The following is a 55,597-nucleotide window of genomic DNA, read 5'->3' on the forward strand; positions in this document are numbered from 1 at the left end:
CGGCCTTGACGACGGTGCCGCCGTGCGCGGCCATGACCTTCGTGCCGGTCGGGACGGCGTAGTCCTGGCCGGAGTGCTTGTGCGCCCACATGCCGCCGTTCGCGGCGAAGCTCGCGGACAGCTTGTAGCTCTTGACCGGGTCGATCCAGGACGCGGCCTTCTTCTTGGCGGCCGCCTTCGCCGCCTTCTTCGCCTGGGCGGCCTTCTTCGCCTTGGCCGCCTGGGCCTTCGCGGCCTTCTCCGCCTTCGCCGCCTGGGCCTTCGCGGCCTTCTCCGCCTTCGCCGCCTGGATCTTCGCGGCCTTGGCCTGGGCGGCGGCCTGCGCCTCGACGGCAGTGGCGGCACTGGCGGCACCGGACGCGGCCGTGATGTCGGCGGCGGCCGCGACCCCGGCTCCCATCACGACCGAAGCCCCCAGACCGGCGGCCAGGACGGCCGCACGGGTGCGGATCTGGGACGTGCGGAAGAAGCGGGGCGTGACGCGCTGGGACATCTGAACCTCATCGGGAAGGGGACGTAGGAAAACCACCCGGCGGACGGATCCGCGCCTCGGTGGTGATTCATTGGTAGCCCTTCCGGACATAACCGCGCAAAGGTGTGACCTACGACGGAAAGTCGTAGAACGGTACTGAGATGCAGATCTCTTGACGCACCACCTCTACGGGGTGAAACCGCCCATTTAGAGCTGATCGATCAGCGTCGTGCGTCAAATGTCCGTTTTGTTGGATCTTTTTAGCCACTATTCCGGCTAGTACCGGACAAAGGGGCTGTGCAGCATGTCACCGGCGACCGGGTTCGGCCATTCCATAAATGTGGCGCAGGCCTCTAGGCGCCTACCGCCCGGTAACCCTACGGTTCACCTCGCGTCACCCTCGCAGACGAGCATGCACACGACATCCTGCAGCGTCACGGACGTGAGAGGACCTCGATATGACAACCCGACGCTCCTGGCCGGTCCGCGCATCGGTCACCGCCGTCTCCGCGGTCGCTCTGGTGGCCCTGGCCGCCCCGGCCGGGGCCGCCGCCCCCACGGCGGCGACCGCGTCCCCGGTGGCGGCCGCCGCCGCGGCGGACGTCGACTACGACACCTGGCAGCGCGACTGCAGGGCGGTCATGGACCAGGCACTGCCGTATCTGAAGGAGCGGATCGGGGACGCCGGGCCCGGCGAGAAGCAGGCGATCGTCCTCGACGTCGACAACACCGCGCTGGAGACCGACTTCGGCTTCAGCTTCCCGCAGCCCGCCAACGGGCCCGTGCTGGACGTGGCCGAGTACGCCCAGGACCACGGGGTGGCCGTCTTCTTCGTGACCGCCCGCCCCGGCATCATCCACGCGCCCACCGAGTGGAACCTGGAGCACGCCGGCTACGAGCCCGCCGGACTCCACGTACGCGGCTTCCTCGACCTGTTCCGGGACGTGGCCGAGTACAAGACGGCCCGGCGCGCCGCCATCGAGGCGAAGGGGTACACGATCGTCGCGAACATCGGCAACAGCGCGACCGATCTGTCGGGCGGGCACGCGGAGAGGACGTTCAAGCTGCCGGACTACGACGGTCAGCTCTCGTAACGCGGGCATGCGAAAGGGGCCGGCGCCTTCAGGCACCGGCCCCTTCTCGTCGCCGTGGGACGCCTACGCGTCCTTGCTCAGGTTCGGACCGGCTCCGCCGGCCGCCTGCTCGATCGGCGGGACGTCCGGCAGGGCCGCCTTCTCCTCACCCCGGAAGGTGAACGTGGCGGTCTCGCCCTCGCCCTCGGTGTCCACGACCACGATGTGACCGGGACGCAGCTCGCCGAAGAGGATCTTCTCCGACAGGCTGTCCTCGACCTCGCGCTGGATCGTGCGGCGCAGCGGCCGGGCGCCCAGCACCGGGTCGTAGCCCCGCTTGGACAGCAGTTCCTTGGCGGACTGGGAGAGCTCGATGCCCATGTCCCGGTCCTTCAGGCGCTCGTCCACCTTCTCGATCATCAGGTCGACGATCTTCAGGATGTCGTCCTGCGTGAGCTGCGGGAAGACCACCACGTCGTCGACCCGGTTGAGGAACTCGGGCCGGAAGTGCTGCTTGAGCTCGTCCTGGACCTTGTTCTTCATGCGCTCGTAGTTGGTCTTCGTGTCGCCGGCGGCGGCGAAGCCCAGGTTGAAGCCCTTGGAGATGTCCCTGGTGCCGAGGTTGGTCGTCATGATGATGACCGTGTTCTTGAAGTCCACGACCCGGCCCTGGGAGTCGGTCAGGCGACCGTCCTCCAGGATCTGCAGCAGCGAGTTGAAGATGTCCGGGTGGGCCTTCTCGACCTCGTCGAAGAGGACGACCGAGAACGGCTTGCGGCGCACCTTCTCCGTCAGCTGACCGCCCTCCTCGTAGCCCACGTAGCCGGGGGGCGAACCGAAGAGACGCGAGACCGTGTGCTTCTCGCTGAACTCCGACATGTCGAGGGAGATCAGCGCGTCCTCGTCACCGAAGAGGAACTCCGCCAGCGCCTTGGACAGCTCGGTCTTACCGACACCGGACGGGCCGGCGAAGATGAACGAGCCACCGGGACGCTTCGGGTCCTTCAGACCGGCACGCGTACGGCGGATCGCCTTGGACAGCGCCTTGACGGCGTCCTTCTGGCCGATGACCCGCTTGTGGAGCTCGTCCTCCATGCGCAGCAGGCGCGAGGACTCCTCCTCCGTGAGCTTGAAGACCGGGATACCGGTGGCCGTCGCGAGGACCTCGGCGATCAGGTCGCCGTCCACCTCGGCGACGACGTCCATGTCGCCGGCCTTCCACTCCTTCTCGCGCTTCGCCTTGGCGGAGAGGAGCTGCTTCTCCTTGTCGCGCAGGGAGGCGGCCTTCTCGAAGTCCTGCGAGTCGATCGCGGACTCCTTGTCCCGGCGGACACCGGCGATCTTCTCGTCGAACTCGCGCAGGTCCGGCGGCGCGGTCATCCGGCGGATGCGCATCCGGGAGCCGGCCTCGTCGATCAGGTCGATCGCCTTGTCCGGCAGGAAGCGGTCCGAGATGTAGCGGTCGGCGAGCGTGGCCGCCTGCACCAGGGCCTCGTCCGTGATGGAGACGCGGTGGTGCGCCTCGTAGCGGTCGCGCAGGCCCTTGAGGATCTCGATCGTGTGCGGCAGGGACGGCTCCGCGACCTGGATGGGCTGGAAGCGGCGCTCGAGGGCGGCGTCCTTCTCCAGGTGCTTGCGGTACTCGTCCAGCGTGGTGGCACCGATGGTCTGCAGCTCACCGCGGGCCAGCATCGGCTTGAGGATGCTCGCGGCGTCGATGGCGCCCTCGGCGGCACCCGCACCGACCAGCGTGTGCAGCTCGTCGATGAACAGGATGATGTCGCCGCGGGTGCGGATCTCCTTGAGCACCTTCTTCAGGCGCTCCTCGAAGTCACCGCGGTAGCGGGAGCCGGCGACCAGCGCACCGAGGTCCAGGGTGTAGAGGTGCTTGTCCTTGAGGGTCTCGGGCACCTCGCCCTTGACGATGGCCTGCGCGAGGCCCTCGACGACGGCGGTCTTGCCGACGCCGGGCTCACCGATCAGCACCGGGTTGTTCTTCGTACGGCGGGACAGCACCTGCATGACCCGCTCGATCTCCTTCTCGCGCCCGATGACCGGGTCGAGCTTGGACTCACGAGCGGCCTGGGTGAGGTTCCGGCCGAACTGGTCGAGGACCAGGGACGTGGAGGGCGTGCCCTCGGCAGGACCGCCGGCGGTGGCGGTCTCCTTGCCCTGGTAACCGGAGAGCAGCTGGATGACCTGCTGCCGCACCCGGTTGAGGTCGGCACCCAGCTTGACCAGGACCTGGGCGGCGACACCCTCGCCCTCACGGATCAGGCCGAGCAGGATGTGCTCCGTGCCGATGTAGTTGTGGCCGAGCTGAAGGGCCTCGCGGAGCGACAGCTCCAGGACCTTCTTGGCACGGGGGGTGAAGGGGATGTGACCCGACGGGGCCTGCTGGCCCTGCCCGATGATCTCCTCCACCTGCTGGCGGACCGCCTCGAGCGAAATCCCGAGGCTCTCAAGGGCCTTGGCGGCGACACCCTCACCCTCGTGGATCAGGCCCAGGAGGATGTGCTCGGTGCCGATGTAGTTGTGGTTGAGCATCCGGGCTTCTTCCTGAGCCAGGACGACAACCCGCCGCGCGCGGTCGGTGAACCTCTCGAACATCGTTAATCGCTCCTCAGAGCGGTCAGGCAGTGGGGGGAACTTCCCCTCCCTGTCCTTCCGCAGCTTAGTCCCGCAAGCGGGGACCGCTCATTCCAACTGCCGACACCGTCGATGGCCTCCTGACCCCGCTCACGCCGACATCTGCTCCAACCCGATGGTGCGAGACGATGTTCCCGCAGGCCAGGCAGTTACCCCCATCGCCAGTACGCCCATGGCGAACGGGAGACGTCCCGCCCTGCGTGTCGCCCCCTCCCACTAGGGATGTCTTACCCGCTGCTACGGACAGTCCATGCCGAGTGCACGGGTTCCCTCCGCTACGGGCGAACAACCTTGCGCCTCCCCGCACCCCCGCGCACCCCCCCGTTCGACACCGTTCGCTCACGGGTGAGCACCCAGCGTAACCCGCGGGGCGTCGGGGCGGTTGCGTCTGGCATGGTTCGCGCCGTCACCCCCGCAGTACCGCCCGCCCGCCGCCCGCTCACGCCGGGCGACGACGACGTACGGCACTGGTACGAGGACGTGCTGGGGTGGCCCACGGTGCCCGGGGAGCCGCCGCGGCTGGTGGTGGGGGTGCGCTTCGACGTCCTGGACGTGCCCGCGGAGGCGGGGTGCGCGGCGCTGGAACGCCTCGGGCGTTCGGGCGCTCTGGGGCGGGGGTTTCCCGTGGCGCTGTGCGGCGGCCGGATGAGCCTGCTCGTGGCGGCGGGCAGCGCGGAGGAGCTGCCGGGGCTGCTGGAGTGGCTGGACTGGGGTGCGCTGGAGCTGGACCTCGTGGCGGTCGGGACGGGGGGCCTCATGGAGGCGCCCTGTCCGCCGGTCGCGGCGTCCGGCAGCGACGGTCCCGGTGCCGCCCGGCCGCTTCCCCTGGGCCGGGGCGGTCCGCAGGGGGCCGCCGTGTGGTTGCGGCCCCCCGAGCCGGGGAGCGGGGCCGGGGCCTCGCTGCCGACGCTGTCGGCGATGGGTACGAGGGGTGCGCGGGGGGACGGTGCCGGCCCCCCGGATCTCGTGCGGCTGGTGGACACGGTGGCGACACAGGTCCACCGGGCCCGGCTGCGGCGTGCGGGTGCCGCCGCCGCGGGGGCCGTCGGTCAGCCGTTGGCCTTCTCGTAGGCCTCGCGGATGGACGCGGGGACACGGCCGCGGTCGTTGACCTCGTAGCCGTTCTCCTTCGCCCAGGCGCGGATGGCCGCGGTGTCCTGGCTGCCGCCGGAAGAAGCGCGCGCCTTTCCACGACCGCCGGAAGCGCGGCCTCCGGTGCGGCGACCGCCCTTCACGTAAGCCTCGAGAAGGCCGCGGAGCTTGTCCGCATTGGCGGTGGTGAGATCGATCTCGTACGTCTTGCCGTCCAACGCGAACGTCACGGTCTCGTCCGCCTCGCCGCCGTCGAGGTCGTCGACAAGAAGGACCTGAACCTTCTGTGCCACCGGATTTCCTTTCATCGATAACTTGAGGGCTGGGCCGTACCGGCGTCCGCCGTATCGCCGTCCCTTGTTATATGCAGTACTGCAGTACTCCGGAAAGCAAACCGCTTTTGCCGTAAAAACACAAACCCCTGGCAGAGACCCGCGGTCCTCTCCCGGCACGGAAACATGCGCGTTTCGGACATAGGGCACCGCGCGCAGATCACAGATGCAGAAGCATCCGGCTGTTGCCCAAGGTGTTCGGTTTCACGCGTTCGAGACCGAGGAACTCCGCGACACCCTCGTCATAGGAACGCAGCAACTCCGCGTACACGTCGGTGTCGACGGGGGTCTCCCCGATCTCCACGAAGCCGTGCTTCCCGAAGAAGTCCACTTCGAAGGTCAGGCAGAATACGCGGCGAACACCGAGCCAGCGGGCGGTTTCCAGCAACTTCTCCAGCACCCGGTGGCCCACGCCCGCGCCCTTGAGGCCGGGCTTGACCGCGAGAGTACGGACTTCCGCGAGGTCTTCCCACATCACGTGCAGGGCGCCGCAGCCGACGACCTCCGCGTTGTCGTCCCGTTCCGCGACCCAGAACTCCTGGATGTCCTCGTAAAGCGTCACCGTCGCTTTGTCGAGCAGGATGCGACCGCGGACGTAGGCGTCAAGGAGCCGGCGTACGGCGGCGACATCGCTGGTGCGGGCCCGTCTGACGGTGATGGCTTTTGCGGTGACTTCGGGACTGTCTGCTGACATGAGCGGACGCTATCGTCCGCCGGGCTCCTCCGCGGCGCCGGGGTTCTGCTCCGCCGGCGTTTGGGGGAGCTGGACGATGCGGACCGCGTCGGTGAGAGCCTGCCGCTGTTCCTCGCTCATCATGCCGAAGAAGGCGACGAGAGCGGCGGCGGCGTTGTCGCTCTGCGACCACGCCTCGTTCATGAGGGCGGCGGCGTAGGCGGCGCGAGTGGAGACCGCCTCATATCGATAGGCCCTGCCTTCCGCCTCTCTGCGCACCCAGCCCTTCTGATGGAGATTGTCCAGAACGGTCATCACCGTGGTGTACGCGATGGACCGGTCCTTCTGAAGATCTTCCAGGACTTCCCGAACGGTCACCGGGCGGTTCCACTTCCACACCCGTGTCATGACCGTGTCTTCGAGTTCTCCCAAGGGGCGAGGCACAACTCAGAACAATAGTGGGAAATCCCGGCGATGGCGTGCCGAACAGGCATGTTCAGCTGCACATACGAACAAAAAGGGCGTACGACCGTGGGTCGTACGCCCTGGAGGGGCCGGCCTGGGCGGATCAGGCCTCGGTGCGGGGCGCGGTGGGCTGGGAGCCCTGCGCCCGCGCGAGGGCCGCGTCGACGACCGCGTCCTCCTTGGTCTTGTTGGCGCCGCCCTGGGTCTTCACGATCACCCGGATGACGCCGACGAAGAGGACGGCCATGACGGCCGGGGGGAGGAGCGCGGAGACGTAGTCCATGGCTCCAGGGTAGGACAGGGCTCTCAGCCGGCGGCCAGGTGGTGGTCCGGCGCGGGCGGGGCGGGTTTGCGACGGGGGAAGACCTCGCCGGGGGTGGGGACGGGGCGGGGCGGCTTGGGGGCCGGGCCGGGCTGGGGCCGCGGTGTGGCGGGCGGCTGCTGCGCCGGGTCCTTCTCCTCTTCCCGGTCCTTCTCCGCCGCCGCGCGGCCGCCGGGGAGGGCCAGGAGGAGGGTGCGCCGGCTGAGGTGCAGAAGGGCGGCGGCGGTGGGGTTGCCGCGCAGGGCCCTGAGCGCGGCCAGGTCGTCGGGGCGGGGACGGTACCCGGCGCCCAGCGCCTCCTCGAGGAGCGTGAGGTAGCCGGCCGCGGTGCCGGGAAGGGCGGCGCGGTAGCGGCCGAGGTCGGCCAGGAGGAAGGCGCGCAGCCGGCCGCTCTCCCGCGTCGCCTCGTCGAGGTCTTCGGCGAGGCGGAGGCAGTCCTGGAGGTCGTCGGCCGAGGCGGGGGCGGGGGCGGGGTCCAGGGCGAGGACCAGAGCGCGCCGAAGCACACGCAGCTCCTCCACTCCGAACGCCAGTCCACCGCGAGATCCGTAAGGCGTGGGCATGCACCGACAGTACGCGCTAATCAGACAAACCCCCACGCGTGTCACATACGTGGCGCGAGACGCCACCCGGGTGGGCGGAGCCCCACACCCCCGGGCAGCCCGCCACTCCGCTCCCGCAGGTCCCCCGCCCCGCTCCCGCGGTTCCCGCCGCCCTGTTCCCGCCGTTCCCGCCGCCCGTTTCCCGCGCCTCCGCGCCCGCGCATCCGCACCCGTTTCCCGCGCATCCGCGCCCGCGGTTGCTCCCGCCGCTCTCGCGACTCCCCCGCTCCCGCGGTTCCCGGCGCTCCCGCGACTCCCCGCCCCGCTCCCGCCGTTTCCGCGGGCAGTCGTGCCGCAGGGCGGCACGGGTGGGCGCGACGGCACCCCGCAGGCGCCGGGCTGCGCCGACACCCCCCGCCCAGCCGTCGCACCGGGCCCCGCCGTACGGGTGGGCGCGACGGCACCGGGCAGCGGCGCCGACGCCCGCGCGGGGACGCGCGCCCCCTCCATGCGCCTACATGCGCGACATGTTGCGTTCGTAGACCAGCCGCAACCCCACCAGCGTCAGCCACGGCTCATGCTCGTCGATGACCGAGCTCTCCCCCAGCACCATCGGCGCCAGCCCACCCGTCGCGATCACCGTCACCTCGTCGGGATCGTCCGCCAGCTCACGGGCCATCCGGTTCACCACCCCGTCGACCTGCCCGGCGAACCCGTAGATGATGCCGGACTGCATCGCCTCCACCGTGTTCTTGCCGATCACACTCCGCGGCCGGGCCACCTCGATCTTGCGCAGCTGCGCACCGCGCACCCCGAGCGCCTCGACGGAGATCTCGATGCCGGGGGCGATGACACCGCCGATGTACTCCCCCCGCGCGGAGACCGCGTCGAACGTCGTCGCCGTACCGAAGTCCACGACGATCGCCGGCCCGCCGTAGAGGTCGACCGCGGCGACCGCGTTGATGATGCGGTCCGCGCCAACCTCCTTGGGGTTGTCGGTGAGGATCGGCACGCCGGTCTTCACCCCCGGCTCCACGAGCACCGCGGGCACGTCGCCGTAGTAGCGGCGGGTGACCTCACGCAGCTCGTGCAGCACGGACGGCACCGTCGCGCAGATCGCGATGCCGTCGATGCCGTCGCCCAGTTCCTCGCCGAGCAGCGGGTGCATGCCCATCAGGCCCTGGAGGAGGACCGCGAGTTCGTCCGCCGTACGGCGCGCGTCCGTGGAGATGCGCCAGTGTTCGACGATGTCGTCACCGTCGAAGAGCCCCAGGACGGTGTGTGTGTTGCCTACGTCGATCGTCAGCAGCATGGCCGGTCCTACTCCGCAGCCCGCAGGTCGAGGCCGATGTCCAGGATGGGCGAGGAGTGGGTCAGGGCGCCCACGGCCAGGTAGTCGACGCCCGTGTCCGCGTACGCCTTCGCGTTGACGAGCGTGAGGCGGCCCGACGCCTCCAGCGCGGCCCGGCCGTCGACCAGCGCCACCGCCTCCGCGCACTCGCCCGGCGTGAAGTTGTCCAGCAGGATCAGGTCGGCGCCGGCGTCCAGCACGTCGCGCAGCTGGTGCAGGGTGTCGACCTCGACCTCGATCGGGACGTCGGGGAAGCGCTCGCGGACCGCGGTGAACGCCTCGGCGACACCGCCGGCCGCCACCACGTGGTTGTCCTTGACCAGGGCCGCGTCGGAGAGGGACATGCGGTGGTTGACGCCGCCGCCGCAGCGCACGGCGAACTTCTCCAGGCTGCGCAGTCCGGGAGTGGTCTTGCGGGTGTCGCGGACCTTCGCCCTGGTGCCTTCGAGAACGTCCGCCCACGCGCGCGTGGCGGTCGCGATGCCCGACAGCCGGCACAGGAGGTTCAGGGCGCTGCGTTCCGCGGTGAGGATGTCGCGGGTGCGGGTGGTGACGGAGAGCAGGGTCTGGCCGGCCTCGACGCGGTCGCCGTCCTCCGCGTGGCGTTCGACCTCGAACTCCTCCGTGCAGACGATCGACATGACCGCCTCGGCGATCCGCAGGCCCGCCACGGTGCCCGCCTCCCGCGCGGTGAAGTCGGCGGTGGCGACGGCGTCCTCGGAGATGGTGGCGACCGTCGTCACGTCCACTCCGTGGGCCAGGTCCTCCTGGAGGGCGACGTTGGCGATGTCCTCGACCTCGACGGGGTCGAGGCCGGCGTCGGCCAGGAGCTGGGCGAGCGCGGGGTCGAGGCCGCACTCCAGGTAGGTGTCCTCGTCGGCGCCGCAGGCGCAGCCGTCGCCACAGCCGCCGGAGGAGACGAGGGGAAGGTCGGGGGTGGTCACTGCTGTCACTGCTCCTGGGCGTCGGTGAGGGTCGGGGGGAAGTCTGTGGTGTCGGTGGTGTGCGCCGCCAGCGATCGGTCCGGATTCAGCCGTACGACGATGTGGCGGCGCCATGCCGCGTCGTCGCGCTCGGGGCGGTCCTCGCGCCAGTGGCAGCCGCGCGTCTCCTCGCGCCGCTGCGCGGCGGCGACCAGGACGCGGGCCACGCACAGGAGGTTGGTGGCCTCCCAGGTGTCGACGCCGGGCTCGGCGGTCTTGCCGTTCTCGTCGAGGGCGTCGCGCGCGTCCGCGTGCAGCCGGTGGAGCCGGTCGGCGGCCTCGGCGAGGGAGTCGGCGGAGCGCAGGACGCCCGCGCCCCTGGTCATGGCCCGCTGGACGGTGAGGCGGGCCTCCGGAGGGAGCAGGGGGTAGGCGGGGCGTTCCGTCGCGGGGAGCGGCTGCGGCACCCGCGCGGGGAGGGTGTGTCCCGCGCGGGCGATGTCGGCGGCGATCCGCTCGGCGTAGACCAGCCCCTCCAGGAGGGAGTTGGAGGCCAGCCGGTTGGCGCCGTGCACACCGGTGCAGGCGGTCTCGCCGCACGCGTACAGGCCGGGCACGGTGGTGCGGCCGCGGGAGTCGGTGCGGACGCCGCCGGAGGCGTAGTGGGCGGCCGGGGCGACCGGGATGGGCTCGGTGACCGGGTCGATCCCGTGGGCGCGGCAGGCGGCGAGGATCGTGGGGAAGCGGTGTTCCCACATCTCGGCGCCGAAGTGGCGGGCATCGAGATACATGTGCTCGGCGTGCCGCTCCCGCATACGCCGCATGATGCCCTTGGCGACGATGTCGCGCGGGGCCAGTTCGGCGAGTTCGTGCTGCCCCTGCATGAAGCGCACGCCGTCGGCGTCCACCAGGTGGGCGCCCTCGCCGCGTACCGCCTCGGAGACCAGCGGCTGCTGGCCCTCCGCGTCCGGGCCGAGGAAGAGCACCGTGGGGTGGAACTGGACGAATTCGAGGTCGCTCACCTCGGCGCCCGCGCGCAGCGCGAGCGCCACGCCGTCGCCCGTGGAGACGGAGGGGTTCGTGGTCGCGGAGAAGACCTGGCCCATGCCGCCGGTCGCCAGGACCACGGCGGGCGCGTGGACGGCGCCCACACCGTCGTGCTGGCCCTCCCCCATGACATGCAGGGTGACGCCGGCGGTGCGGCCGTCCGCGTCGGTGAGGAGGTCCAGGACCAGGGCGTTCTCGACGGTGCGCAGCCCGCGTGCGCGGACCGCCTCGACCAGGGCGCGGGATATCTCCGCGCCGGTGGCGTCGCCGCCCGCGTGGGCGATGCGGCGACGGTGGTGGCCGCCCTCGCGCGTGAGCTCCAGTGCGCCGTCGGTCGACTCGTCGAAGTGCGCGCCGGTCGCGATGAGGCGGCGTACGGCGTCGGGTCCCTCGGTGACGAGGATGCGCACCGCCTCCTCGTCGCAGAGGCCGGCACCGGCGACCAGGGTGTCGTCCAGGTGCTGTTCGGGGGTGTCGCCGTCGCCGAGGGCGGCGGCGATGCCGCCCTGGGCCCAGCGGGTGGAGCCGTCGTCGAGGCGGGCCTTGGTGACGACGACCGTCGTCAGGCCCGCGGCCTCGCAGCGCAGGGCGGCGGTGAGGCCGGCCACGCCGGAGCCGACGACCACGACGTCCGCGTCGATGGACCACCCGGGCGCGGGCGCGTGCAGTCGTATGCCTGTGCTGGTCACGAGGCGGCTCCGAAGGTTCCGAAGGTCAGGGTGGTGTTGTCGATCAGGCGGGTGGAGCCCACGCGTGCGGCCACGGCGAGGACGGCCTCGCCGCTGAACCCGTCGCCGATCTCGGTGAAGTCTGCGGGGTCGACCAGGGCCAGGTAGTCCAGTGTGAGCGGCGGTGTGAGGCGCGCGGCATCGTCGAGGACCAGGCGGGCGGCGGCCCGGACGGCGGCGGGGCCGCCGGCGGTGGTGGCGACGGCGTGCGTGTCGGCCGCCGCGCGGGACTCTCCTATGGCGCTGAGCGCCTCGGCACGCGCGCGCGTGGCGGGCACTTCGCTCGCCCGCGCGCGCAGCGCCTGCTGCGCGGCGTGCCGGTCGCGGCCGGCGAACAGGGCCTGCGACAGGGCGAGCGCGGTCTGCCGCTCGGCGGCCGAGAGGTAGCGGTTGCGGCTGGACAGGGCGAGCCCGTCCTCCTCGCGGACGGTGGGCACGCCGACGATCTCGACGCCGAAGTTCAGGTCGCGCACCATACGGCGGATCAGGGCGAGCTGCTGGGCGTCCTTCTGGCCGTACAGGGCGATGTCGGGGCGGGTGAGGTGGAGCAGCTTGGCGACGACGGTGAGCATGCCGTCGAAGTGGCCGGGGCGCGCCGCGCCCTCCAGGCGTTCGCCCATGGGGCCGGCGCTGACGCGGACCTGGGGTTCGCCGCCCGGGTAGACCTCGTCCGCGGACGGGGCGAAGACGGCGTCGGCACCGGACCGTCCGGCCAGCTCGAGGTCGGCGTCGAGGGTGCGCGGATAGCGGTCCAGGTCCTCGCCCGCGCCGAACTGCAGCGGGTTGACGAAGACGGTGACCACGACCTCGCCCTCGGGGCCTGCGGTCTCCCGCGCGGTGCGGATGAGCGTGGCGTGGCCCTCGTGCAGGGCGCCCATGGTCATCACGACGGCACGGCGGCCCGCACGCGCGCGTGCGCGCAGTTCGGCGGCGGTGCGCAGCAGGGTGGCGGTCATCGGTCCTCTCCCGGGTTGCTTCGCTTGCCGTCGGTTCCGTCCGCGAGCACCCCGAGGAGGTCCTCCGCGAGTTCCGGCTTCAGCAGGCCGTGGGCGAGGGCGCGGTCGGCGGTCGCTCGGGCCATCGCCAGATAGCCGGCGACGGCCCCCGGGGCGTGCCGGCGCAACTCGGTGACGTGCGCGGCGACCGTGCCCGCGTCACCGCGCGCCACGGGGCCGGTGAGGGCCGCGTCACCGGAGCGCAGGGCGTTGTCCAGGGCGGCGCCGAGCAGTGGGCCGAGCATCCGGTCGGGCGCCTCGACGCCGGCCGTGCGCAGCAGTTCCAGGGACTGGGCCACCAGGGTGACCAGGTGGTTGGCGCCCAGGGCGAGGGCGGCGTGGTAGAGCGGGCGGTTCTCCTCGGCGATCCACTCCGGCTCGCCGCCCATCTCGATGACGAGCGCCTCGGCGGCCAGCCGCAGCTCCTCGGGGGCGGTGACGCCGAACGAGCACCCGGCGAGGCGCTGCACGTCGACGGGGGTGCCGGTGAACGTCATCGCGGGATGCAGGGCCAGCGGCAGGGCGCCGGCCCGCAGGGCGGGGTCGAGGACCTTCGCGCCGTAGCGCCCGGAGGTGTGCACGAGCAGCTGGCCCGGCCGTACCGCGCCGGTGTCGGCGAGTCCGGAGACCAGCTCGGGCAGCGCGTCGTCCGGGACGGTCAGCAGCACCAGTTCGGACCGCTGGAGGACCTCGGCGGGCGGCACCACCGGCACGTCGGGGAGCATCTGCCCGGCACGCCTGCGGGAGGTCTCGGAGACGGCGGAGACCGCCACCGGGCGGTGCCCGGCGAGCTGGAGGGACGCGGCCAGAGCGGGGCCCACGCGTCCGGCGCCTACGACGCCGACGGTGAGCCGCGCGGGGCGGTCCCGGGGATCTGGCTGTGGGGTTGTGTTCACGCGACGGCGGCCTTCCCGTTCCAGTCCGCTCGGGGTACCGGACGATTTCTCGTCATGTTAACGCGATCGGTTCCGGGGGCGACCGGTTGTCCACAGGCTGTGGGTTTCCGCGCGCCCGCCGAAAGTCGCGGCCGTACGGAAATGAGGGTGCCCGCGCGGACGCGGACGGGGATGATCGCGCGCATGAGTGACACCGACGACGCCACGAGCGACACGAGCGACACCCCGACGCTGCGCGAACGCCGGATCGCCGCCTGGCGCGCGGCCCCGCGCGTGCTCGCGCGCCTCGGCTTCCTCGCCCCGCTCCGGGAGCGGCTGGCCCTCCTGGAGGCGGCCGGCGGCGTGTACGACCTCGACGAGACGTCCGACATCTACGGCAACGGAGTCGTCGAGGCCCTGGAGAAGCGGGTCGCCGGCCTGCTCGGCACCGAGGCCGCCGCGTTCTTCCCGACCGGCACGATGGCGCAGCAGGTCGCCCTGCGCTGCTGGGCGGGCCGCACCGGCACCCCGGCGGTGGCCCTGCACCCGCTCAGCCACCCCGAGGTGTACGAACGGAACGCGTTCAGCCAGGTCAGCGGCCTCCGCCCGGTGCGGATGACGAACGAGCCCCGGCTGCCCACCGCCGCAGAGGTGCGCGACTTCGAGGAGCCCTTCGGGGCGCTGATGCTGGAGCTGCCGCTGCGGGACGCCGGTTTCGTGCTGCCCACGTGGGAGGAGCTGACCGAGGTCGTGGACGCCGCGCGGGAACGCGACGCGGTCGTGCACTTCGACGGGGCCCGGCTGTGGGAGTGCACCAAGCACTTCGGGCGGCCGCTGGCGGAGATCGCGGGCCTCGCGGACAGCGTCTACGTGTCGTTCTACAAGTCCCTCGACGCGTTCGGCGGCGCCGCGCTCGCCGGGCCCTCGAGCCTGATCGAGGAGGCGCGCGCGTGGCGGCACCGGTACGGGGGGAATGTGTTCCAGCAGTTCCCGACCGCGCTGTCGGCGTTGATCGGGCTGGAGCGGGAGCTGCCTCGGCTGCCGTCGTACGTGCGGCACGCGCGTGTGGTGGCGGCTGCCCTGCGGGAGGGGCTGGAGGCAGGGGGGTTGCCCTGGTTCCGGGTGCATCCCGAGGTGCCGTACACGTACGACTTCCAGGTGTCGCTGCCGTATGACGCGGATGTGGTCGCCGAGGTGGCGATCCGGGCGGCCGAGGAGACGGGAACCGTGCTCTTCGCCAACCACTGGGATCCGAAGGGACCGGGGCTGTCCTTCACGGAGGTGTACGTGCGTTCCGCGGGGCTGGAGTGGACGGCCGAGGACGTCCGCGCGGCGGCGGTGGAGTTCGCGCGGCGGCTGCTCCGGGCCTGAGGGTTTACTCGCCCTGGCGAGACCCCCCTCGCTCTCAGGCCCGGCGCGGACAAGGTGCACCATGTGGGCATGAGCGTGAGCATCGACATCGCGGGGCTCCGGCCGGAGAGGGTCGCCGTCGTGCCCTCGCCCCTCGCCGAGCTCGGCATGGCGCTGCACGCGCTGTCCGAGCCGGGGCACCACCCGGGACTCCAGGGCTGGGTGACGGGCGTGACCGCACGGCTGGACCCGCATCTCGCGGACCGGATGTGCGAGGCCGACTTCCTGTGGCGCACGACGTTCTCGGACCTGTTCCTGCCGAGCGCCGGCCTACCGGGCCGCGCGACGCTTCCGGGCGGGACCCTCGACGAGGAACTGGACCTGCTGGACAAGTTGTCCGACGAGCAGTTCGTGGGCGCCGCCCTGGAGTTCACCTGCGCGCTCCCCTACGGCGCTCCGGGCGCGGGCCCGCTCACCGACGAGAACCTGCGGCGCCGCTCGCTGGAGCTGGCCGCCGCGCGGGGGCCGCGCCAGACGGAGTTCACCGAGCGGCTGCTCGCCGACCCGCCGCGGATCAGGGCCTGGCTGCGGCGCTTCCTGCGGGACTGCGACGAGGCGTTCTTCGCCGAGGCGTGGTCCCGGCTGCGGCATCAGCTCGCCGCGGACACCCGCCACAAGACCGACCTGCTCCGGCACAAGGGACTGGCCGGGGCACTGGCGGCGGTGTCCCCCGCGGTGACGCTCGACGAGGCCACCGCGCGGATCACCGTCGACAAGCTGGGCGAGGGCCGTACGGCGACGGGGGACGGCGGGCTGCTGCTGATCCCGACCAGTCTCGGCTGGCCGCATCTGATGGTGCTGCACCGGTACGGCTGGCAGCCGGTGCTGCACTACCCGGTCGGCTCCTCCGAACCGGCCGCCCCGCCGACGGTCGAGCAGCTGGCCCTGCGGATGACCGCGCTGTCCCACCCGGTCCGCATGCACATGTGCCGCCACCTCGCCCGCAGCGCGTACACCACGGGCGAGCTGGTCCAGGTGCACGGTATGACGGCGCCGGAGATATCCCGGCACCTGAGCGTGCTGAAGAAGGCCGGCCTGGTCACCACCCGCCGCCGTGGGCGTTACGTGCTGCACCAGTTGGACGTGACGGTGGTGGCCCGGCTCGGCAGCGACTTCCTGGAGGGGATTCTGCGCTGAGGACGCGTACCGCGCGTGCGGTCAGTCCCAGCGGATGTGCCGGATGCCCGCGAAGTGGCCGGAGTCCGTGACGGTCATGGGGGCGGTCACCACGCCGTCCTGCTCGGTCACGGGCCAGGTCGAGGACCTCGACGGAGCCCCGCCGCCAGGACTCCAGGTCCTGGAAGTCGCCGCCGCAGTCCGGGCGGCGGCGTGCGCGCACGCTACCGGCGCGCGGCCGTCCGTTCAGCCGTGTCCGCCGGCCCGTACCAGGCCCGTCTCGTAGGCGAGGACGACGACCTGTACGCGGTCGCGCAGGCCCAGCTTGGTGAGGATGCGTCCCACGTGTGTCTTCACGGTCGCCTCGGAGAGCACGAGGCGGGCCGCGATCTCGCCGTTGGACAGGCCCTGCGCGACCAGCACCATGACCTCGCGCTCACGCTCGGTGAGGCGTTCCAGCTGCTTGTGCTCGGGCTGCGCGCCCGTGCTGGGCAGCATCGGCGCGAACCGGTCCAGGAGCCGGCGGGTGGTGGAGGGCGCGACCACGGCGTCACCGCTGTGCACCGCGCGGATGGCGGCGAGCAGTTCGCCCGGCGGCACGTCCTTGAGCATGAAGCCGGACGCGCCCGCCTTGAGGCCGGAGAAGGCGTACTCGTCGAGGTCGAAGGTGGTGAGGATCAGCACCTTCGGCGGGTCGGTGTCCGCGCAGATCCGGCGGGTCGTCTCCACGCCGTCGAGCTTGGGCATGCGGACGTCCATCAGGACGACGTCGACGGCGGTGGACCGCAGCACCTCCAGCGCCTCGACGCCGTTGCCCGCCTCCGCCACGACGTCCATGTCCGGCTGGGCGGCGAGCACCATCCGGAACCCGGTGCGCAGCAGCACCTGGTCGTCGACGAGCATCACGCGGATCGTCATCGGGGGCCTCTTCCGTTGGTTCGTCGCAGGGGGTGTGACAGGTGTCGGCGGGGGCGTGCGCGGGCGTCAATGCGCGGGTTTGAGCGGCAGCAGCACACTGATGCGGAATCCTCCGCCCGGGCGCGGGCCCGCGTCCAGGGTGCCGCCGACCATGCCGACCCGTTCGCGCATGCCGATCAGGCCGTGGCCCTGGCCGTCGAAACCACCCTCCTCGTACAGCTCGTGGGGGGCGCCCTTGCCGTCGTCCTCCACGAGAAGGCCCAGGCCGTCGTCGAAGTACACCAGGCGCACGCTGGCGCCCACGTCGGAGCCGCCGTGCTTGCGCGTGTTGGTGAGCGCCTCCTGCACGATGCGGTACGCGGTGAGCTCGACGCCGCTGGGCAGCGGGCGCGGCGTGCCCTCGACCTTGAAGTCCACCGGCAGTCCGGACCCCCGGCACTGCTCGACCAGGTCCTCTATCTGCTGCACGTCGGGCTGGGGCACGTACTCCCCGGCCTCCTGGTGCTCGCCGGTGCGCAGTACGCCCAGCAGGCGGCGCATCTCGGCGAGGGCCTGGCGGCCGGTGGAGGAGATCGTCTCCAGGGCCTTCTTCGCCTGGTCGGGTGCGGCGTCGAGGACGTAGGCGGCGCCGTCGGCCTGCACCACCATCACCGACACGTTGTGTGCGACGACGTCGTGCAGCTCGCGGGCTATCCGCGCGCGTTCGGCGGCGACCGCGACCTTGGCCTGCGCCTCACGCTCCTTCTCCAGCCGGGCGGCCCGCTCCTCCAGCTGCGCGAAGTACGCGCGGCGGGTGCGGATGGAGTCGCCGAGCACCCACGCGAGGGCGAAGGGCACCGCCTGGAAGACCGTTATGGCGATGTTCTCGACCGTGTTCGCCTCATGGTTGGGCCAACGCAACTGCGCCAGCGGGGCCGCGACCAGGGCGGCGGACAGCGCGAGCCGGGAGGACCAGCGCGCCCCGACCGCCGCGACCGTGTAGACGATCACCAGCAGGGCGAAGTCGACGGGCATCGGCGCCACGTCCGTGATCAGCTGTCCCACACCCACGGCGAGGGCGAGGATCAGCATCCGCTCCGGCATCCGGCGGCGCAGGGCGACGACCAGCGACAGCAGCAGCATGACCGGCACGGTGAGGGCCGGCAGATCCGTCCCCCGGCTCTCCTCCATGGTGGTTCCGCTGAGCACCGAGATCCCGAAGAGGACCACGGCCCAGAAGCCGTCCACCCAGGTCGGGTGTCTGCGGAGGAAGTCATAGAGGAGTTGCACGTAACCCAGCGTAGGGAAGCGAAATGCGTGCAGGGGTCAACCGGAGGGCCGATCCCTGGTCGGCACGTGTACTCCGCAAGGTGGAGGTCCGGCATATCCGCGCCCTTAACCTGGGCCGGTGACGACGGCGACGACGGGCGAGGCGGAGGGCAGCGGGCGGGGCCCGCGAGGCTGGCGGGAGGCGGCTCAGGAGGCCTTGTACGGGCCGGACGGCTTCTACCGCGGGCCCGGTCCGGGGCCGGCCGGGCACTTCCGTACGTCCGTGCACGCCTCCCCGCTGTTCGCGGGCGCCGTGGCGCGGCTGTTGTGCCGGGTCGACGAGGCGCTGGGGCGTCCGGAGGTGCTCGACTTCGTGGACATGGCGGCCGGGCGCGGCGAACTGGTCACCGGCGTCCTCGCCGCGCTGCCCACCGACGTGGCGGCACGCGTGCACGCGTACGCCGTCGAGCTCGCCGACCCGCCCGACGGGCTGGACCCACGGGTCGACTGGCGGCTGGTCCTGCCCCCGGAACGGGTCACGGGGCTGCTCTTCGCCAACGAGTGGCTGGACAACGTGCCCGTGGACGTGGCGGAGGTGGACCCGGCGGGCGTCCCGCGGCGGGTACTGGTGCGCCGGGACGGCACGGAGGAGCTCGGGGAGCCGGTCACCGGGGCGGACGCCGGATGGCTGGCGCGGTGGTGGCCGCTCGGGGCCGAGGAGGGGCTCCGCGCGGAGATCGGACTGCCGCGGGACCGTGCCTGGGCGTCGGCCGTGGGCACGCTTGCGCGGGGGCTCGCCGTCGCCGTGGACTACGCGCACACGGCCACCGCGCGGCCGCCGTTCGGGACGCTCACGGCGTTCCGGGAGGGGCGGGAGACGACACCCGTGCCGGACGGGTCGTGCGACCTCACGGCGCATGTGGCCCTGGACGCGTGCGCCGCGGCCTGCGCGCTCCCCGGCACGCGCCTGCTGCCCCAGCGGGACGCCCTGCGTGCTCTGGGCATCAGCGGCGCACGCCCCCCGCTCTCGCTGGCGTCCACCGACCCGGCCGGGTACGTACGTGCCCTCGCGGACGCCGGGCAGGCCGCCGAACTCACCGCGCCGGGCGGGCTCGGCGACTTCGGGTGGCTGGCGCAGCCGGTGGGGATCGCGGACGCGGGGGACCTATTTGTCGATGTCGCCGACGACGAAGAACAGTGACCCGAGGATCGCCACCATGTCCGCGACCAGCGTCCCCGGCAGCAGCTCGGTGAGCGCCTGGATGTTGTTGTACGACGCCGAGCGCAGCTTCAGCCGGTACGGGGTCTTCTCACCCTTGCTGACCAGGTAGTAGCCGTTGATGCCGAGCGGGTTCTCGGTCCACGCGTACGTGTGCCCCTCGGGTGCCTTGAGCACCTTCGGCAGCCGCTGGTTGACCGGGCCCGGGGGCAGCTCGGCGAGCCGGTCGAGGCAGGCGTCGGCGAGGTCGAGGGCGTTGTGGGTCTGCTCCAGGAGGCACTCGAAGCGGGCGAGGCAGTCGCCCTCCGCGCGGGTCACCACCTTCAGGACGTCGCCGAGTTCGCCGTAGGCGAGGTACGGCTCGTCGCGGCGCAGGTCGAAGTCGACGCCGGACGCGCGGGCGATCGGCCCGCTCACCCCGTACGCGTGCACCGTCTCCGGGGAGAGCACGCCGACACCGCGCGTGCGGCCGCGGAAGATCTCGTTGCCGAGGACCAGGTCGTCGAAGCGGTCCATACGGGAGCGCACGTCGGCGACCGCGGCACGCGCGCGGGTGGTCCAGCCGGCCGGGAGGTCCTCCTTGAGACCGCCGACCCGGTTGAACATGTAGTGCATGCGCCCGCCGGAGACCTCCTCCATGACGTGCTGGAGCTCCTCGCGCTCCCGGAAGGCGTAGAAGATCGGGGTGATGCCGCCGAGTTCCAGCGGATAGGAGCCGAGGAACATCAGGTGGTTGAGCACCCGGTTCAGCTCGGCGAGCAGTGTGCGCAGCCACACCGCGCGCTCGGGGACCTCCATGCCGAGCATCCGCTCCACGGCCAGGACCACACCGAGCTCATTGGAGAACGCCGACAGCCAGTCGTGACGATTGGCCAGCATGATGATCTGCCGGTAGTCACGGGCCTCGAACAGCTTCTCCGCGCCCCGGTGCATATAGCCGATCACGGGCTCCGCGCTGACGATCCGCTCACCGTCCAGGACGAGCTTCAGCCGCAGCACGCCATGGGTGGAGGGGTGCTGGGGGCCGATGTTGAGCACCATGTCGGTGCTCTCCGCCGCGCCGCCGATACCGACCATGGTCTCCGTCGTAGGAGTCATGAACACAGTCTCTCCTACGTACGCTGGCCGTATGGAGACGGGGAGCCCGCACGACACGGGAACAGCGGCAACGGGCAGGCCGGCGGTCGCGGACGGCGATGAGCCGGTGTGGATCGCGCTGCCTCCGGGGCTGCTGCGGATGCGGCGGCTGCTGCTGGGGGTGTGGCTGGGGCTGCTGACCCTGGCCACCGCGCTGGTGCCGGGACTGCTCGCCGGACCCGTCTGGGCCGCCTTCGCGCTGCTGCCACTGGCCCTGCTGCTCTGGGGCTGGGTACTGCTGGAGCGGAACTGGCGTTCCTGGCGGTACGCGGAACGCGCCGACGACCTGCTGATCAGCCGGGGCGTGCTGTGGCGCGAGCAGACGGTCGTACCGTACGGGCGGATGCAGCTGGTCGAGGTCACCTCCGGGCCGGTCGAACGGCACTTCGGGCTGGCCAGCGTGCAACTGCACACGGCGGCCGCGGCGACCGACGCCACCATCCCCGGCCTCGACCCGGCCGAGGCGGAGCGCCTGCGCGACCGGCTCACCGAGCTCGGTGAAGCCCGATCGGCGGGGCTGTGACCACCCCCGACGTCCCCGACGCCCCCGAGGCCGTGCGCGGCCGGCCGCCCGTGACGGAACGGCGGCTGCACCCCGTCACACCCCTCAGGCGGGCGTGGGCGCCCGTCGCCGTGCTGATCGGCTGGGCGCTGCACGACCCCGACCAGGCACAGCGCCAGCTGAACCGGCTGACCACGACCACCCTGCTGATCGGCATCGCCGTACTCATTCCGGCCGCCGCCCTCTACGGCTTCCTGACCTGGTGGTTCACCCACTTCGCGGTGACCGACAGCGAGCTGCGCATCCGGACCGGACTGCTGTTCCGGCGCACCGCGCACATCCGCCTCGAGCGCATCCAGGCCATCGACGTCACCCAGCCGCTGCTCGCGCGGGTGGCGGGCGTCTCGAAACTCAAACTCGACGTCATAGGGGCAGACAAGAAGGACGAACTCGCCTTCCTGGGGGCCGGCGAGGCACGCGCGCTGCGCGCGGAACTGCTCGCGCGGGCGGCGGGTTTCGCTCCCGAGACCGCGCACGAGGTCGGCGAGGCGCCGGCCCGGCAGATGCTGCGGGTGCCGGCGGGCGTCCTCGCCGTCTCCCTCCTGCTGACCGGGGCGACCTGGGGCTGGCTCCTCGTCGCGGGCGTCGTGGTGCCGCTGCTGTGGATGGCCACTCACAGCCTGTGGACGGTGCTCGCCGCGGCCGTGCCGATGCTGGGCGCGGCGGGCGCGAGCAGTGTGGGCCGGTACGTCACCGAGTACGACTGGACGCTGGCCGAGTCACCGGACGGGCTGCGCATCGACCACGGGCTGCTCGACCGGGCCCACGAGACGGTGCCGCCGGGGCGCGTGCAGACGGTACGGCTCGTCGAGCCGCTGCTGTGGCGGCGCCGGGGCTGGGTACGCGTGGAACTGGACGTGGCGGGTTCGTCCAACTCGCTGCTGCTGCCGGTCGCCCCGCGCGAACTCGCGGAATCGGTCGTCGCGCGGGTGCTGCCCGGCGTGACCGTGCCCCCGCGCGAGGCACTCGTCCCGCCACCGCGCCGCGCGCGGTGGTGCGTCCCGCTGTGGTGGCGGGGATACGGACTCGCCGTCACCGACGCGGTGTTCGCCACCCGGCACGGCCTGCTGCGCCGCAGCCTGTCCCTGGTGCCGCACGCCAAGGTGCAGAGCGTACGGCTGGTCCAGGGCCCCTGGCAGCGCGCGCGGGGCGTCGCGGACGTCCACGTGGACACCGGCGCGAACAAGTCGGTGACGGCCCGTCTCCGCGACACCGCGGAGGCGGCCGCCCTCCTCCACTCCCAGGCGGAACGCTCCCGCACCGGCCGCAGGGACGCCCTCCCGGACCGCTGGATGTCCTGACCCGCGGGTCCGGCCGCGGAACGCCGACGGGCCCCGCGCGGTGTGCGCGGGGCCCGTCGGGGTGGCCGGGGGTCAGGAGACCGCGCTGCGCAGGCCCTCGACGTCGATGTGTTCCGTCTCGTCGTGGGCCGTCAGGTCGATGACCTGGCCGACGCCGCGCGCCTGCTCGTCGGCGGGCTTGAACTCCGCCTCCGCCTCCGCCTTGTGCAGCGCGAGCGCCTCCTGGCCGACGACATCGGCGAGGTCCTCGTTGTGCACGGTGTCCATCGCGGTGCCGTCCGCGTCCCTCTTCGTCCCGAAGAAGTCGAAGTCGCCCCCGGACACCGGCCGCCGTACCGGCGCGGTCGGCGGTACGACCGCCACCGCCGTCGGCACGGTGAAGTGTCCGGAGGGCCGGCGCACGGACTGGGCGGGCGGAGCGGCCGGCGGCGGAGAGGCCGTCGTACGCTCGTGCTCGCCGGCCTCCTCGATCCGCCCCTCGGCCTCGGTCTCGTCCTCCTGCTCGGGCTCCCTCGTCGGCTCGGGCCCGTCGTCCTCGGGGCCCTCCGCGGAGGCATCGTCGTCCTCGTCGTCCGGGGAGCCCTCGTCCTCAGGCGTGTCACCGGACCCGGCCGGGGCCTCGTCGGCCTCCTCCGGCGCGTCGTCGGCCGCTGCGGCCGGATCGGCGCCGTCCTCCCCGCTCGCGTCGGCGGCCTCGTCCTCGCCTGCGTCGTCCTCGCCTGCGTCGGAGGCGAGCCGCGCCAGCGCCGCGTCGGCCCGCAGGAACAGCTTGGACCCCTCCGGCGAGAAGACGGACGCGGAGGTCTCCTCCTCGGCGACGGCCTCGTCCGGCTCCACGGTCCCGTCCGGCTCCACCGCGCCGTCCGGTTCCACCGTCTCGGCCGCCACCTCCGCGGACTCCGGCGCGGGCGTCTCCGTCTCCGCGTCGCCGGCCGCGTCGGACGTCCCGGCCGGCAGCGCGCGGGCCGGTACCGCGGCCTCTATCTCCAGCACCCGGCGCTCTTCCAGGACGCTCGCCCGGTCGACCTCCGCCGCGGCGTACCGCCGCAGCAGAGCAGCGTGCTCGTTGCGCAGCCCCGCGAGTTCCGCACGCTTGGCACGCAACCGCTGGTCCAGCTTCGTCCGCAGCTCGCGCGACTCCTCGAGGTCGGACTCGAGTTCGGCGATCCGCTCCTCGAAACGCCATTCGTCACTCGCACGCGCGCGGGTGAGATCGGCGACGCGCTTGCCCGCCTGGGTATCCCAGTGCCGCATGACGACGGCGCTCAGAATCGCCGTGACCGCGGCGGCCGCGGCCAGGACACGAAGCACCATCGGTTGTGTGAACACCCAGGACCCCAGGGCGCAGACGGCGGAGACGCCTGCGATCGCCGACGGGGGCAGCATCCTGTGCAGAGGCGGGGAATGACGGTGACGTCCACGTGGCATGGCCAGAAACTTACCGCGCGTAGGCGAATGATGGTGCCCCGCCCCGTAAAAACAAAGCCACACCGAGACTTTCACAGGGCATCAGGGAACGCGGGCCGCGCGTGAATACACATAGTGCCCAAATATCAAGATCGTCCATTGCCCAACTACCCGGCCCGCAGCCGGGCCCTGGGCCGCCCCGCCCCGGACGGCAGGGCCCCGAGGCACCCGGTCCGGCCCCTCCCCCGGTACCGGGAGCGAATCCCCGCGCGCATTCCGGTCCGAGTTCCGGACCCCCGGGGAACCGCGAATCGCGAGCCGTCCCGCGTGCGCCGATCCGCCGGGCATCGGGCATCACCGCAATACGGGCGCAAGGTTTCCCCGGAGCACGGGCCGGCCCCGATTCCGGTCCCGCCCCGACAGGCCCCGCGCGCCCTCCCCGGACCACCGGCACCCCACCGGCCCGAGGCGTCCCCCGCCCCTTCCCTGGGCCTACGCTGAACATATGAGCAACCACAGCGGACGCCGCCAGGTCGCGGGCCTTCCTCAATGGGACCGCTGCGCGGTCATGGGAGTCGTGAACGTCACCCCCGACTCCTTCTCCGACGGCGGCCGCTGGTTCGACACGACGACCGCCGTCAAGCACGGCCTCGACCTGGTCGCCCAGGGCGCCGATCTGATCGACGTCGGCGGCGAGTCCACCCGGCCCGGCGCCACCCGTGTCGACGAGGCCGAAGAGCTCAAACGCGTCATCCCCGTGGTCCGCGGCCTCGCCGCCGAGGGCGTCACCATCTCCGTCGACACCATGCGCGCCTCCGTGGCCGAGCAGTCCCTCGCGGCCGGCGCCGCCCTGGTCAACGACGTCAGCGGCGGACTCGCCGACCCCGCCATGATCCCCGTCGTCGCGGACGCGGGCGCCCCCTTCGTCGTCATGCACTGGCGCGGCTTCCTGGAGGGCGGCACCATCAAAGGCGTGTACGCCGACGTGGTCACGGAGGTCGCCGACGAACTGCACGCGCGCGTGGCGGCCGTCCTGGAGGGCGGCGTCGCCGCCGACCGTGTGATCGTCGACCCCGGCCTCGGCTTCTCCAAGGGCGCCGACCACGACCTGGCCCTCCTCGCCCATCTCGACCGGCTCCTGGCCCTCGGCCACCCGGTGCTCGTCGCCGCCTCCCGCAAGCGGTTCCTCGGCCGTGTCCTGGCCGGCCCGGACGGCGCGCCCCCGCCCGCGCGGGAGCGCGACGCGGCCACCGCCGCCGTCTCCGCGCTCGCCGCGCGGTCCGGCGCGTGGGCGGTCCGCGTGCACGAGGTACGCGCCACCGCGGACGCCGTACGGGTCACCCGCGCCATCACACAGGCGCGCACCGCGCCCCCCGAACCCGGCGCGCACGGCGCAGAAGGAGCCCGGTGAGCGCGCCCCACACCGACGTCGAGCAGGTCGAGGCCGCCAACACCGCCTTCTACGAGGCACTCGAAAGGGGCGACTTCGAAGGGGTGGCGTCGCTCTGGCTGACCCCCGGCGATCTCGGCGTCGACGAGTCGTACCACGACCCGTCGGACACCGGCGTGGTCTCCTGCGTGCACCCCGGCTGGCCGGTGCTCACCGGACGCGGCGAGGTCCTCAGGTCGTACGCCCTGATCATGGCGAACACCGACTACATCCAGTTCTTCCTCACCGACACGCATGTCTCCGTCACCGGTGACACCGCCCTCGTGACCTGCACGGAGAACATCCTCAGCGGCGGCCCCGCCCCCGAGGCCGGCGAGGAACTCGGTCCCCTGGTCGGCCAGCTCGTCGTCGCGACGAACGTGTTCCGCCGCACGCCGGAGGGCTGGAAGCTCTGGGCCCACCACGCCTCCCCCGTCCTCGCCGAGGACGAGGACGGCGAGGACGACGACACCCCGGCCTGAGCGGGTACCCGTCCGCCGGGGCGCGACAAGTGGCGGGAATCACGACAGGCCGGGCGGAAACGGCCGCCGCCCCGTGAGCCCCCGCCGCCCCGGGAGGAGACGGGCGGTGAAATCGCCGGACACCGTACGCTTTCGCACCCCCGGGCCACCGGCACTGTCGGTGGCCGCGGGTAGATTCGAGTGGTGGCCGGTGTGCCGTCCGCACAGGCACCGCCCGGCCGGACCGACGACTTTGCAGGAGTGATAGGCGTGGATCGTGTCGCGCTGCGCGGCCTGAAGGCCCGCGGGCACCACGGTGTGTTCCCCAAGGAACGCGAAGAGGGCCAGACCTTCATCGTGGACCTCGTCCTCGGCCTGGACACCCGGGCGGCCGCGGCCGACGACGACCTCACCAGGACCGTGCACTACGGCATCGTGGCGGAGGAGGTCGTGGCCGTCGTCAGCGGCGAACCCGTCAACCTCATCGAGACACTGGCCGAGCGCATCGCCCAGGTCTGTCTGAAGCACGACGTGGTGCGCGAGGTCGAGGTGTGCGTCCACAAGCCGGACGCGCCGATCACCGTGCCCTTCGACGACGTGACCGTCACCATCATCCGGAGCCGCGTATGACCAGGCCGTCCACCCAGGGCCAGACCGACCCGACCGTCCAGCCCGTTCCCGCCGCCGTGGTCGAGCAGGTCGACGCCGCGGACACCACACTGCACAACCCCAAGCGGGCCGTGATCTCCCTCGGCGCCAACCTCGGCAACCGGCTGGAGACCCTCCAGGGGGCCGTCGACGCCCTGGAGGACACCCCCGGCATCCGGGTAAAGGCGGTCTCCCCCGTGTACGAGACGGAGCCCTGGGGCGTCGAGCCCGGCACCCAGCCCTCGTACTTCAACGCGGTCGCGGTCCTGAAGACCACCCTGCCCCCGTCCTCCCTGCTGGAGCGGGCCCACGCCGTGGAGGAGGCCTTCCACCGGGTCCGGGACGAGCACTGGGGACCGCGCACCCTCGACGTGGACATCGTCTCCTACGCGGACCTCCACTCCGACGACCCGCAGCTCACGCTCCCCCACCCCCGCGCACACGAGCGGGCCTTCGTCCTCGCCCCGTGGCACGACGTCGACCCCGGGGCGGAGCTCCCCGGCCGCGGCCCCGTCGCCGATCTCCTCGGCACGGTCACCCGGGAGGGCGTCGCCCCCCGCGCGGACCTGGAACTCCGGCTGCCCGAGTAGCCGTTAAGGTCGACAGGACCACATTCCGGGGCGCCGTCGTCCGGGGGAACGCGAAGGGACACCGTGAAAGAGCTGCGCATCAGGGTGCTGGCCGGCGTCTTCGTCGTGGCCGGGGTCCTGTCCTGGGCCGGCGCCCGCCTCTGGAACTCCGTGGGCACGCTGCCGAGCGTGCCCGTGGCCGCGCCCATCGTCCTCGCCCTGATCGCGGTGGTCCTCGCGGCCACCGCGCTCTCGCTGCGCGCCCGCCTCAAGGCCCAGCGCGAGCGGCAGGCCGGCGCGAAGGGCGTCGACCCCCTGATGGCGGCCCGCGCGGTCGTGTTCGGACAGGCCAGCGCCCTGGTCGCCGCCCTCGTCGCCGGCATGTACGGCGGCACGGGCGTCTTCCTCCTGGAGTCCCTCGACATCCCCGCCCGCCGCGACCAGGCCATCTACGCCGGCTCCTCGGTCCTGGCGGGCATCGGCGTCATAGCGGCCGCCATCTTCCTGGAACGCGTCTGCAAACTCCCGGAAGACGACGACGACAACGGCCAGGGCACGGCCCGGGCGGCGTGAGACCAGGCGTCAGCGCGCCATGATGAGGCTCATCGCCTCGTTGCGCGTCGCCGCGTCCCGCAGCTGACCTCGCACGGCCGAGGTCAGCGTCTTCGCACCGGGCTTGCGGATGCCGCGCATCGACATGCACATGTGCTCGCACTCCACGACCACGATCACTCCGCGCGGCTCCAGGATCTCCATCAGCGAGTCCGCGATCTGCGTGGTGAGACGTTCCTGCACCTGGGGCCGCCGGGCGTAGACGTCCACCAGTCTGGCCAGCTTCGACAGGCCGGTGATCTTTCCGCTGGTGGCCGGGATGTACCCGACGTGCGCCACGCCCCGGAACGGCACCAGATGATGCTCACAGGTCGAGTACACCTCGATGTCCTTCACGAGCACCATCTCGTCGTGGCCCAGGTCGAAGGTCGTCGTCAGGACGTCCTCGGGCTTCTGCCACAGGCCCGCGAATATCTCCCGGTACGCCCGCGCCACCCTCGCCGGGGTCTCCAGGAGGCCCTCTCGGTCCGGGTCCTCGCCGACCGCGATCAGGAGTTCGCGTACGGCGTTCTCCGCGCGCTTCTCGTCGAACTCGCCGATGGGGGCCATGCCGTCGAGCGTCACGGGGTCGGTCATGAGGTGCCTCGTTCCTGTGCCATCACGCGTGACGGGCACGCGTCTCAACTGCGGGTACGCAAAATGCCGCGCCCCCCAGGCTAGAACCTGGGGGGCGCGGCATCCATTCCGGGCCGGTCAGCTCTCGGGGCGCTCCTCCGGGGTGCGCTCCGGCGCCGGGGCGGGGTCCGCCGCGGTGCTCTTGGCCGTGCTGATGGCCGGCGTCGCGCCGTTCGCCCCGTTCGTCAGGGCCAGCTCCTTGGGGGAGAGGACCGGCGGGCGGGTCGACGGCGTACGGCGCGAGGAGCCGGTCCAGGCGGGCCTGGGCGGGCGCTTGACGATCGGCGCGAAGATCTCGGCGATCTCCTCCTTGCCCAGCGTCTCCCGCTCCAGGAGGGCCAGGACCAGGTTGTCGAGGACGTCACGGTTCTCGACGAGGATCTCCCACGCCTCGTTGTGCGCGGTCTCGATGAGCTTCTTGACCTCTTCGTCCACCAGCGCGGCGACCTCTTCCGAGTAGTCGCGCTGGTGCGCCATCTCGCGGCCGAGGAACGGCTCGGTGTTGTCGCCGCCGAACTTGATGGCGCCGAGCCGCTCGGTCATGCCGTACTGCGTGACCATCGCGCGGGCCACTCCGGTGGCCTTCTCGATGTCGTTGGCCGCACCGGTGGTCGGGTCGTGGAAGACGAGCTCCTCCGCCGCGCGGCCGCCCAGCATGTAGGCGAGCTGGTCCAGCATCTCGTTGCGCGTGGTGGAGTACCTGTCCTCGTCCGGCAGGACCATGGTGTAGCCGAGAGCACGGCCTCTGGAGAGGATCGTGATCTTGTGGACCGGGTCGGAGTTCGGGGAGGCCGCCGCGACCAGGGCGTGTCCGCCCTCGTGGTACGCGGTGATCTTCTTCTCCTTGTCCGACATGATCCGGGTCCGCTTCTGCGGGCCCGCGACCACACGGTCGATCGCCTCGTCCAGCATGTGGTTGTCGATCAGCTTCTGATCGCTGCGCGCGGTCAGCAGCGCGGCCTCGTTCAGCACGTTGGCCAGGTCGGCACCGGTCATGCCGGGGGTGCGGCGGGCGACGGCCGACAGGTCGACGTCCGGGGCGACCGGCTTGCCCTTCTGGTGCACCTTGAGGATCTCGAGGCGGCCCTGCATGTCCGGGCGGTCGACCGCGATCTGGCGGTCGAAGCGGCCGGGGCGCAGCAGCGCCGGGTCGAGGATGTCGGGCCGGTTCGTCGCGGCGATGAGGATCACGCCGCCCTTGACGTCGAAGCCGTCCATCTCGACGAGGAGCTGGTTCAGGGTCTGCTCGCGCTCGTCGTGACCGCCGCCGAGGCCGGCGCCGCGGTGGCGGCCGACCGCGTCGATCTCGTCGACGAAGACGATCGCCGGGGCGTTCGCCTTGGCCTGCTCGAACAGGTCACGGACCCGGGAGGCACCGACACCGACGAACATCTCGACGAAGTCGGAACCGGAGATCGAGTAGAAGGGGACACCGGCCTCGCCCGCGACGGCGCGCGCCAGCAGGGTCTTGCCGGTTCCGGGCGGCCCGTAGAGCAGGACGCCCTTGGGGATCTTCGCTCCGACGGCCTGGAACTTGGCCGGCTCCTGCAGGAACTCCTTGATCTCGTGGAGTTCCTCCACCGCCTCGTCCGATCCGGCGACGTCGGAGAACGTCGTCTTCGGGGTGTCCTTGGTGATGAGCTTCGCCTTGGACTTGCCGAACTGCATGACGCGGGAGCCGCCGCCCTGCATCTGATTCATCAGGAACAGGAAGACCACGACGATGAGGACGAACGGCAGCAGGGACAGCAGAATGCTCACGAACGGGTTCTGCTTGGACGGCGAAACCGTGTAGCCGTCCGGGATCTGCTTGTTCTGGAATTTGTCCTGCAGCGTGCTGGCGATGGTGACGCCCTGGTCACCGATGTAGCTCGCCTGGATCTTCGAGCTGTCCTTGACCTTGACGCCGTCCTTGAGCTGGACCTTGATGGTCTGCTCGTCGCCGGTGGTCAGCTTGGCCGACTCGACCTTGTTCTCATTGATCGCCTGGACGACCTCGCCGGTGTCCACCGTCTTGTAGCCGCCGGACGAGCCGACGACCTGCATCAACACGACCACGGCGAGGACGGCCAGCACGATCCACATGACCGGCCCACGGAAGTATCGCTTCACGTCCATCCATACGGAGCGGTGCCGCCCCGTCCCTCCTGCCATAGTGAGTTTGATAAAGACTGTTCTTCGGACGGTACCCCAGCTTTGTCCCCCGAAGCTGCGGGGGACAGCCGGCGATCCCGTCCACGCATGCTCCAACGCCGCGGAGCCTGCCGGGGTTCCCGATCACGTACGGCGGACCGGGCCCCCTTGTTCAGCCGCCGTAGACGTGGGGCGCGAGCGTACCGACGAACGGGAGGTTGCGGTACTTCTCGGCGTAGTCGAGGCCGTAGCCGACGACGAATTCGTTGGGAATGTCGAAGCCGGCCCATTCCACGTCGATGGCGACCTTGGCGGCGTCGGGCTTGCGCAACAGGGTGCACACCTTGAGGGAGGCGGGCTCGCGCGAGCCGAGGTTGGAGATCAGCCACGACAGGGTGAGTCCCGAGTCGATGATGTCCTCGACGATCAGGACGTGCCGGCCCTTGATGTCGGTGTCGAGGTCCTTGAGGATCCGCACCACACCGGAGGACTGGGTCCCCGCCCCGTACGAGGACACGGCCATCCAGTCCATCGTGACGGGAGTGGACAGCGCCCGCGCGAGGTCGGCCATCACCATCACCGCGCCCTTGAGCACGCCGACGATCAGCAGATCCTTGCCCGCGTACTCCGCGTCGATCTTCGCGGCCAGCTCCACCAGCTTGGCGTCGATCTCTTCCTTGGTGATGAGCACCTTCTCGAGGTCGGCACCCATGTCTTTCGCGTCCACCCGCATCACTTTCGGTCGTCCCACCGGCCGGTCCGGTCCGTCCCGCGACTCGTACGGGTCGGTGGGGTCCGGATTCAGCCCTGCCGAATCACCAGTCTGCCACCCTGCCGACGGGCGACGACCCGGCCGGGGAGGTTGATGGCCCCCTGGCCGCGCCAGCCGGTGATCAGCCGGTCGACTTCCTCGATGTGGCGGGCGAACAGCGAACCGGCCGGTGCGCCGGCCTCGATGGCGGCGCGGCGCAGCACCCGGCGGCGCACGGCGGGCGGCAGATCGTGCAGTGCGGCGCACTCCAGGCGGCCGTCGGCGTCGCGTACGCCGGCTTCGGCGCGGCCCGCCCAGGCGTCGAGGGCGTCCGCGTCGTCGCGGGAGAGCTGGGCCGTACGGGCGAGGGCCTCGACGACGCCCTTGCCGAGGGCCTTCTCGAGGGCGGGCAGGCCCTCGTGGCGGAGGCGGGAGCGGGTGTAGGCGGGGTCGGCGTTGTGCGGGTCGTCCCAGACGGGCAGGGACTGGGCCATGCAGGCTTTGCGGGCGGTCTGCCGGTCGACCTGGAGGAAGGGGCGCCGGTAACGGCCGTCGGCCCCCGAGACCGCGGCCATTCCGGACAGGGAGCGGATGCCGGAGCCGCGGGCCAGGCCGAGGAGGACGGTCTCGGCCTGGTCGTCGCGGGTGTGGCCGAGCAGGACGGCGGCGGCGCCGTGGCGTTCTGCGGCGGCGTCCAGCGCGGCGTAGCGTGCGTCGCGGGCGGCGGCCTCGGGGCCGCCGTCGCGGCCGACGGTGACCGCGACGGACTCGGCGGGGTCGAGGCCGAGTTCGCGCAGCCGGGTGACGACGTCGGCGGCGCGCAGGTCGGAGCCGGCCTGGAGGCCGTGGTCGACGGTGACGCCGCCGGCGCGGACGCCGAGGCGGGGGGCTTCGAAGGCGAGGGCGGAGGCGAGCGCCATGGAGTCGGCGCCGCCGGAGCAGGCCACGAGCACGAGAGGGGAGGGGGGCCGCTCGTGCGTGGACGGGCCGGGGATGCGGCCGTGGTCGTCGAGGATGTCGGTCAGGACGCGGCGGACCGCCAGGCGTATCGCCGCGACCGCGGGGTGGGGACCCATGTCCGGTTCCCTTCATGAAGTTGTCGGGGGGTGAGCCCGAGATTCGGTCACTCAGAGTGTGTAGATGGTGACAGAACCGGGCCGTTCCCCGAGCATTGCACGCCTACTCCGGACTCACGGTCCCTCGGACGGGTGATTGCAGGGGCGTCCGTCTGCCGTCGGCCGTGTGCGGCGCATGACGGGGCGCGGGGGTTCAGGCTTCCGGTTTGCGGTGCACCCGTGCGATCCAGTCCGCCGGTTTGGCGATCTCCGCTTTGGTGGGGAGCGTGTTGGGCGAGGTCCACACCCGGTTGAAGCCGTCCATGCCCGCCTCGTCGACGACGGCGCGCACGAAGCGTTCGCCGTCGCGGTACTGGCGGAGTTTGGCGTCCAGGCCGAGGAGCTTGCGCAGGGCCGTGTCGAGGCGGGAGGCGCCCTTGGCGCGGCGCTGCTGGAACTTCTCGCGGATCTCGTTGACGCTCGGGACGACTTCGGGGCCGACGCCGTCCATCACGAAGTCGGCGTGGCCCTCGAGGAGGGACATCACGGCGGTGAGCCGGCCGAGGATCTCGCGCTGGGCGGGGGTCTGCACGAGCTCGACGAGGGAGCGTCCGTCGTCGCCGTCCTCGCCCTCGGGGCGACCGCCGGCCAGGGACTGGGCTGCCTCGCGGATGCGTTCCAGGACGGTCATGGGGTCGACGTCGGTCTGCTCGAGGAACGCCTGGATCTCCCCCTCCAGATGGTCCCGCAGCCAGGGCACGGCGGTGAACTGGGTGCGGTGGGTCTCCTCGTGGAGGGTCACCCACAGGCGGAAGTCGTGCGGTTCGACGTCGAGTTCGCGTTCGACGTGGACGATGTTGGGGGCGACGAGCAGCAGTCGGCCGCCGCCGTTCGCGCCGGACGGAAGGTCGCGGGTGGCGGGGGCGAAGGTCTCGTACTGGCCGAGGACGCGGGAGGCGAGGAAGGACAGCAGCATGCCGAGTTCCACGCCGGTGACCTTGCCGCCGACGGCGCCGAGGACCATGTTGCCGGGGCCGGTGCCGCGGCGTTCCTGCATTTTGTCGAGGAGCGGTTTGAGGAGTTCGCGGAAGCCGGCGACGTTGGCACGGACCCAGCCGGGGCGGTCGACGACGAGGAGGGGGGTGTCGTGGGTCTCCTCGGTGCCCAGACGAGTGAAGCCCCGGACGTGTTCCTCCGAGGCTTTCGCGTGCCGGCGCAGTTCGGCGACCACGGCGCGGGCCTCGTCGCGGCTCACGTCCGGGCCCGGGCGCATGAGGCGGGTCGCGGTCGCGACCGCGAGGTTCCAGTCGACCATCCCGGAAGAAGCGGCACCACCGATGCTCGTCATGTGTCAACGGTACGTGAGGGGGGCGGTTCGGGGCAGGGTGGCGGTGCGCGGCGGGGTGGGCGGTGGCGCTTCCGGTTTGCCGCCCCCGCCGCCCCGTCCCGTCCCGTCTAAAGGCGGCAGCCGCAGGCCGCCAACGCTGTCGCCGCCTTGTCCAAGGCCCCCTGGGCCGCTGTCGGGTTGGTGGTGTCGTTGGCCAGGAAGGCGAAGGCGAGGAGACGGCCGGAGGTGTCGACGACCGTGCCCGCCAGGGTGTTGACGCCGGTCAGGGTGCCGGTCTTGGCGCGCACGACGCCGGCCGCGCCCTCGGTGTAGCGGCCGGTGAGGGTGCCGGTGAAACCGGCGACGGGCAGGCCGGTGAGGACGGGGCGCAGTTCGGGGTGGGCCGGGTCGCCGGCCTTGGCGAGCAGGGCGGTGAGGAGGCCGGCGGTGAGTCGGTCGCGCCGGTCGAGGCCGCTGCCGTCCTTGACGTCGGCGCCCTTCACGGGGAGCCCGAGCTGCTTCAGACGGGCGGTGATCGCCGCTCCGCCGCCGGCGAAGTCGGGCTTCTCACCGGCCGCGAGGGCGGTGTGGCGGGCGAGGGCCTCGGCGAGGTCGTTGTCGCTGTTGGTCAGCATCCGCTCGACGAGGGCGGCCAGCGGGGGCGAGGAGACCGTGGCGAGCGTGGACGCGCGGGTGGTGGCCTTCGACGGGCCGGGAGGTGTGGCCTTGACGCCGTGTTCCGTCAGCAGGTCGCCGAACTTGCGCGCGGCGTCCGCCGCCGGGTCCGCGATCCGCGGAGCCGGCCCGCTGGTGGAGTCGTCGGTGCGGGCCTCGTCGGCCATCAGGGGGGTGACGGCCGCGATGTTCGGGTTGACCCCGATCGGGTGGATCGTGGCGCCCTGGTAGAGGGTCGTGTCGTACGACAGCGTCACCTCGCGCACGCCCTGCCCGGCGAGGGCGGCGGCGGTCCGCTCGGCGAGGTCGCGCAGGCTCGCGAGATCGCCGGCCTTCTTCCGCGCGGTCAGCGTGGGGTCGCCGCCGCCGACGAGTACGACCTCCTTGGTGTCGGGTTCGTACACCGCTCGGGTGGTGAGGCGGTGGTCGGCCCCCATCGCGGAGAGCGCGGCGACGGCCGTGGCGATCTTCGTGGTCGAGGCGGGGGTGAGGGCGTCCGCGGAGCCGGTGCCGTAGAGCTGTTCGCCGGTGGCGACGTCGAGCACGGCGGCGGCGTGCCGGCCGAGCGCGGGGCTGCTCAGCAGCGGGTCGAGGACGGCGCCGAGGGCCTTGCCGCCGGGTGCCGACTTCACCGTGGTCGCGGTGCCGCCGAGGCCGGTGAGCACGGAAGCGGCCGGTGGGGCCGCCCGGGGCCCGCGGGGCGGCGTACCGGCGTTGGCGCGGACGCCGCCGTGATCTGTGCCACGCGCGGCCTGCAGGGCCACGGCACGGTCCCGCTCGGCCGTACGCTGACCCGAGGAGTCCCAGGGACCGGCGGCGGTCACCACACCCGCGGCGAGCGCCAGACCGGCGGTGCCGGCGGTCGCGGTGAACAGCCAGGTCCCCGGTCGCGCACCCCGCGCGGCCTGCGGCGATCCCGGCCGGTCGGGCCGCGCGAACCGTGGCACGGTGGCCGCGGCGATGCGCGCCAGACGTGGCCGTACGGTCTCCGCGGCCCGGGTGAGACGAGGTCGTACAGCGCTCGCGAACCGCACGACATGCGGCCTCGCGGCCCGCCAAGGCCTCAGCTCCGGCACGACCACCAGCCCCTTTCGCGATCACACACCTGCGTGAGGGACACTTAACCACCAGAACTATGTGCTGATCATGGAGGAGCGTCCGGTGGAGTTCGACGTCACGATCGAGATCCCGAAGGGTTCGCGGAACAAGTACGAGGTGGACCACGAGACGGGTCGGATCCGCCTGGACCGTCGGCTCTTCACGTCGACCGCCTACCCGACCGACTACGGCTTCGTGGAGAACACCCTCGGCGAGGACGGCGACCCGCTGGACGCGCTGGTCATCCTGGACGAGCCGACGTTCCCGGGCTGTCTGATCCGGTGCCGCGCGATCGGCATGTTCCGTATGACGGACGAGGCCGGCGGCGACGACAAGCTGCTGTGCGTCCCGGCGACGGACCCGCGCGTGGAGCACCTGCGCGACATCCACCACGTGTCGGAGTTCGACCGCCTGGAGATCCAGCACTTCTTCGAGGTCTACAAGGACCTGGAGCCGGGCAAGTCGGTCGAGGGCGCCGACTGGGTCGGCCGGGTGGACGCCGAGGTCGAGATCGAGCGGTCCTACAAGCGTTTCAAGGAGACGGGCGGCCACTGAGCCCTCCCGCCGCACGACGCGCGAACGGGCCGCACACACGTGTGCGGCCCGTTTCTGCTGTGCGTGCGCATACTGAGGCGGTACGGGGCAGGCTTACGGACATCTGACGGACGGTGTCGTACAGGGAGAGCGGAGCAGGTGACGGACGCGGAGGACCGCAAGCCGCAGTCGGACGAGGCGAGGAGCGCGTTCACGCCTCCCGCCGTGGTCGCGGCGCCGGCCGAGGCCGAGTCGTCGACGACGTCCGAGTTCGCCGTCCCCGACGGGCTGGCCGTCCCGAAGCACGCTACGGAGTCCGAGACCACCTCGGAGTTCTCCGTCCCGGACGGTCTCGACATGGCCCCGGCCGCCGCGGACGAGACGGAGGGGTCGGCGTTCAGCACGCCGCGCACCTACAGCGCGAAGCAGACGGCGGCGTTCACCCCCGCGAGCGGCATACCGCTGGTCCGGCTGGCCCAGGACGTTCCGTGGCAGGACCGGATGCGCACCATGCTGCGCATGCCGGTGACGGAGCGTCCGGCGCCGGAGCCGGTGCAGCGGCACGACGAGGCCGGGCCGGCCGTCCCGCGCGTGCTCGACCTGACCCTGCGTATCGGGGAGCTGCTGCTGGCGGGCGGTGAGGGCGCCGAGGACGTGGAGGCGGCGATGTTCGCCGTGTGCCGCTCCTACGGCCTGGACCGCTGCGAGCCCAACGTCACGTTCACCCTGCTGTCGATCTCCCACCAGCCGTCCCTGGTCGACGACCCGGTGACCGCGTCGCGCACGGTGCGGCGCCGCAGCCCCGACTACACCCGGCTGGCGGCCGTCTACCAGCTGGTGGACGACCTCAGCGACGACGAGACCCACGTCTCCCTGGAGGAGGCCTACCGCCGGCTGGCGGAGATCCGCCGCAACCGGCACCCCTACCCCGGGTGGGCGCTGACGCTCGCGAGCGGGCTGCTCGCGGGGGCCGCGTCGGTGCTCGTCGGCGGTGGCTTCGTCGTGTTCGTGTCGGCCGCGATCGGCGCGATGCTCGGCGACCGGCTGGCCTGGCTGTGCGCGGGGCGCGGGCTGCCGGAGTTCTACCAGTTCACCGTGGCCGCGATGCCGCCGGCCGCGATCGGGGTGGCGCTGACGCTGGCGCACGCGGATGTGAAGGCGTCCGCGGTGATCACCGGTGGGCTGTTCGCGCTGCTGCCCGGGCGGGCGCTGGTGGCGGGCGTGCAGGACGGTCTGACCGGCTTCTACATCACCGCGTCGGCGCGTCTGCTGGAGGTCCTGTACTTCTTCGTGGGCATCGTGGCCGGGGTGCTGACGGTCCTGTATTTCGGCGTACAGCTGGGCGCGAACCTCAACCCGGACGCGGCGCTCGGCGCCTCCGACGACCCGCTGTGGCAGATCGGCGCGTCGATGATGCTGTCGCTGGCCTTCGCGGTCCTGCTCCAGCAGGAACGGTCCACCGTGCTGATGGCGACCCTGAACGGCGGGGTCGCCTGGGTGGTGTACGGCGCGATGCACGCGACGGGCGATATCTCGCCGGTGGCTTCCACGACCGTGGCGGCGGGACTCGTGGGCCTGTTCGGGCAGTTGCTGGCCCGGTACCGGTTCGCGTCGGCGCTGCCGTACACCACGGCGGCGATCGGACCGCTGCTGCCGGGTTCCGCGACGTACTTCGGTCTGCTGGGGATCGCGCAGAACGAGGTGGACTCGGGGCTGGCGTCCCTCACGCAGGCCGTGGCACTGGCCATGGCCATCGCGATCGGGGTGAACCTCGGGTCGGAGATCTCGCGGATCTTCCTGCGGATCGGGTCCGCGGAGAAGCGCCGGGCGGCCAAGCGGACGCGGGGTTTCTAGCGCCGGGCGCTGTTTTTCCGGCGTGAGCGCCGTCCGGCCCCGGGCGCCATCCAGCTCGGCAGTCGAGGTGGGGTGGCGGCCCGCGGGCCGGCGGGGGTTTGTCGCGCGGTTCCCCGCGCCCCTGGGGGTTTCAGTATCCGCGGTTGTAGGGCTGCTGCTGGTTGTAGTGGTCGTCGCCGTAGCCCTGATCGTCGTACGGCTGCTGCTGGTAGCCCTGCTGGGGGTGGCCCTGGTTGCCGTAGTGGGGCTGCTGGGGCTGGGACGGGGTGATGCGGCGGAGCTGGGTCGTGGCGTCGTCCATGACCGGGTACTGGGGCTGCTGCGGGGCCGCGGCCGCTTCGGCGGCGGCGCGCTTCTTCTTGCCGCGCTCGCGCAGGTACTCGATGAGGATCGGCACCACGGAGACGACGACGATCAGGACGAGGATCGCCTCGACGTTGGTCTTGATGAACTCGATCTGTCCGAGCCAGTAACCCGCGAGGGTGACGCCGCTGCCCCAGGCGATACCGCCGATGAGGTTGTACGTGAGGAACGTGCGGTACTTCATGCGGCCGGCGCCGGCCACGATGGGCGCGAACGTGCGCACGATGGGGACGAAGCGGGCCAGGACGATCGCCTTGGGACCGTACTTCTCCATGAACTCGTGGGCCTTCTCCAGGTTCTCCTGTTTGAAGAGCTTGGAGTTCGGCCGGCTGAACAGCCTCGGCCCGAAGAACTTGCCGATCATGTAGCCGACTTGGTCGCCGATGACGGCGGCCGCCACGATCAGGGTGCACACCAGCCACAGCGGCTGGGTGATGTAGTTGCCCTCGGCCACGAAGAGACCCGCCGTGAACAGCAGGGAGTCACCGGGCAGGAACGCGAAGAGTCCGGACTCCGCGAAGACGATCAGCAGAATGCCGGGAAGGCTGAAGGTCTCGATCAGGTAGTCCGGGCTCAGCCACTCAGGGCCGAGCGCAAGCGTGGTCACGGGGATGTGGCTCCTGCAGCTGGGGGTCAGGGCTGGGTTCGCTGCCCAAATTATGAACGCAGCCGTGGACGCCCGGGTTCCGCGGGGGTGCCGGGACACGCAATCCGCAGGTCGCGGCCCGGGTGTCGGCCGGGCCGCGACGCTCAGGAGGTGTGCCGCGCGGCGTTGGCGAGGATCGCGTCCCTGAGGTGCTCGGCGAGACCGGGCCGCATGGAGTCGTAATACGCCTTGAAGCGCTCGTCGGCGACGTACATCTCCCCGAAGCACCGGTGCATCTCGTACGGCACCTCGAAGTACCACGTGCCGATGTGCCGCCGGTGCTCCTCGGCGAGGTCCATGGCGGCCTCGTCGGCCGGCTGTCCCCCGGCGGCGATCAGGGCGGTGTACCGCTCCTGCCAGTCGTCGACCTCGGCCTGGACGCGCTTCCAGTCCTCCTTGGTGTAGGCCGCCGCGCGGCGCTGCGACTCGGCGTACGCCTCGGTGCCGCCCCAGCGTTCCTCGGCCTCCTCGGCGTACTGCTCGGGGTCCTTGTCCCCGAACACCTCGAACTTCTCCTCGGGGGTGAGGTTGATTCCCATCGTGCGTGCCTCCATGGCGTTCTCCACGGCCGCCGCCATCTTCCGCAGCTTCTCGATCCGGGCGGTCAGCAGTTCGTGCTGCCGGCGCAGATGCGCGCGCGGGTCCGCGTCCGGGTCGTCGAGCAGGACGGCGACCTCGTCGAGGGGGAAGCCGAGCTCGCGGTAGAACAGGATCTGCTGCAGCCGGTCGAGGTCGGCGTCGTTGTAGCGCCGGTGGCCCGCGTGGCTGCGCCCGCTCGGGGTGAGCAGGCCGATGTCGTCGTAGTGGTGCAGGGTGCGCACCGTGACTCCGGCGAATCCGGCGACCCGTCCCACGGTGTAGCTCACTTCCGCTCCCTTCTCGGTACGCGTTCCACCTTCGGCCCTCACGTCGCGTGAGGTGCAAGCCGCACACGGTTTTGTCCGCTTCGTCCGTTTATCGTGTGCGCGTGGCCCAGGACAGCGCACCGCAGGCACCCGCCGCCACCGCTCCGGCGGCCGAGGCGCGCTCCCTGCTGCCGACCATCGTCCCCGCGCTGCTCGTGGGCGTGGTGACGAGCCTGGTCCTGGTGGGGGTGAGCACGGCGGCCGAGGAGCTGCAGGACGTGCTCTGGCAGGACGTGCCGGACGCCCTGGGCGTCGGCCGGTACTCCGTGCTGTGGATGTTCGTGATGCTCGTCGCCACCGGGATCGCGGTCGGGCTGGTGGTGTGGAAGGCGCCGGGGCACGCGGGGCCCGATCCGGCGACCACGGGTCTCGAGGCGCCGGTGCTGCCTCCGGCGGTGCTGCCGGGGCTGCTGCTGGCGACGGCGTTCATGCTGGCCGGCGGGCCGAGCCTGGGGCCCGAGAACCCGATCATCGCGGTGAACGTCTCGCTGGCGGTGTGGCTGGGCGCCAGGGCCTTCCCGAAGGCTCCGGAGCGGGGCTGGGTGGCGCTGGCGGAGGCCGGGACGATCGGGGCGCTGTTCGGGACGCCGGTCGCCGCCGCACTGGTGATCTCCGAGGCGCTGGCGGGGCAGCGGATCAAGGGGCAGCTGTGGGACAGCCTCTTCGCGCCGCTGGCGGCCGCCGGGGCCGGCGCGCTCACCGCCACGCTGGTGTCGCAGCCGAGTTTCGACCTCCATCTGCCCCCGTTCGGGCGGCCCGGCTGGGGCGACCTGCTGGCGTCCCTCGTCGTCGCCTCCGTCGGCGCGGTGCTCGGCATGTGCGCCGTCTACGCCTTCCCGTACGTCCATGGGGTGTTCCGGCGGCTGCGGCACCCGATGCTGATGCTGCCGGCGGGTGGCGTGGTGCTGGGCGCCCTGGCGGCGCTGGGCGGGCATCTGACGCTGTTCAAGGGGCTCGACGAGATCGCGGAGCTGGCGCGCGACCCCGACGGCTGGTCGGCGGGCGGGTTCGCCAGGATGACGGTCGTCAAACTGGCCGCACTGCTCGTCGCCGCGTCCTGCGGCTTCCGGGGCGGGCGGATCTTCCCCGCGGTGTTCGTCGGCACCGCGCTCGGGCTGTGCGCGCACGCGCTGGTGCCCGGGGTGCAGCCCGCGGTGGGCGTGTCGGCGGGCGTGCTGGGGGTTCTGCTGGCCGTCACCCGGCAGGGCTGGGTGAGCCTGTTCGTCGCCGCCGTCCTGGTCGCCTCCCCCGGGATCCTCGCCCTTCTGTGCGTCGCCTCGCTCCCGGCCTGGCTGCTGGTGACGGGGCGTCCGCACATGCAGCTGCGGGCGGACGGAACCGCCGTGCGCTGACCGTCCCCCCGCTCCTCCCCGCGCGTCCGAACCTCGTCATGGGCGTCGACGTCCAGGCCCGCCCGGGACAGGTTCCGCGCCTTCCGCGATCCGCTCCGCGAGCCGCCCGGCCACGTCCCGGGAGGGCTGCCGCACCGCGCGGCAGCCCTCCCGGCCGAGCCGCGGGAACGCGGCCACCGGCATCCATCACTAACGGCTGAGCCGCGAGAACCTCCGTACCGCCAGCGGGAAGAACACCGCCAGCAGGGCCAGGGGCCATACGACGGCGGCCCACACGTGGCCCGGTTCGCCGCCGGGGCTGCCGAAGAGGTCGCGTACGGCGGTGGCGGTCTGGGACATGGGGTTCCATTCGACGACCGTGCCCAGCCAGTCCGGCATGGACTCGGGGGCGGCGAAGGCGTTGGACAGGAAGCCGACCGGCCAGACCAGGATCTGCACGGCCTGCACCAGTTCCGGTTTCCCGGCGATCAGGGCCAGGTGGATGCCGATCCACAGCATGGCGAACCGGAACAGCAGGAGCAGTCCCACGGCGCCCAGGAAGCCGTCCGGGCCGCCCTGCGGGCGCCAGCCGAGCGCGGCGGCGACGCCGAGGAGGACCGTCAGGCCGAGCGCCGACTGGAGCATGTCGGCGGCGGAACGGCCGACCAGGACCGCGCCGTTCGCCATCGGCATGGAGCGGAAGCGGTCGATGACCCCCTTGTCCAGGTCCTGGGTGACGGCGATCATCGTGCCCTCCAGGCCGAAGGCCATGGTGAGCGCGAGCATGCCGGGCACCAGGAAGTCGAGGTAGTCGCCGCTGACGCCCCGGCCGCCGCCGACCAGGTAGCCGAACATCAGCAGCAGCATCACCGGGAAGACCAGGTTCACCACCACCGCCGCCGGCCGGCGTCCCCAGCGGGCGAGTTCGCGGCGGGTCATGGTCCAGGAGTCGGTCAGGGCGTACGCCGTGCTGCTCACGCGGCCTCCGTCGTGCGGTCGTCGTGTCCCGTCAGCCGCAGGAACACCTCGTCGAGGGTGGGCCTGCGCAGGGCGATGTCCTCGGCCTCGATACCGGCCTCCTCCAGCGCGCGCACGACCCCGGTCAGGGCCGCCATGCGGTCGATGACCGGGGCGCTGAGGAGCCGCCGGTCGGTGTCCACGGTGACCGCGTCCTTGGCCACGGGCAGCAGGGCGACGGCCGCGCCCAGCTGCCCCGCGTCGCGCAGGACGACGTCGATGCGGTCGCCGCCGATGGCCGCCTTGAGCGTGTCCGCCGTGCCGTCGGCGACGACCCGGCCGGCGTCGACCAGACAGATGCGGTCGGCGAGCTGGTCGGCCTCCTCCAGGTACTGGGTGGTGAGCAGGACCGTCGTACCGCCGCCGACCAGGGAGCGGACGGAGTCCCACACCTCCGCGCGGCCGCGCGGGTCGAGGCCGGTGGTGGGTTCGTCCAGGAACAGCACCTCCGGTTCGGTGATCAGGGAGGCGGCGAGATCGAGGCGGCGCCGCATGCCGCCGCTGTACTGCTTCACCGCCTTGGGCCCGGTGCCGGAGAGCTCGAAGCGCTCCAGGAGTTCGTCCGCACGCGCGCGTGCGCGGCGCGCGCCCAGGTGGTGCAGCCGGCCGAACAGCTCCAGGTTCTGCCGTCCGCCGAGTTCCTCGTCGAGCGCCGCGTGCTGGCCCAGCAGGCCGATGCGCAGCCGTACGGCGTACGCCTCGCGCACGACGTCGTGACCCGCCACCTCGACCCGGCCCGCGTCGGGGCGGAGCAGGGTGGACAGGATGCGGACCAGGGTGGTCTTGCCCGCGCCGTTGGGCCCCAGGACCCCGTGCACGGTGCCGCGGGTGACGGTCAGGTCGAGGCCGTCCAATGCGTGTTTGCCACCGAATGTCTTGCGTGCCCCTTCGACGGTGATCGCCGCGTCGGCCACTCGGACTCCCTCGCTAGACAAATTTGACTACCTGGAGAACGTAACGCGCGCGGAGTGATTGGTCAAACTTGATTAGCGGGCGTCCTGATCGTCGGCGTGCGGCCGTCCCGACCCGAACGGGTTCTCCTGCCCCTCCGCCAGCACCCCGACGAACGGGTCGCCCTCACCGGCGAAGGTGTAGGCGCCGCCCCGGACACGCTCGATCAGGCCCCTCGTCCACTCCGCGCCGGAGTCGGCGGAGTGCACCCAGAAGTTCATGATCTCGCCGATGTGCCCGAGCTGGCCGGGACCGTCCTCGGGCGTGTAGTACTCGGTGACGGAGGACCGCCACTCCTCGATCCTGCGCACTCGCTCCTCCAGGAGGGCGAGGGCCTCCTCACGCGGCAGGTCGACCATGAAGCCGAGCGCCGCGGTGAGGACGTCCGGCCGCTGGTCGTAGGCGGTGAGGTAGGCGCGCAGCAGTGTCAGGTACTCCTCGGTGCCCCGCGCGGTGATCTCGTACTCCACGCGCGGGGGCCCGCCCGCCGTGGACGGCGCGATCTCGTGCGCGAGCAGCAGTCCCTGCTTCGCCATCTGCTTCAGCGCGTGGTAGATCGAGCCGGGCTTGGCGTTGGACCACTCGTGCGCGCCCCAGTACTCCAGGTCGTTGCGCACCTGGTAGCCGTGGGCCCGCCCGTGCTGGCGCACGGCGCCGAGCACCAGGAGACGGATTGCTGACATGGGGCCAGCGTAGGACCCCCGGGATCATGCCCGGGGGCTGCCCTGCCCGTCGCCGGCCGGCCGCGGCGGTCTTCCGCCGGTCCCCGCCCGCGCGTGCTCGCGCGTGCCCGCGCGTGCCCGCTCAGAACGGGAAGCCGCTCCGGCCGTGCTGCACCGAGATCCACTTCACCGTGGTGAAGGCGTCCAGCATGGTGTCGCCGTTGAGCCGGCCGATGCCGGAGCTCTTCTCGCCGCCGAAGGGGACGATCGGCTCGTCGTGCACGGTGCCGTCGTTCACGTGGAACATGCCGGTGTCGATCCGCTTGGCGAAGCGGACGCCCCGCTCGATGTCCCCGGTGTGCACGGCGCCGCTCAGGCCGTACGGCGTGTCGTTGACGAGGCGTACGGCCTCCTCCTCGCCGTCGAACGGGACGAGGAAGGCGACGGGTCCGAAGACCTCCTGCTTCAGCAGGGGCGAGTCGGCGGGCAGACCGGTGAGGACGGACGGCTCGACCAGGTTGTCCCGGCGCGCGCCCCGGACCAGGGCGGTGGCGCCCTCGGCGAGCGCCTGCTCGACCACGCCGGACAGGGCGTCCGCCTGGCGGGAGTTGATCACCGGGCCGATGACCGTCTCCGGGTCGCGCGGGTCGCCGGCCTTGAGGGAGCGGACCTTGGCGACGAACTTCTCGGTGAACTCGTCGGCCACCGAGCGGTCCACCAGCACACGGTTGGCGGCCATGCAGACCTGGCCCTGATGGACGTACCGGCTGAAGACGGCCGCGTCCACGGCGTAGTCGAGGTCGGCGTCGTCGAGCACCACCAGCGCGCTGTTGCCGCCGAGTTCGAGCACCGAGCGCTTGAAGAGGGAGGCGCAGACGGTGGCCACATGGCGGCCGACCGCGTCCGAGCCGGTGAAGGAGATGACCTTCGGGACCGGGTGCTCCAGGAAGGCGTCGCCTATCTCCGCGATGTCGGTGATGACGACGTTGAGCAGACCGCCGGGCAGGCCCGCGTCCTCGAAGATCTTCGCGACGAGGGAGCCTCCGACGACCGGCGTGTTCTGGTGCGGCTTGAGCACCACGCCGTTGCCGAGCGCAAGGGCGGGGGCGACGGACTTCAGGGAGAGCAGGAACGGGAAGTTGAAGGGACTGATCACGCCCACGACGCCGACGGGCACGCGGTAGACGCGGTTCTCCTTGCCGTCGACCGGCGAGGGGATGATCCGGCCCTCGGGGGCCAGCGCCAGATGGACCGCCTCGCGCAGGAACTCCTTGGCGAGGTGCAGCTCGAAGGCGGCCTTCAGGCGGGTGCCGCCGAGCTCGGCGACGATCGCCTCGGCGATCTCCTCCTCGCGCTCCTCGACCAGCCTGAGCGCCTTCTCGAACACCGCGCGGCGGGCGTACGGGTTGGTCTGCGCCCATTCCCTCTGCGCGCGGGCGGCCGCCTTGTAGGCCTGATCGACCTCGCCGACCGTGGCGATGGTGATCGACGCGAGCTTCTCGTCGTCGTACGGGTTGAAGTCGATGATGTCCCAGGAGCCGGTGCCCGGGCGCCACTCACCGTCGATGTACTGCTGAGCGAGGTCGGTGAAGTACGACGACATGTGATTCCTCGATCCCTTGCTGCATCAGCGGAGCACTGATCGACCGCGTTGTCTGACCGGACGTCATCGTACTTATGTTTCATACGAGTTGTAGGGGTCATCCGGACAGCCGTACGGGCTCCCCTAGGACAGTTGCAGCAGTCCGCGCAGGAGGTCCCGGCTCTCCGACGGGCCCGGACTGTCGTGCAGGAGGTCCTTGAGGGCCTTCTCGTACTGGGCCACGTCCTCGGGTTTGTCCAGGTACAGCGCGCTGGTCAGCTGCTCCAGGTACACGACGTCCGAGAGGTCGGACTCCGGGAAGCTGAGGAGGGTGAACGCGCCCGACTCACCGGAGTGCCCGCCGAGACTGAACGGCATGACCTGCAGCCGGACGTTGGACCGCTCGGAGATGTCGATGAGGTGCTGGAGCTGGCCGCGCATCACCGCGCGGTCCCCGTACGGCCGGCGCAGGGCGGCCTCGTCGAGGACGACGTGGAACTCGGGGGCGCTCTCCGAGACCAGGTACTTCTGCCGCTCCAGGCGCAGCGTCACCCGCCGCTCGACGTCCTCCTCGCTCGCGCCCTTCATGCCCCGGCGCACCACCGCGCGGGCGTACTCCTCGGTCTGCAGCAGGCCGTGCACGAACTGCACCTCGTACGCCCGGATCAGGGCGGCCGCGCCCTCCAGGCCCACGTATGTGGGGAACCAGCTCGGCAGCACGTCCGAGTAACTGTGCCACCAGCCCGCCACATTGGCCTCCTTGGCGAGGGAGACCAGCGACAGGCGCTCCTGCTCGTCCGTGATGCCGTACAGCGTCAGGAGGTCTTCGACATCCCTGGTCTTGAAGCTCACCCGGCCCAACTCCATGCGGCTGATCTTCGATTCGGAGGCGCGGATCGAGTAGCCCGCGGCCTCGCGCGTGATCCCCCGCGCCTCACGCAGTCGCCGCAGTTGTGATCCGAGCAGCATGCGCCGCACCACCGATCCCGGCTCTCCCGCGCTCACGTTCGCCAGCCTCCCCAACGTCTTCAGGGCCCGCAGTCTGCCACTAAAACACTTCGAGCAGTACTCGTCCGGTTACGGAAACGGAATCCAGCCGATCAATCCGATCAGGAACGAGCACGGAACGGGCACGGAAACAGCAAGAGAGGAGAGGGGAGAAGTCACGACGAGGCCAGGGAACAGGCGGAAGAGAACATGAAGTTGACGGAAAAAATGCCCAACAAACCAGCACGGGGGCGCTGATTTCGGTCAGCTGCACGTGCATCTGCCCTTGCATCTGCTGTACGTATCGGAAACCATGGTCCCGCACCACCGCAGCCTCGCTACGACCGCGAATTCCCGGGAGTGCCTCGCATGGGGACGAATGGATCGACCATGCTCGAGCCGTTACGGCAGGGCCTTCCGCCGCTGAACCTCGCGGCCGCCTCCGACGCCGCCTCCTGCGCCCTCCCCGCTCGCTACGAAGCGGTCCGCGAGGCCCGGCGGTTCACCCGCAAGACACTCGAGCAGTGGGACACCGGGGACCGTTTCGACGACGTGTGCCTGGTCGTCTCCGAACTGGTCACCAACGCCCTGCGGCACGCGCTGCCGGCCGGCACCCCGCGGCCGACGGCGCCGGACCTGCCGGTACGGCTGCATCTGCTGCGGTGGACCGAGCGGCTGGTGTGCGCGGTGCGCGACCCCAGCGACGACGGTCCCGTCGCCCGCGCCCCGGAGGACCTCCCCGCCGACTTCTCCGCCGAGTCGGGCCGGGGACTGTTCCTCGTCGATTCCTTCAGCGACGGCTGGGGCTGGCACCCGATGGCCGGACGGCTCGGCGGCAAGGTGGTCTGGGCGCTGTTCCGGCTGCCGCACACGGCGGACCGCTCCGGCCCCGGCGCATGACGAACCGCGGCGCGTCCGTGCGCCGCGGTTCTACGCGCGTCATCGCCTCCTGAGCACCTCAGGGCGCTCCCATCCGCCCCGGCGCACCGGTCAGCCGGCGACCAGATGGTCGAACTCGCCGTCCTTCACGCCCAGCAGCATGGCCTCGATCTCCGCGCGGGTGTAGACGAGCGCGGGGCCGTCGGGGAAACGGGAGTTGCGCACCGCCACCTCGCCGCCGGGCAGCCGGGCGAACTCCACGCAGGATCCCTGCGAGTTGCTGTGCCGGCTCTTCTGCCAGGCCACACCGTCGAGCCCGGTGGCCGCCATGCCGTTGTACACGCCGGACGCGTCGGCACCGTCGTAGACGTCGCCGTCGTACACGTCGTGGTCCACAAGTCGCTCCCCGCTGGTGCACTGGCTGGTGTGGCCATTGATGCAGTGGTCAACTGATGCGGATCATAGCTTTGTTCATGTGCAGATGCATGGGCATATGCACGTGCACGCGCGGTGTTCCCGCGATTACAGCCTCGGCGGTCGTGTGGTGTCCGCTTTGGCGGATGCTTTACCGAACCCCGCTCCCTATGAGACGCGCGCGGGGGCGCATGTGTTCCCTCGTGTTCCCTTGCGTGCTGCCCGCATTCCACGTCCCGGCCCCGCCGTTCAGCAGTGGACACGCTGTGCGAGGTGCGTCACGGAGGCTGGTGGGCCGGAGGGTGGGTCCTGTTAGCTGACGGCGGTCGTCCGGCCGCCGGGGCCGGATTCAGCTAGGGGGCTCGCAGTGACTTCGAGGGCTTGGGTGGGGCACTCACGCGTATCGCCGCCGGCACCGCGCGGCGGGCGGTTCCGGCGCACGCGGGTCGCGACGGCGGCCGTGGGGCTGACCGGCGCGCTCGCGCTGACCGCGTGCGGTGGGGGCGGCTCCGACGACTCGGACACCAAGCCCACGCCTGCCCCGTCGGCCACGGCGGCCCCGAGCCCCGACGTGAGCAGGGCTCCGGCGGGCCCGCTGGAGGGCAGCTGGCTCGTCACGGTCGACAGCCAGGCCGTCGTCCTGATGGTCAGCGGCGAGGAGGCCGCCCTCTTCGCCACCGGCGGCACCGTGTGCAGCGGTACCGCGCGGGAGGAGGGCGGGACCCGGACGATCCGCCTGAAGTGCGGCGACGACGAGGACCGGGCGAACGGCACGGTCGTCTCCGTCGACAAGGACTCCCTGAAGGTCACCTGGAAGAGCCCCCTCGGCACCGAGACGTACACCAGGGCGGAGGGCGGCTCCTTCCCGTCGGGGCTGCCGACGGAGGGGGTGGGTCCGTAGCGCCTCGACCGGCGGGGTCCCCTTCTCCGGCGAACCGGTGGCGGGTGCGTGATGATGGCCGGTGGGCACTTCCGCGAACCCCAGAGGATCATTCATGCGCACCACGCCGATCGCCGTACCCGCCGTCCTCGCCGCGCTTCTCCTGCTGGCCGCCTGCGGCGGCCCGGACGGTGACGACGGGAAGCCGGACAGCAGCCCCTGCTCGGCCGCCACGGTGAGCATGGAGGTCGGTCCCGCGAGCATCGCGCCGGCCGCGGGGGACACCGGTGAGGTTCCCGTCGGCTTCACCAACCAGAGCGCCGCCTGCACTCTCGACGGCTTCCCCGAGGTGCTGCTGGCGGGGGCCGGTGACTCCGAGAGCCTGGACGTGCCGCCGACCAAGGGCGCCAAGGCGCAGAAGCTGACCCTGGCCAAGGGCGAGTCCGCGTCCTTCACCCTCACCTACGAGCGCGGCCCGCGCGGGGACGGCTCCTTCGACGCCGAGAACCTGCGGGTCGAACTCCCCGGCGACTCGGACGGCCGTACCTTCCGCTGGACGTACGGCCCGGTCGCGTCCGACGGCGGGGGCGGCCACAAGATCTCCGTGGGCGCGTACCAGCAGGTGGGTGACTAGGACGCACCGGGAAGGTGCGGGCGGGCCCTGACCTGGGCGTCGTCGGCCGCGCGGGCGCCCTCCTCCCAGCCCGCCGCGTCGCTCACCCCGCGCAGCCGGGTGGTCGTCGTCTCCGGGAACAGGCGGTCCGTCCGCTCGGTGACCGCCACCGCGCGGGAGGCGAGGACCGGGAGCAGGTCGTCGCTCACCCGGGTCTCGGCGGCGGCCGCGAGACGTGTGCCCACGCGGTGCGCGTAGGCGGCGAGGAAGGACTGCCGGAAGGTCTTGGTCCGCTTGCGTCCGCCGGCCCGCTGCGCGGCCTCCGCCCTGGTCATCGCGGTGGTGGCCTGCACCAGCAGTGAGGTGTAGAGGAGTTCCACCGCCTCCAGGTCCACGGCGAAGCCGACCACGGTGGAGAAGCCCAGCGGTTCGTTCCACACGGCCCGGCAGTGGTTCGCGCCGGCGACCGCGTCCAGCAGGACCGCCTTGGCCTGCTCGTACGGCGGCTCCACCCCGATCCGGCAGGCTCCCGGCGTCGCGGCCGAGGGCGCCCGCGCGGCGAGCAGCGCCTCGTCGACGCTGTGCCGGGCCATCAGCTCCTGCGCCTTGGCGCTCAGTGCCTCCGCCTCGTCCGGGAACCCGGTCGCCTCCGCCTTGGCGAGCAGCGCGCGGATGCGGCCGAGCATGCGGGACTCGGGCCGCCGGTCGCGCGGATCCGGGGCGGCGGTCTCGTCGAGGGGTTCGAGGGCGGGCAGCCGCAGCAGCAGGCGGTACAGCTCCAGTACGGCCGAGGCGTACGAGAAACGGTCACCGCGCGGGACGTCGTCCGCTTCCAGCCCGTCGAGCTGGGCCTGCCAGCGGGGCCCGCGCGGCCGGTCGTCGCGCGGTGCCCGCGCAAGGATCAGCGCGGTGACGAGCCGTACGTGGATGTCGTCCAGCTCGCGGCGGACGATCCGTACGACATCGGCGGGCTGCCAGCCGCGCTGCCAGGCGGTGGCCACGAACTCCTCGCCCCGCCGGGCGAGTTCCGCGTCGGCCGCGGGATCGGCGGCGAGCAGGGACGCGCCGGTGTCGAGGGCGGTGTCGCCGGTGTCGTAGAGGGCGGCCCGGAAGGCGCGGTCGACGGTGCTGGACGTACTCACGGGCCGATCGTGCCATGCCCGGAGCGTTCACCCGAAGGTGTCAACCGCAGGTTGACAGTGGTGGGGTGTCAACTTACGGTTGACACATGACGAAGGACCCCGCCATCAAGTCATCCATCCGTCTCGACGACCTCATCGCGGCCATCAAGAAGGTCCACGAGGAGCCGCTCGCACAGCTCCAGGACGCGGTGCTCGCCGGTGAGCACCTCGGCGACGTGGCCGACCACCTGATCGGCCACTTCGTGGACCAGGCCCGCCGTTCGGGCGCCTCCTGGACCGACATCGGCCGGAGCATGGGCGTCACGCGCCAGGCGGCGCAGAAGCGCTTCGTACCGAAGGAGGGCAACGAGCTCGACCCGAGCCAGGGCTTCAACCGCTACACGCCCCGTGCCCGCAACGTGATCATGGCCGCGCACACCGAGGCCCAGACCGCGCACAACGCCGAGGGACTGCCCGAGCACCTGGTCCTCGGTCTGCTGGCCGAGCCGTGGGGCCTCGCGGTCAAGGCGATCGACGAGCAGGGCGTCACCGTGCGGGCGGTCGCCGAGGCCGCCCGCGCGGCGCTCCCGCCGGCCGTCGAGGACGCCCCGGAGCTGGTGCCGTACGGCCCGGCGGCCAAGAAGGTCCTCGAGCTCACCTTCCGCGAGGCCCTGCGCCTCGGCCACAACTACATCGGCACCGAGCACATCCTGCTCGCCCTGCTCGAGCACGAGAACGGCGAGGGCCTCCTCAGCGGTCTCGGCGTCACCAAGCCCGCCACCGAGCGGTACGTCGCCGACATGCTGGCGCAGTACGTCGAGACCGAAACGGCCGACGAGACCGGCCGGGAAGACTGACCGGGGACCGTTGTCAGACCCCCCTGGCACACTCGCAGCATGGCCGACCGGTGGGCACTCGCTCCGGCCGGGGACGGTGGCGTGGACGTCGCCCTCCTCGGCCCGGACGGGCTGCCCGCCGGCCCGGTGCACCGGGAGCCGGACCTCGCCGAGGCCGTGCGCGGACGCCCCGGTGTCACGCGATGGGTGTGGCGGTCCACGGCCGAGGTGTACCCGCGTCTGCTCGCCACGGGGGTGCGAGTGGAGCGGGCCTACGACGTCGAGACCGCCGAGACACTTCTCCTCGGCCACGAGGGGCGGTACGGGGAACCCCGTTCGGCCGCGGCCGCGCTGGCCCGGCTGCGCGGCGGCCCCGTACCGCCCGATCCGCCGCAGCGCCATGCCGAACCGGGCGCCCAGTCCTCCCTCTTCGAACCCCGGGGCGTCCCGCTGCCCCTGCCGGACCTCCTCGCGGTCTACGCCGAGCAGCAGCGGCGCACCGACGCGACCGCGCACCCGGACCGGATGCGGCTGCTGACGGCCGCCGAGTCGGCGGGGACGCTGGTGGCCGCCGAGATGAACCGCGCCGGGCTGCCCTGGCGGGCGGACGTGCACCGCGCGGTGCTGCACGACCTGCTGGGCGAGCGGTACGCGGGCGGTGGCGAGCCGCGCCGGCTGGCCGAGCTCGCCGACGAGGTGTCCGCCGCCTTCGGCCACCGGGTCCGGCCGGACCTGCCCGCCGAGGTGGTGAAGGCGTTCTCGCGGGCCGGCGTCAAGGTCACGTCGACCCGCCGCTGGGAGATCGAGTCCGTCGACCACCCGGCCGTCAAACCCCTGCTCGAGTACAAGAGGCTGTACCGGATCTGGGTCGCCCACGGCTGGTCCTGGCTCCAGGACTGGGTGCGCGACGGCCGCTTCCGGCCCGAGTTCCTCGCCGGCGGCACCGTGACCGGCCGCTGGGTGACCAACGGCGGGGGCGCCCTGCAGATCCCCAAGGTGATCCGCCGCGCGGCCGTCGCCGACCCGGGCTGGCGGCTCGTCGTCGCCGACGCCGACCAGATGGAACCCCGCGTACTGGCGGCGATCTCCCGCGACCCCGGACTGATGCAGGTGGCCGGCCGGGAGACCGACCTCTACCAGTCGGTGTCCGACCGCGCCTTCTCCGGCGACCGCGCCCAGGCCAAACTCGCCGTCCTCGGCGCGGTGTACGGCCAGACCTCCGGCGACGGCCTGAAGAACCTCGCCGCGCTCAGACGCCGCTTCCCCAGGGCGGTGGCGTACGTCGACGAGGCCGCCCGCGCGGGCGAGGAGGGCAGACTCGTACGGACCTGGCTGGGCCGCACCTGCCCGCCGGCCGCCCGTACGGGCGACGACGCGGCGGAGGAGGCGGGCATCCCGCCCACCGACGACGGGTCCGGCCAGTGGACCCCGGGCTACGCATCGACCAACGCCCGCGCCCGGGGCCGCTTCGCCCGCAACTTCGTCGTCCAGGGCAGCGCCGCCGACTGGGCCCTGCTGCTGCTCGCCGCGTTGCGGCAGACCCTCGGCGGGATGGCGGCCGAGCTGGTCTTCTTCCAGCACGACGAGGTGATCGTGCACTGCCCCGAGGAGGAGGCGGCGACGGTGGCGGAGGCGATCCGGCAGGCCGCCGACCTGGCGGGCCGGCTCACCTTCGGCGACACACCGGTACGGTTCCCGTTCACGACGGCGGTGGTGGAGTGCTACGCGGACGCCAAGTGACCGGCCCGGACATCCCGGGTGGGCCGCATCGGCGCCCGCGCGGCGGCGCACGCTCTTCCACGCGGGGGACGGGAGGGTGTTCACCGGGCTGACGAGGGAGGACGTCAGCGGCCGCCGTTGAGGAGGAGGGCTAGACGACGGAGACGACGGACCAGCGCAGGGCGCTCGACCCCGAGCCGCACCGCACCACCTGGAGCCTCGCGTCGTTCCCGGCGGAACCGCCGCCGGCCACGCTCATGCACAGGTCGCTCGCGGCGTTGCGGATCCGGTAGCCGCCCGACGACGGCTCCAGCCACCAGAGCTGATTGTCGGCCGCCGGCCTGCAGTGGTACTCGGTGACCTTGGTCCCGGGAGCGACACTGCCGTAGTTGGGCAGGTCCATGCACAGCCCGTCCTTGCGGTTCTTGACGACGAAAAGGCTCGCCCCCCGGGGCCCGCCGTCCGCGTCGGCCACCACCAGGTCCCAGAGCTGGTTGTCCCCCGTGGGCCGGCAGTTGTACTGGCTGACCGGGCCGTCGACCGAACCCTTGTCGTAGTAGGGCAGGTCGGCGCACTTGCCGGTGGCGACGTTCCTCAGCTGCGCGTTGACCCGGGTGGAGAGGGCGTTGGCCAACTGGCGGGCGGTGATCTCGGGGCTCTTCTTCGTCTTCGGCCCGGCCTTGTCCTCGGCCTTGTCCTCGGCCTTGTCCTCAGCCGTTTTCTCGGTCTGCGGCCGGGGTTCGGACTTCCCCTCGGCCTCGGCCGTGACCGGACCGGCGGGCGCCGGTCCGGCCTTGGGCGCGGCCGGGGAAGCGGACGACGGCTTCACCGCGCTCGGCGACTCCGAGGGGGACGGGGGTGCGGCCTGATAGGCGGCGGCCGGCAGGTCGTCGGACGCACCGGGGTCGAGCGTCGTCCCCCCGACGGGAGCCGTCTCGACCGTACGCTCCTCCTCACCGCTCAGGGCGAGTACCAGGAGGGGTACGCAGATCAGGACCGCGCCGACGAGGGCGGCGGCGGCGACCATGGGGCCGCGCAGACGTCCTGGCGCCGTCTCGTCGGCGGCCGGGTCCGCGTTCGCCTTCGCGTCGCCCGCTGCGTCACCGGTGGCGGCCAAGCCGGCAGCGGCCGTCGCCTCGCCTTCGGCGGCGGCGGGCTCGGCGGCCGGCCGCGGCTTCCGCTCTTGTTCTCGCTCCTTCTCGGCAGCGGTGCCGGTATCGGACGGCGCCGGTATCACTTCCGGAGCCTCCGGCTCGACAACGGGCTCGGCGGCGCGGGCGGGCTCGGATGCGCGGGCCGGTTCGGATGCGCGGGCCGGTTCGGCGGCGCGGGCGGGCTCGGGGCTCCGCGGTCTCAGTTCCGCGCCGGGATCCCGGCCCGGCGCGGGCACGGAAACCGCACGGCGGACGGCCATGGAAGGTGGCGTCCCGCCGGTGGGAGGTTCGTGCTGACGTGGCATGAAACGCTGCTCCTCACTCCGGGTGCACGTAAGTCACTCGACCCAACCCACTCTGGATCACGCCTGGTTGCGTCAAAACCTCGCCCAAGTGAACGTAGGACGACACACGTCGCGTCCGAGCGGCCGAGCCCTACGCGGGCATCGCCCCGCTCCGTGCCGCCTTCTCATGACGGGCGGTCAGCCGGGACCCGGACTCGCGACGGGCGGCGCGGCGCAGAAGCGGAACGGCCAGCAGGAATCCGAGGACCGTCCAGGCGGTCAGGACGAGGGCGACCATGGGCAGTTCCCAGGAACCGGCCGGCTCGGCGGCCTGCGCCGCGTCCGGCAGCAGCGCCGAACGCAGGCCCTGCGCCATCCACTTGAGCGGGAAGACCGCGGACACCTGCTGGACCGGCTCCGGCAGCTTGGTGATGGGGAACATCGTTCCGGAGGTGATCAGCAGGCCCAGCAGCGGCAGCATGATCAGGGCCAGCGCCTCACGCGGGTTGGGCAGTACGGCCCCGATGGCCGCTCCCAGCGGTACGACGGCGAGCAGTCCCAGTGTGGTGACCCACACGAGTGTCAGCCAGCCGGCCGGCCCTTGCGGCAGCGGGCCGTCGGTCAGCAGCGCGGCAGCCGCGAGGAGCAGCGCCAGGGTGGCGACCGCCGTGACGACCACCAGCAGGCACTTGGCGACGAGGTAGGCCGGTATCCCGCCGGGTGTGGCGCGCAGCCGCAGCAGCGCGCCCTCCTCCCGCTCGGTCACCAGGATCTGCGGGAGGCTGAGCAGCCCGATCTGGAACAGCAGATAGGCGGCGAAGCCCGCGAGCGCCAGATGGGACATCGGGATCTGCGTGCCGGGCACTTTGTCGCTGATGTAGTAGGTGACCAGCAGGGCGACGACCACATTGCTGAGGTGGCCGAACATCTCCTTGGGGTTGCGCAGGAGATGCCGCAGTTCGATGCCGCCGCGGAGGAAGCCGGCACGCCAGTGACGCGCCCCCCGATTCATCACATGGACCCCCTTCATGCCGCCCGCTCCTCCCCGTCACCCTGGTTCACCATGTGCAGATAGGTGTCCTCCAGCGTCGGCCGGCGGACCTCCAGACCGGCGATCGGGCCGTCCGCGTCCTGGTGGAGCTCCCAGACCAGCCGGGAGGGGTCCTCGGTGCGCTCGCGGCGCCGCGTCCCGTCGCCGTCCGTCCAGCGGACCTCGGCCTGTGCCGCCGCCCGCCGGGCCAGCTCGGCCGGGGTGCCGCAGGCCCGGATCCGGCCGGCGACCAGCACGGCGATCCGGTCGGCGAGCCGCTCGGCCTCCGCCAGGTCGTGTGTCGTGAGCAGGACGGTGACGCCCTCGTCGCGGGCCAGCCGTTCGACGAGGACGTGGAACTCGCGCCGTGCCTCCGGGTCGAAGCCGGTGGTCGGCTCGTCCAGGAAGAGGAGTTCGGGGCGGCCGACGATGCCGAGCGCGACGTCCAGCCGCCGCCGCTGCCCGCCGGACAGCCGGTCCACCTGCCGGCCGGCCTGCTCGGTGAGGCCGACCAGGGCCAGCAGTTCGGCCGGGTCGCGCGGGTCGGGGTAGTACATGGCGAAGTGGGTCAGCAGTTCGGCGACCCGCCAGCGGCGGTGGTCACG

Annotated in this window: 53 protein-coding genes and 1 pseudogene (1 of these 54 cut by a window edge); 20 read left to right on the forward strand and 34 right to left on the reverse strand. The window is 72.0% G+C overall.

What is annotated here, in order from left to right; genetic code table 11:
• Positions 1-493, reverse strand: a pseudogene (locus IF28_RS0126120) (M23 family peptidase); the annotation flags it as partial.
• 437 nt (positions 494-930) lie between these two features.
• On the opposite strand from IF28_RS0126120, the gene IF28_RS0126125 reads away from it, so the two are divergent.
• A complete protein-coding gene (locus IF28_RS0126125; protein WP_030224925.1) occupies positions 931-1,566 on the forward strand; it encodes an HAD family acid phosphatase in 636 nt (211 codons plus the stop codon).
• Between the two features lie 63 nt (positions 1,567-1,629).
• Here IF28_RS0126125 and IF28_RS0126130 read toward each other — a convergent pair whose 3' ends face one another.
• Positions 1,630-4,155 (reverse strand): ATP-dependent Clp protease ATP-binding subunit, encoded by a 2,526-nt coding sequence (locus tag IF28_RS0126130; RefSeq protein ID WP_030224927.1) that lies wholly within the window; start codon positions 4,153-4,155, stop codon positions 1,630-1,632.
• 432 nt (positions 4,156-4,587) lie between these two features.
• Here IF28_RS0126130 and IF28_RS0126135 point away from each other — a divergent pair, with 432 nt between their 5' ends.
• Positions 4,588-5,265: an SCO3374 family protein gene (locus tag IF28_RS0126135; protein WP_030224929.1), complete on the forward strand. Its 678-nt coding sequence runs from the start codon at positions 4,588-4,590 to the stop codon at positions 5,263-5,265.
• Here IF28_RS0126135 and IF28_RS0126140 read toward each other — a convergent pair.
• The 10 genes from IF28_RS0126140 to IF28_RS0126185 all read right to left on the reverse strand — a co-directional run bounded on the left by IF28_RS0126140 (position 5,244) and on the right by IF28_RS0126185 (position 13,560).
• Positions 5,244-5,579, reverse strand: a complete 336-nt coding sequence (locus tag IF28_RS0126140; protein WP_030224930.1) for a histone-like nucleoid-structuring protein Lsr2 — start codon at positions 5,577-5,579, stop codon at positions 5,244-5,246. The genes IF28_RS0126135 and IF28_RS0126140 overlap by 22 nt on opposite strands.
• A 199-nt stretch (positions 5,580-5,778) precedes the next feature.
• The gene (locus IF28_RS0126145) at positions 5,779-6,312 is read right to left on the reverse strand and encodes an amino-acid N-acetyltransferase (RefSeq protein ID WP_030224931.1); all 534 of its coding nucleotides are present in this window, start codon (positions 6,310-6,312) and stop codon (positions 5,779-5,781) included.
• Between the two features lie 9 nt (positions 6,313-6,321).
• Complete coding sequence (locus IF28_RS0126150; protein WP_078621426.1) at positions 6,322-6,723, reverse strand: BlaI/MecI/CopY family transcriptional regulator; 402 nt, start codon at positions 6,721-6,723, stop codon at positions 6,322-6,324.
• Between the two features lie 136 nt (positions 6,724-6,859).
• Positions 6,860-7,039, reverse strand: coding sequence for a hypothetical protein (locus tag IF28_RS0126155; protein ID WP_030224933.1), 180 nt, complete (start codon positions 7,037-7,039; stop codon positions 6,860-6,862).
• 23 nt (positions 7,040-7,062) lie between these two features.
• On the reverse strand, positions 7,063-7,641 hold the full coding sequence (locus IF28_RS0126160) for a hypothetical protein (RefSeq protein ID WP_078621428.1): 579 nt from the start codon (positions 7,639-7,641) through the stop codon (positions 7,063-7,065).
• Positions 7,642-8,134: 493 nt separating this feature from the next.
• Positions 8,135-8,932 (reverse strand): type III pantothenate kinase, encoded by a 798-nt coding sequence (locus tag IF28_RS0126165; protein WP_030224937.1) that lies wholly within the window; start codon positions 8,930-8,932, stop codon positions 8,135-8,137.
• A gap of 8 nt (positions 8,933-8,940) precedes the next feature.
• Positions 8,941-9,915 (reverse strand): carboxylating nicotinate-nucleotide diphosphorylase, encoded by a 975-nt coding sequence (gene nadC, locus IF28_RS0126170; RefSeq protein ID WP_030224939.1) that lies wholly within the window; start codon positions 9,913-9,915, stop codon positions 8,941-8,943.
• A 5-nt stretch (positions 9,916-9,920) separates the two neighbouring features.
• Entirely contained in the window at positions 9,921-11,630 is a 1,710-nt protein-coding gene (locus IF28_RS0126175; protein ID WP_030224941.1) for an L-aspartate oxidase, read from the reverse strand.
• Complete coding sequence (gene panC, locus IF28_RS0126180; RefSeq protein WP_030224943.1) at positions 11,627-12,625, reverse strand: pantoate--beta-alanine ligase; 999 nt, start codon at positions 12,623-12,625, stop codon at positions 11,627-11,629. Before panC ends, IF28_RS0126175 begins: the two co-directional genes overlap by 4 nt.
• Positions 12,622-13,560, reverse strand: a complete 939-nt coding sequence (locus IF28_RS0126185) for a Rossmann-like and DUF2520 domain-containing protein (protein WP_030224945.1) — start codon at positions 13,558-13,560, stop codon at positions 12,622-12,624. Before IF28_RS0126185 ends, panC begins: the two co-directional genes overlap by 4 nt.
• A gap of 183 nt (positions 13,561-13,743) precedes the next feature.
• Between IF28_RS0126185 and IF28_RS0126190 the strand changes: the two genes are divergently transcribed.
• Positions 13,744-14,910: a threonine aldolase family protein gene (locus IF28_RS0126190; RefSeq protein WP_234325345.1), complete on the forward strand. Its 1,167-nt coding sequence runs from the start codon at positions 13,744-13,746 to the stop codon at positions 14,908-14,910.
• Positions 14,911-14,979: 69 nt separating this feature from the next.
• Positions 14,980-16,086, forward strand: coding sequence for a DUF5937 family protein (locus IF28_RS0126195; protein ID WP_030224949.1), 1,107 nt, complete (start codon positions 14,980-14,982; stop codon positions 16,084-16,086).
• 225 nt (positions 16,087-16,311) lie between these two features.
• Here IF28_RS0126195 and IF28_RS0126205 read toward each other — a convergent pair whose 3' ends face one another.
• Complete coding sequence (locus tag IF28_RS0126205) at positions 16,312-16,983, reverse strand: response regulator (protein WP_030224951.1); 672 nt, start codon at positions 16,981-16,983, stop codon at positions 16,312-16,314.
• Positions 16,984-17,049: 66 nt separating this feature from the next.
• Complete coding sequence (locus IF28_RS0126210; RefSeq protein WP_030224953.1) at positions 17,050-18,252, reverse strand: sensor histidine kinase; 1,203 nt, start codon at positions 18,250-18,252, stop codon at positions 17,050-17,052.
• Between the two features lie 118 nt (positions 18,253-18,370).
• Here IF28_RS0126210 and IF28_RS0126215 point away from each other — a divergent pair, with 118 nt between their 5' ends.
• Complete coding sequence (locus tag IF28_RS0126215; RefSeq protein WP_030224955.1) at positions 18,371-19,432, forward strand: SAM-dependent methyltransferase; 1,062 nt, start codon at positions 18,371-18,373, stop codon at positions 19,430-19,432.
• Here the strand turns inward: IF28_RS0126215 and IF28_RS0126220 are convergent.
• Positions 19,397-20,548, reverse strand: coding sequence for an NADH-quinone oxidoreductase subunit D (locus tag IF28_RS0126220; RefSeq protein WP_030224957.1), 1,152 nt, complete (start codon positions 20,546-20,548; stop codon positions 19,397-19,399). The genes IF28_RS0126215 and IF28_RS0126220 overlap by 36 nt on opposite strands.
• 31 nt (positions 20,549-20,579) lie before the next feature.
• On the opposite strand from IF28_RS0126220, the gene IF28_RS0126225 reads away from it, so the two are divergent.
• Positions 20,580-21,110: a PH domain-containing protein gene (locus IF28_RS0126225; protein ID WP_030224959.1), complete on the forward strand. Its 531-nt coding sequence runs from the start codon at positions 20,580-20,582 to the stop codon at positions 21,108-21,110.
• Positions 21,107-22,450: a PH domain-containing protein gene (locus IF28_RS0126230; RefSeq protein WP_030224961.1), complete on the forward strand. Its 1,344-nt coding sequence runs from the start codon at positions 21,107-21,109 to the stop codon at positions 22,448-22,450. Before IF28_RS0126225 ends, IF28_RS0126230 begins: the two co-directional genes overlap by 4 nt.
• A gap of 72 nt (positions 22,451-22,522) precedes the next feature.
• On the opposite strand, the gene IF28_RS0126235 is transcribed toward IF28_RS0126230, so the two are convergent.
• Positions 22,523-23,836, reverse strand: a complete 1,314-nt coding sequence (locus IF28_RS0126235) for a hypothetical protein (RefSeq protein WP_030224963.1) — start codon at positions 23,834-23,836, stop codon at positions 22,523-22,525.
• A 526-nt stretch (positions 23,837-24,362) separates the two neighbouring features.
• Here IF28_RS0126235 and folP point away from each other — a divergent pair.
• From folP to IF28_RS0126260, 5 genes are all read left to right on the forward strand, one after another.
• On the forward strand, positions 24,363-25,268 hold the full coding sequence (gene folP, locus IF28_RS0126240; RefSeq protein WP_030224965.1) for a dihydropteroate synthase: 906 nt from the start codon (positions 24,363-24,365) through the stop codon (positions 25,266-25,268).
• Positions 25,265-25,768 (forward strand): nuclear transport factor 2 family protein, encoded by a 504-nt coding sequence (locus tag IF28_RS0126245; protein WP_030224968.1) that lies wholly within the window; start codon positions 25,265-25,267, stop codon positions 25,766-25,768. Before folP ends, IF28_RS0126245 begins: the two co-directional genes overlap by 4 nt.
• A 249-nt stretch (positions 25,769-26,017) precedes the next feature.
• Positions 26,018-26,377 carry a dihydroneopterin aldolase gene (gene folB, locus IF28_RS0126250; protein WP_030224970.1) on the forward strand — a complete coding sequence of 120 codons (360 nt, stop codon included), beginning with the start codon at positions 26,018-26,020 and terminating at the stop codon, positions 26,375-26,377.
• Complete coding sequence (folK, locus tag IF28_RS0126255) at positions 26,374-26,985, forward strand: 2-amino-4-hydroxy-6-hydroxymethyldihydropteridine diphosphokinase (protein WP_030224972.1); 612 nt, start codon at positions 26,374-26,376, stop codon at positions 26,983-26,985. Before folB ends, folK begins: the two co-directional genes overlap by 4 nt.
• A gap of 63 nt (positions 26,986-27,048) precedes the next feature.
• Complete coding sequence (locus IF28_RS0126260; RefSeq protein ID WP_030224974.1) at positions 27,049-27,537, forward strand: DUF3180 domain-containing protein; 489 nt, start codon at positions 27,049-27,051, stop codon at positions 27,535-27,537.
• 9 nt (positions 27,538-27,546) lie between these two features.
• Here the strand turns inward: IF28_RS0126260 and folE are convergent, their stop codons facing one another.
• From folE to dacB, 6 genes are all read right to left on the reverse strand, one after another.
• Complete coding sequence (folE, locus tag IF28_RS0126265) at positions 27,547-28,152, reverse strand: GTP cyclohydrolase I FolE (RefSeq protein WP_030224976.1); 606 nt, start codon at positions 28,150-28,152, stop codon at positions 27,547-27,549.
• A gap of 117 nt (positions 28,153-28,269) precedes the next feature.
• Positions 28,270-30,309 carry an ATP-dependent zinc metalloprotease FtsH gene (gene ftsH / locus IF28_RS0126270; RefSeq protein ID WP_030224978.1) on the reverse strand — a complete coding sequence of 680 codons (2,040 nt, stop codon included), beginning with the start codon at positions 30,307-30,309 and terminating at the stop codon, positions 28,270-28,272.
• A gap of 187 nt (positions 30,310-30,496) precedes the next feature.
• The gene (gene hpt, locus IF28_RS0126275) at positions 30,497-31,057 is read right to left on the reverse strand and encodes a hypoxanthine phosphoribosyltransferase (RefSeq protein ID WP_030224979.1); all 561 of its coding nucleotides are present in this window, start codon (positions 31,055-31,057) and stop codon (positions 30,497-30,499) included.
• A gap of 68 nt (positions 31,058-31,125) precedes the next feature.
• Positions 31,126-32,151: a tRNA lysidine(34) synthetase TilS gene (tilS, locus tag IF28_RS0126280; RefSeq protein ID WP_030224981.1), complete on the reverse strand. Its 1,026-nt coding sequence runs from the start codon at positions 32,149-32,151 to the stop codon at positions 31,126-31,128.
• Positions 32,152-32,344: 193 nt separating this feature from the next.
• Positions 32,345-33,478 (reverse strand): zinc-dependent metalloprotease, encoded by a 1,134-nt coding sequence (locus IF28_RS0126285; RefSeq protein ID WP_106982144.1) that lies wholly within the window; start codon positions 33,476-33,478, stop codon positions 32,345-32,347.
• Between the two features lie 107 nt (positions 33,479-33,585).
• On the reverse strand, positions 33,586-35,214 hold the full coding sequence (gene dacB, locus IF28_RS0126290) for a D-alanyl-D-alanine carboxypeptidase/D-alanyl-D-alanine-endopeptidase (RefSeq protein WP_030224986.1): 1,629 nt from the start codon (positions 35,212-35,214) through the stop codon (positions 33,586-33,588).
• Positions 35,215-35,293: 79 nt separating this feature from the next.
• Between dacB and IF28_RS0126295 the strand changes: the two genes are divergently transcribed.
• Both IF28_RS0126295 and IF28_RS0126300 read left to right on the forward strand, forming a co-directional pair.
• Positions 35,294-35,785, forward strand: a complete 492-nt coding sequence (locus IF28_RS0126295) for an inorganic diphosphatase (RefSeq protein WP_030224988.1) — start codon at positions 35,294-35,296, stop codon at positions 35,783-35,785.
• Positions 35,786-35,923: 138 nt separating this feature from the next.
• Positions 35,924-37,618, forward strand: a complete 1,695-nt coding sequence (locus tag IF28_RS0126300; RefSeq protein ID WP_030224989.1) for a threonine/serine ThrE exporter family protein — start codon at positions 35,924-35,926, stop codon at positions 37,616-37,618.
• Positions 37,619-37,748: 130 nt separating this feature from the next.
• Here the strand turns inward: IF28_RS0126300 and IF28_RS0126305 are convergent, their stop codons facing one another.
• Together IF28_RS0126305 and IF28_RS0126310 are read right to left on the reverse strand one after the other, a co-directional pair.
• Entirely contained in the window at positions 37,749-38,588 is an 840-nt protein-coding gene (locus IF28_RS0126305; protein ID WP_030224991.1) for a DedA family protein, read from the reverse strand.
• A gap of 143 nt (positions 38,589-38,731) precedes the next feature.
• Positions 38,732-39,493 carry a MerR family transcriptional regulator gene (locus tag IF28_RS0126310; RefSeq protein ID WP_030224993.1) on the reverse strand — a complete coding sequence of 254 codons (762 nt, stop codon included), beginning with the start codon at positions 39,491-39,493 and terminating at the stop codon, positions 38,732-38,734.
• 101 nt (positions 39,494-39,594) lie between these two features.
• On the opposite strand from IF28_RS0126310, the gene IF28_RS0126315 reads away from it, so the two are divergent.
• Positions 39,595-40,884, forward strand: coding sequence for an ion channel protein (locus tag IF28_RS0126315; protein ID WP_030224995.1), 1,290 nt, complete (start codon positions 39,595-39,597; stop codon positions 40,882-40,884).
• 189 nt (positions 40,885-41,073) lie between these two features.
• Here the strand turns inward: IF28_RS0126315 and IF28_RS0126320 are convergent, their stop codons facing one another.
• The 5 genes from IF28_RS0126320 to IF28_RS0126340 form a co-directional block, all read right to left on the reverse strand.
• Complete coding sequence (locus tag IF28_RS0126320) at positions 41,074-41,802, reverse strand: ABC transporter permease (RefSeq protein WP_030224997.1); 729 nt, start codon at positions 41,800-41,802, stop codon at positions 41,074-41,076.
• 35 nt (positions 41,803-41,837) lie between these two features.
• Entirely contained in the window at positions 41,838-42,794 is a 957-nt protein-coding gene (locus IF28_RS0126325; protein ID WP_030224999.1) for a daunorubicin resistance protein DrrA family ABC transporter ATP-binding protein, read from the reverse strand.
• Positions 42,795-42,866: 72 nt separating this feature from the next.
• A complete protein-coding gene (locus IF28_RS0126330; protein WP_030225001.1) occupies positions 42,867-43,514 on the reverse strand; it encodes a PadR family transcriptional regulator in 648 nt (215 codons plus the stop codon).
• A 121-nt stretch (positions 43,515-43,635) separates the two neighbouring features.
• Complete coding sequence (locus IF28_RS0126335; protein ID WP_030225003.1) at positions 43,636-45,096, reverse strand: aldehyde dehydrogenase family protein; 1,461 nt, start codon at positions 45,094-45,096, stop codon at positions 43,636-43,638.
• A gap of 123 nt (positions 45,097-45,219) precedes the next feature.
• On the reverse strand, positions 45,220-46,044 hold the full coding sequence (locus tag IF28_RS0126340) for a helix-turn-helix domain-containing protein (RefSeq protein WP_051713896.1): 825 nt from the start codon (positions 46,042-46,044) through the stop codon (positions 45,220-45,222).
• A gap of 408 nt (positions 46,045-46,452) precedes the next feature.
• Here IF28_RS0126340 and IF28_RS0126345 point away from each other — a divergent pair, with 408 nt between their 5' ends.
• On the forward strand, positions 46,453-46,962 hold the full coding sequence (locus IF28_RS0126345; protein WP_037894050.1) for an ATP-binding protein: 510 nt from the start codon (positions 46,453-46,455) through the stop codon (positions 46,960-46,962).
• Between the two features lie 90 nt (positions 46,963-47,052).
• Here the strand turns inward: IF28_RS0126345 and IF28_RS0126350 are convergent, their stop codons facing one another.
• The gene (locus tag IF28_RS0126350; RefSeq protein WP_030225010.1) at positions 47,053-47,337 is read right to left on the reverse strand and encodes a DUF397 domain-containing protein; all 285 of its coding nucleotides are present in this window, start codon (positions 47,335-47,337) and stop codon (positions 47,053-47,055) included.
• Positions 47,338-47,722: 385 nt separating this feature from the next.
• Between IF28_RS0126350 and IF28_RS0126355 the strand changes: the two genes are divergently transcribed.
• Both IF28_RS0126355 and IF28_RS0126360 read left to right on the forward strand, forming a co-directional pair.
• Positions 47,723-48,256: a hypothetical protein gene (locus IF28_RS0126355; protein ID WP_234325346.1), complete on the forward strand. Its 534-nt coding sequence runs from the start codon at positions 47,723-47,725 to the stop codon at positions 48,254-48,256.
• Positions 48,257-48,350: 94 nt separating this feature from the next.
• Entirely contained in the window at positions 48,351-48,869 is a 519-nt protein-coding gene (locus tag IF28_RS0126360; RefSeq protein WP_030225015.1) for a DUF4232 domain-containing protein, read from the forward strand.
• Here the strand turns inward: IF28_RS0126360 and IF28_RS0126365 are convergent.
• On the reverse strand, positions 48,866-49,990 hold the full coding sequence (locus tag IF28_RS0126365; RefSeq protein WP_030225016.1) for a DUF2786 domain-containing protein: 1,125 nt from the start codon (positions 49,988-49,990) through the stop codon (positions 48,866-48,868). The genes IF28_RS0126360 and IF28_RS0126365 overlap by 4 nt on opposite strands.
• Before the next feature lie 86 nt (positions 49,991-50,076).
• On the opposite strand from IF28_RS0126365, the gene IF28_RS0126370 reads away from it, so the two are divergent.
• Positions 50,077-50,826 (forward strand): Clp protease N-terminal domain-containing protein, encoded by a 750-nt coding sequence (locus IF28_RS0126370; protein WP_030225019.1) that lies wholly within the window; start codon positions 50,077-50,079, stop codon positions 50,824-50,826.
• A 39-nt stretch (positions 50,827-50,865) separates the two neighbouring features.
• Positions 50,866-52,545: a bifunctional 3'-5' exonuclease/DNA polymerase gene (locus tag IF28_RS0126375; protein ID WP_030225021.1), complete on the forward strand. Its 1,680-nt coding sequence runs from the start codon at positions 50,866-50,868 to the stop codon at positions 52,543-52,545.
• A 130-nt stretch (positions 52,546-52,675) separates the two neighbouring features.
• Here IF28_RS0126375 and IF28_RS36540 read toward each other — a convergent pair whose 3' ends face one another.
• The 3 genes from IF28_RS36540 to IF28_RS0126390 form a co-directional block, all read right to left on the reverse strand.
• The gene (locus tag IF28_RS36540) at positions 52,676-53,641 is read right to left on the reverse strand and encodes an RICIN domain-containing protein (RefSeq protein ID WP_158713716.1); all 966 of its coding nucleotides are present in this window, start codon (positions 53,639-53,641) and stop codon (positions 52,676-52,678) included.
• A 472-nt stretch (positions 53,642-54,113) separates the two neighbouring features.
• Entirely contained in the window at positions 54,114-54,992 is an 879-nt protein-coding gene (locus IF28_RS0126385; RefSeq protein ID WP_078621432.1) for an ABC transporter permease, read from the reverse strand.
• Positions 54,989-55,597, reverse strand: the 3' portion of a protein-coding gene (locus IF28_RS0126390) for an ABC transporter ATP-binding protein (protein WP_037894053.1). Its footprint extends 279 nt past the window's final position; 609 of the gene's 888 nt are visible here — the last part of the coding sequence; its start codon lies off the right edge, out of view — the gene reads right to left on this strand; its stop codon occupies positions 54,989-54,991. The genes IF28_RS0126385 and IF28_RS0126390 overlap by 4 nt, the downstream gene beginning before the upstream one ends.

Origin of the sequence: Streptomyces sp. NRRL WC-3626 (genome assembly GCF_000718785.1) — a bacterium.
In the GTDB taxonomy this organism is placed as follows: Bacteria; Actinomycetota; Actinomycetes; order Streptomycetales; family Streptomycetaceae; genus Streptomyces; species Streptomyces edwardsiae.

What these genes read in the sequence shown, in the direction of transcription:
- IF28_RS0126125 (WP_030224925.1), top strand. Translation starts at nt 931, where the DNA reads ATGACAACCCGACGCTCCTGGCCGGTCCGCGCATCGGTCACCGCCGTC.
- IF28_RS0126130 (WP_030224927.1), bottom strand. Translation starts at nt 4,155, where the DNA reads ATGTTCGAGAGGTTCACCGACCGCGCGCGGCGGGTTGTCGTCCTGGCT.
- IF28_RS0126135 (WP_030224929.1), top strand. Translation starts at nt 4,588, where the DNA reads ATGGTTCGCGCCGTCACCCCCGCAGTACCGCCCGCCCGCCGCCCGCTC.
- IF28_RS0126145 (WP_030224931.1), bottom strand. Translation starts at nt 6,312, where the DNA reads ATGTCAGCAGACAGTCCCGAAGTCACCGCAAAAGCCATCACCGTCAGA.
- IF28_RS0126155 (WP_030224933.1), bottom strand. Translation starts at nt 7,039, where the DNA reads ATGGACTACGTCTCCGCGCTCCTCCCCCCGGCCGTCATGGCCGTCCTC.
- IF28_RS0126160 (WP_078621428.1), bottom strand. Translation starts at nt 7,641, where the DNA reads ATGCCCACGCCTTACGGATCTCGCGGTGGACTGGCGTTCGGAGTGGAG.
- IF28_RS0126165 (WP_030224937.1), bottom strand. Translation starts at nt 8,932, where the DNA reads ATGCTGCTGACGATCGACGTAGGCAACACACACACCGTCCTGGGGCTC.
- panC (WP_030224943.1), bottom strand. Translation starts at nt 12,625, where the DNA reads ATGACCGCCACCCTGCTGCGCACCGCCGCCGAACTGCGCGCACGCGCG.
- IF28_RS0126190 (WP_234325345.1), top strand. Translation starts at nt 13,744, where the DNA reads ATGAGTGACACCGACGACGCCACGAGCGACACGAGCGACACCCCGACG.
- IF28_RS0126195 (WP_030224949.1), top strand. Translation starts at nt 14,980, where the DNA reads ATGAGCGTGAGCATCGACATCGCGGGGCTCCGGCCGGAGAGGGTCGCC.
- IF28_RS0126205 (WP_030224951.1), bottom strand. Translation starts at nt 16,983, where the DNA reads ATGACGATCCGCGTGATGCTCGTCGACGACCAGGTGCTGCTGCGCACC.
- IF28_RS0126220 (WP_030224957.1), bottom strand. Translation starts at nt 20,548, where the DNA reads ATGACTCCTACGACGGAGACCATGGTCGGTATCGGCGGCGCGGCGGAG.
- IF28_RS0126225 (WP_030224959.1), top strand. Translation starts at nt 20,580, where the DNA reads ATGGAGACGGGGAGCCCGCACGACACGGGAACAGCGGCAACGGGCAGG.
- IF28_RS0126235 (WP_030224963.1), bottom strand. Translation starts at nt 23,836, where the DNA reads ATGCTGCCCCCGTCGGCGATCGCAGGCGTCTCCGCCGTCTGCGCCCTG.
- folP (WP_030224965.1), top strand. Translation starts at nt 24,363, where the DNA reads ATGAGCAACCACAGCGGACGCCGCCAGGTCGCGGGCCTTCCTCAATGG.
- folK (WP_030224972.1), top strand. Translation starts at nt 26,374, where the DNA reads ATGACCAGGCCGTCCACCCAGGGCCAGACCGACCCGACCGTCCAGCCC.
- folE (WP_030224976.1), bottom strand. Translation starts at nt 28,152, where the DNA reads ATGACCGACCCCGTGACGCTCGACGGCATGGCCCCCATCGGCGAGTTC.
- ftsH (WP_030224978.1), bottom strand. Translation starts at nt 30,309, where the DNA reads ATGGACGTGAAGCGATACTTCCGTGGGCCGGTCATGTGGATCGTGCTG.
- hpt (WP_030224979.1), bottom strand. Translation starts at nt 31,057, where the DNA reads ATGCGGGTGGACGCGAAAGACATGGGTGCCGACCTCGAGAAGGTGCTC.
- tilS (WP_030224981.1), bottom strand. Translation starts at nt 32,151, where the DNA reads ATGGGTCCCCACCCCGCGGTCGCGGCGATACGCCTGGCGGTCCGCCGC.
- IF28_RS0126285 (WP_106982144.1), bottom strand. Translation starts at nt 33,478, where the DNA reads ATGACGAGCATCGGTGGTGCCGCTTCTTCCGGGATGGTCGACTGGAAC.
- IF28_RS0126320 (WP_030224997.1), bottom strand. Translation starts at nt 41,802, where the DNA reads ATGACCCGCCGCGAACTCGCCCGCTGGGGACGCCGGCCGGCGGCGGTG.
- IF28_RS0126330 (WP_030225001.1), bottom strand. Translation starts at nt 43,514, where the DNA reads ATGTCAGCAATCCGTCTCCTGGTGCTCGGCGCCGTGCGCCAGCACGGG.
- IF28_RS0126335 (WP_030225003.1), bottom strand. Translation starts at nt 45,096, where the DNA reads ATGTCGTCGTACTTCACCGACCTCGCTCAGCAGTACATCGACGGTGAG.
- IF28_RS0126340 (WP_051713896.1), bottom strand. Translation starts at nt 46,044, where the DNA reads ATGCTGCTCGGATCACAACTGCGGCGACTGCGTGAGGCGCGGGGGATC.
- IF28_RS0126345 (WP_037894050.1), top strand. Translation starts at nt 46,453, where the DNA reads ATGCTCGAGCCGTTACGGCAGGGCCTTCCGCCGCTGAACCTCGCGGCC.
- IF28_RS0126360 (WP_030225015.1), top strand. Translation starts at nt 48,351, where the DNA reads ATGCGCACCACGCCGATCGCCGTACCCGCCGTCCTCGCCGCGCTTCTC.
- IF28_RS0126370 (WP_030225019.1), top strand. Translation starts at nt 50,077, where the DNA reads ATGACGAAGGACCCCGCCATCAAGTCATCCATCCGTCTCGACGACCTC.
- IF28_RS0126375 (WP_030225021.1), top strand. Translation starts at nt 50,866, where the DNA reads ATGGCCGACCGGTGGGCACTCGCTCCGGCCGGGGACGGTGGCGTGGAC.
- IF28_RS0126385 (WP_078621432.1), bottom strand. Translation starts at nt 54,992, where the DNA reads ATGAAGGGGGTCCATGTGATGAATCGGGGGGCGCGTCACTGGCGTGCC.